Here is a 49,057-nt window from a genome sequence, read left to right as displayed (position 1 = left end):
GCTGAGCGCTGAGGCGGGGCGCTACGGGCACCGCGTGGTCGCCGAAGTCGCGGATGCCGACGCGCTCGCGCCGCGGATCGCCGCCGCGAAGCCGGAGGTCGTCATCGCCGCTGCGTCCGCGCCGCATCTGAGCGGTCGCCTGGTTACCGCGTGCGACGCCCACGGGGTGCGGTTGGTCGTCGTCGGAGATTCCGCGCGCGAGCGGCGCTTCGCCGCGGGTTTCGGGGTCGTCGACCCGATGCCGGGGCCGCCCGCGTGGACGCTGCTGACGCCCGGCACCGGCATCCCGATCGTTTCGGTGCCCGCGCCGCAGATCACCGCACCGCCGCCGTCGATCGACCATGAAGTGGCCGAGGAGACGACCCTGCGGTCCCCGCGTCGCGCCGTCGAACGGGGCAGCGTGGTGGCCGTCTGGGGCCCTGGCGGGGCGCCAGGTCGCACCAGCCTCGCCATTGCGCTCGCCGGCGAACTCGCGGCGGCCGGTGTCGCGGCCGCGCTCGCCGACGCCGACACGCACGGTGCCGCGGTCGCACCGTCGCTCGGGCTGCTCGACGAAGCTCCCGGCTTCGCGGCCGCCTGTCGGCTGGCGGGCACCGGGTCGCTCACGACGGCCGAACTCGATCGCGTCGCGTCGACCCCTCGCGCGGGGTACCGGGTGCTGACGGGCATCGGGCGACCGGCGCGTTGGCCCGAACTGACCGCCGAGCGGGTCGCGGGAGTTCTGGATGCCGTGCGCGGGTGGGCGGGGGTCACGATCGTCGACGTGGCGGCGAGTCTCGAACAAGACGAAGAGCTGGTGAGCGATGTGGCAGCTCCCCGGCGCAACGCGGCGACGGTCGAAGCCCTGCGCCGCGCGGATCGCGTCATCGCGGTCGGCGCGGCCGACCCGGTCGGGTTGGCCCGCCTCCTGCGCGGTCATGCCGAGTTGCTCGACCACGTCGCCCCGGATCGCGTCACCGTCGTGGTCAACAAGGTGCGCTCCGGTGCGATCGGTCTCGACCCCGCCGGCCAGGTGCGCTCGACCCTCGAACGCTTCGGCGGGGTGGCGCCCGCCTACCTTGTGCCGTGGGACCCTGCCGGGTTCGACGCCGCCCTGCTGAGCGGGCGGAGCCTGTGTGAGGCCGCACCGCGGTCGCCGGCCCGTGCCGTCATCCGCAAGCTCGCGGCCGACCTCGCGCGCCGCTAGCGGGCAGCGCGCGCGGGTAACGTTGACGGGGTGTCGACCCTCTCCGAGCTGATGCTCTCGCAGGATCGCTCGGCGACCGATGTCGAGTGGCTGCATCTGCTCGTCGCCGACGGCCAGCTGCTCGCCGACCTGGCGTTCGCCGACATCGTGCTCTGGGTGCCGAGCGCCGACGGCGGCTTCGTCGCTGTCGCCCACGCGCGGCCGTCATCCGCCGCCACCCTCTTCTACCGCGACTTCGTCGGGCAGCAGATCAAACCCGAGTGGAAACAGCAGGTCACCGAGGCCTTCGAGACCTCGCAGATCGTCGACACCGCAGCCCCCGACTGGTACGAGGAGACGCCGACCCGGGTGCGGGCGGTGCCCGTCGTGCGGCGTCTCGCGCCGAGCGGGCAGGCCGTCACCGAGAAGCCGATCGCGGTGCTCACCCGGCACAGCAATCTGAGCGAGGCCCGCACCCCGAGCCGGCAGGAACTCACCTTCAATCAGTGCGCGAACGACATCTTCGCGATGATCGCGAGCGGCGACTTCCCCGACCTGTCGGCGCCGACGATGCCGCGCCGCGGCGCGCCCCGCGCATCCGACGGCCTCATCCGCCTCGACGTCGACGGCGTCGTCACCTTCGCGAGTCCGAACGGGCTGTCGGCGTTCAACCGCATGGGCTTCCAGGGTGAGCTGGAGGGCGAGTCGCTCGCCGAGGTGACGACCGGACTGCTCGCCAACAAGCAGCACGTCGACGAGTCGCTCCCGCTCGTCGTCTCGGGTCGGGCCCCGTGGCGCACCGACATCGAGGCCCGCGGAGTGACCGTGACGCTGCGCACCATCCCGATCAAGTTCCGCGGGGAGCGGGTCGGGGCGGCGGTGTTCGTGCGCGACGTTACCGAGGTGCGGCACCAGGAGCAGGAGCTCATCACCAAAGACGCGACGATCCGCGAGATCCACCACCGGGTGAAGAACAACCTGCAGACGGTGGCGTCGCTGCTGCGCATCCAGGCCCGCCGCGCCCGCAGCGACGACTCGAAGGATGCCCTCAACCAGGCCATGCGCCGGGTGGCGGCGATCGCCGTGGTGCACGACACGCTGAGCGAAGGACTCGACCAGATCGTCGACTTCGACGAGGTGTTCGACCGCGTGCTGCTGCTCGTCGCGGAGGTGGCGTCCAGTCACAACACCACGGTGCGCCCGATCAAGACGGGCAAGTTCGGCACCCTGCCGAGCGCCTACGCGACGCCGCTCGCGCTCGCGCTCACCGAACTCGTCACGAACGCCGTCGAGCACGGGCTCGCGGGCCGCGCCGACGGTCAGGTGGAGATCTCGGCCAAACGCAGGAACGAGCACCTCAGAATCCGGGTGCGCGACAACGGCGTCGGCCTTCCCGAGGGCAAGGTCGGCTCAGGCCTCGGCACCCAGATCGTGCGCACCCTGATTCAGGGCGAACTCGGCGGCACGATCGACTGGCACACGCTCGAAGGCGAGGGCACCGAGGTCACGATCGACGTGCCTCTGCTCTGGCTGACCAGGGTGTGACCCGTCCCAACCTTCCGCCGTAGAACCCTCTATGACGCTGGAGAACCCCGCGCGCGGGGCTCCCGAGCGGCAGACAGCCCTCTATGAGCCGATCAGGGTGCGGCGATCAGGAAGCGCGGCGGGCGCGGGCGGCGCGGCGCTTCAGAGCCCGACGCTCGTCTTCGCTCAAGCCACCCCAGACGCCGGAGTCCTGGTTGGTCTCGAGGGCGTACTGCAGGCACTGCTCGGTGACGGAGCATCGTGCGCACACCGACTTGGCCTTATCGATCTGGTCGACGGCCGGCCCGGTGTTGCCGACCGGGAAGAAGAGCTCGGGGTCTGCGGTGAGACAGGCGGCTTTGTCACGCCAATCCATGGTGGTGCTCCTTTTGTTGCTGCTGACGCGTGACGCGAATCGGGTTGCTCTGGGAAGCGAATTCGCGCGTGGTCGAAGTGAGAACGGAAAGATTGGGTTTTGCGGCCTTCCGGACTCACCTACGACTCTGTAGGCGTCACATCAACCGGGGTAAGGGTTTCATACTTGATGCATCGAATCAATAGGTGACCCTTCAACTCCCGTTAACCGCCCAGTTACCGTCGCGGCGTTGCTGGTGGTCGTCGCCGCCCAGTTCGTGGGCGTGCTGGCGCTCGGCATCCTGCTGCTCATCGAGGTGGTGACGGCACCCTCGGCGTCGTTCGGCACGGCGGTCGCGCTCATCGTGCTCGCCGGTCTGCTGGTGGTCGCACTCGGCGCCGTGCTACTCGGAATCTGGCGCGGGCGGGCGTGGGTGCGCGCCGCCGGGGTGGTGTTCCAGGTGCTGCTGTTCGCGGTCGGGGTGGGTGCCCTCCAGGGCGCCTTCGCTCAACCCGAATGGGGCTGGCCGCTCATTATTGTCGGCGTGCTGGGCTTCGTGCTCTTCGTCGCGCGATCGACCGCCGAATGGCTCAGCGGTCGAGACGAAGCTTCTTGAGCAGCATCGCGACATGCCCTGTCGCCTTGATGTTGTAGAGGGGCATCTCGATGCGGCCGGCTTCGTCGAGAACGAAGGTCGCGCGGATGACGCCCGTGACCGTCCGGCCGTAGAGCTGCTTCTCGCCGTACGTGCCGTAGAGCGCGTGCGCCTCTCGCGTCGGATCGCTCAGGATGACCTGCGGCAACCCCTCATCGCGGGCGAAGCCGGCGTTGACGTCGGGCGCATCGCGCGAGATGCCGACCACCCGATAGCCGGCGCGTTCGAACACCGCCATGTTGTCGCGGAAGTCGCACGCCTGACTCGTGCAGGCCGGCGTTCCGGCCTCGCCGTAGAAGTACACGATCGTCTTCGACCCGCGCGTGCTGGAGAGGGTGAATGGATGCCCGAACTGGTCGGGCAGCGTGAAGTCGGGGGCGAGCGAACCCGCTTCGAGGCGGACGAGATCACTCACGGCCGTCATGCTATCGTTGTCCCTCGGTCCGCTTGCGGGCTACGCACCTCTAGCTCAATTGGCAGAGCAACTGACTCTTAATCAGTGGGTTCCGGGTTCAAGTCCCGGGGGGTGTACGGATTCGGCTTCGACCTCTCTCGCCAGAGGACGGAGCCGTTTCTGCGTTCCCCGTCGAGGGGAGGGGCGGCCGTCAACCGAGGGCGTGGTCGAGGTCGGCGATCAGGTCGTCCACGTGCTCGATGCCGACGGAGAGCCTCAGCAGGTCGGGCGGCGCCGGAGTGCCGGCGCCCTCCACCGAGGCGCGGTGCTCGATGAGACTCTCCACCCCACCCAGTGACGTGGCGCGCTTCCACAGCCTCGTTGTCGCGGCGACAGCGATCGCGGCTTCCTCACCGCCCGCGACGCGGATCGACAGCATCCCGCCGAATCCGCCGGTCATCTGGCGTTTCGCGATCTCGTGACCTTGGCTGCTCGAGAGGCCGGGATACAGCACCTCGGCGACGCGATCGTCACCGTCGAAGTGTTCCGCGATCTGGAGTGCCGATGCGCTTGCGGTTCGCACCCTGAGAAAGAGGGTCCGCATCCCGCGCAGCAGCAGCCACGACTCCATCGACCCCAGGGTGCCGCCGATCTGGGCGCGCACCGATCGAAGCCGCTGCCAGTGCTCGTTGTCGCCGCGGGTGGTGACCGAGCCCGCGGTGAGGTCGGTGTGTCCGTTGAGGTACTTCGTCGCTGAGTGCATCACCAGATCGGCGCCGAGGTCGAGCGGCTGGGACAGCACAGGCGTGGCCGAGGTCGAGTCGACGGCGAGCAGGGCACCGGTGCGATGCACGATCTCGGCGGTGGCAGCGATGTCGGTGACGGTCCAGAGCGGGTTCGCCGGAGATTCCACCCACACCAACTTCGTCGAGCCGGGGCGCATCGCGGCCTGCACTGCCGCTGGATCCGTCATGTCGATCAGCTCGACGTCGAGCCCCCACGATGTCGCGAATCCGAGCAGCCAGTTGCGCAGACTCCAGTACATGACCCGGGGCGCGAGCACGTGGTCGCCGGGGTGAAGCGCCTGGAAGACAGCGGTCGCGGCAGCCATCCCGGTGGCGAACAGCATGGTCTGGTGGCCGTGTTCCAGCTCGGTGATCAGGGCCTCGGCCTGGTCGAAGGCCGGGTTCTGGTCGCGCATGTAGACCCGGCCCGAGCTGTAGCCGTTGTCGGCGTCGCGCAGGTAAGTACTCGAGAAGTGGATGGGTGGGCTGATCGCGCGGGTGGCCTCGTCGACCCACCCCAGTCCCTGCGCGGTCAGGCTCTCAGGATGAATGTCGTCGGTGGCCATGGGTCAGAGCACCGTCGGGGGCTGCTCGGCGGTGCGCTTCTCGCCTGTCGCCGGGTCGTGGCTGTTCGCCATCAGCGCGAGGTCCTCGGCGTCCACGAAGATCTGCAGCCGCTTCCTGCGCGCCCGCTGAACCAGCGCACCGCCGACGATGAGCGACAGGATGCCGACGATGCCGACGGCGATGCCGCCGAGGTCAGCCCACTCGCCCATCACGTACCAGAAGCCTTCGGTCGTCCAACTGAACCAGGGGAGCATGAAGTACCAGAACGCGCCGGCCAGCGTCAGCACGATGCCGATCAGCACCAACAGGATGCCGCCCACCGTGCGTCCGACCGCGACGACCGCCGGTACTTCTTCTTCGACCGGGCCCGAGCCCGGCCCCGCAGAGGTCGTCACAGTCCCAACCGCCTTTCGAGGTCATCCATCTGGTCTTTCGACTCGGCGAGCCCCTGCCCGGTGAGTTCGCGCCACAGTTTGATCGCCGTGATCTTCTGACCAGCACGCAGCGCATCCACAATCTCGGCGGGCGGGGTGTCGAGCGAGGTGCCGCCCCTCGGCATCGCCGTGCCCGAGCGGTAGTACAGCTGCTCCACGAGCTCGGTCAGGTGCGCGACCTGTGCCTTCAGCTCGGCGATCTCTTCGTGCTCACTCGCCACAACGGCCTCCCACCGCCAACGTAGCGGGGGAGGCCGTCGCGATGAAGCGCGTGCTACTACTTCTTGCCGGTCCCGGGCACTTCACCTTCCATGGCGTCGTAGCCCTCCTTCTGCGGGTCGCCGTGCATGCCGCCGGAGAGCGCGTACTCCTCTTCGGGCGAGAGCACGAGCCGCTTGCGGCCGTACAGCGCGAACCCGAGGAAGATCACGACGTAGACGATGACGATCGCGATGATCGCCGGCGTGAATGCCGGGTTGATCAGCACGCCGATGAACACGATCGCCGCGATGATCGCCGCCGCCCAAGCGCCGGGGAGGCCCCACGGCGAGCGGTACGGCCGCGAGACGTTCGGGAACTTCCGGCGCAGGATGATGAACGACACCATCTGCAGGAAGTACGCCAACACGGCGCCCCACACGGCGATGTTCAGGATGATCGCGCCGGCGACGGCGCCCGCGCCCTCGGGGCTGACGCGGCTCAGCAGGTCGAGCAGGATGAGCGCGACGAAGCCGAGCACGGCACCCACGACGAGGGCGACCCACGGCGTCTGGCGCTTACCGGTCAGCGAGAGGAACTTCGGGTAGTAGCCGGCCCGCGAGAGGGAATACATGTTGCGCCCATAGGCGAACATGATGCCCATCAGCGACGCGAACAGCCCAACGAGAGCGACCAGCGCGAGTACCGCCGCGGCCTGATCGCCGACGATCGCCCGGAAGCCGTCGAGCAGTGGTTCGCCCGACACGCCCGTCGCTTCGGCACCGATCACGCCCGTGTTGAGGAACAGCACGATGAGACCGGTGACGATGAGCGTGCCACGGGCCCAGACCCCGGCGCGCGGGATGTCGCGTGACGGGTCGTGCGACTCCTCGGCCGCGAGAGGCAGCTCCTCGATGCCGAGGAAGAACCACATCGCGAACGGCAGCGCGAACAGGATCGGGAAGACACCTTCGGGCAGGAAGGTCGATGCCCCGGCCACGTCGGCGTTGGGGGCCATGTCCCACAGCAGGTCCCACTTGAAGGCACCTGAGACGAGGGCCATCACCCCGAAGACGACGAGGATGCCGATCGAGATGATCGACACGATGATCGCGAAGCGGAACGAGATCGCGGCACCGGCCGCGTTCAGCCCGATGAAGATCAGGTAGAGCACGACCCACCAGATCCACATGTTGGCGGAGAGGTCGAACCCGAGCAGTTCCGTCGTGATGCCGTTGGCGTAGAGGGCCGAGAAGAAGACGATCACCGCCGTGGTCGCGACGTACTCGATGGTCTCGGCGAGTCCGGTCGCGAGACCGCCCCACGGGCCCATGGCCGAACGTGAGAACGAGTACGCGCCGCCGGTGTGCGGCATCGCGGCCGCCATCTCACCGATCGAGAAGGTGAGCCCGTAATACATGATCACGAGCACGACGAAGGCAATGAGCATTCCGCCGAAGCCGGCGAAGTCGATGCCGAAGTTCCAGCCCGAGAAGTCGCCCGAGATGACGGCGGCGACCGCGAGGCCCCACAGTCCCCAGACCCCGGCGCTGCGCTTGAGTCGGCGCTTCTCGAAGTACTCCTTGCCGGCGCTGGTGTATTTCACGCCGGACACGCTTGTGGTCTCAGCCATCACGTTCCTTCCGATTTCTGCGGTGGGGTACGTGGACGACCGGGAACGCCAGCGTCCACGCTTGCCGACGACTATGGCCCTCATTGGTACTTGGTGTCTACCTTTGGGTGTTAACGACTCGTTACAACTGTTGAGTGCCGCTCGCGCCGCCTAGTGTGTAATGGTCGAATCCGAGACCGCGAGGAAGGCACGTCGATGACCAGCACGCCCACCGGCTCCGGAAACCTGACGCTCGAAGAGCTCAACCGCCTCATCGACAAACGCGACATCGACACGGTGATCGTCGCCTTCGCCGACATGCAGGGGCGGCTGGTTGGCAAGCGGGTCGCGGCCCGGCTGTTCCGTGAGGATGTCGCCGCCCACGGCGCCGAGGCGTGCAACTACCTGCTGGCGGTCGACGTCGAGAACAACACGGTCGGCGGCTACGACATTTCGTCGTGGGAGACCGGGTACGGCGACATGGTGCTCGTGCCCGACTTCGACACCCTGCGGCTCATCCCGTGGCTTCCGGGCAGCGCGCTCGTCATGGCCGACCTGCGTACGCCCGACGCGGAGCCCGTCATCGTGTCTCCGCGAGAGATTCTGAAGGCCCAGATCGCCCGGCTCGCCGAGAAGGGGCTCGTGCCGTTCGTCGGCACCGAGCTCGAGTTCATCGTCTTCGACGACTCCTTCCGCGCCGCGTGGGCCAAGGGCTATCGCGACCTGATGCCGGCATCCGACTACAACATCGACTACGCCCTGCTCGCCTCGACGCGCATGGAGCCGCTGCTGCGCGACATCCGCCTCGGCATGGAGGGCGCGGGCATGTACTGCGAGGGCGTCAAGGGCGAGTGCAACCTCGGCCAGCAGGAGATCGCGTTCCGCTACGCCGAAGCCCTCGCCACGTGCGACAACCACACGATCTACAAGAACGGCGCGAAAGAGATCGCCGACCAGTACGGCAAGTCGCTCACCTTCATGGCGAAGTACAACGAGCGCGAAGGCAACTCGTGCCACATCCACCTCTCGGTGCGCGGCACCGACGGGTCGCCGGTCATGGCCGACGGCAAGGGGATGTCGAAGCTCATGGAGCACTGGATCGCCGGCCTGCTGCACACGATGCGCGAGATGACGCTGTTCTTCGCCCCCAACATCAACTCGTACAAGCGCTACGTTCCGGGGTCGTTCGCGCCGACGGCCGTCGCGTGGGGCATGGACAACCGCACCTGCGCGCTGCGGGTCGTCGGGCACGGCCACGGCCTGCGCGTCGAGAACCGCGTGCCGGGCGGCGACGTCAACCCGTACCTCGCCGTCGCTGCGATCATCGCGGGCGGGCTGTACGGCATCGAGAACGAACTCGAACTCGAGCCGATGCTGGTCGGCAACGGCTACACGAGCGACAAGCCGCGGGTGCCGGCGACGCTGCGAGATGCCGCCGACCTGTTCGCGGCATCCTCGATTGCGAAGGAGGCGTTCGGCGCCGACGTCGTCGCGCACTACCTCAACAACGCCCGCATCGAGCAGAGCGCCTACGACGCGGCGATCACCGACTGGGAGCGCGTGCGGGGGTTCGAGAGGCTGTGAGTTCGACAAGCACTGTGAAGCCGGTCATCGGGCTCACGACCTACAAGCAGCGCGCGCAGACCGGCGTGTGGGACGTCACCGCGGCGTTCCTCCCCGCCGTCTATTTCGAAGCCGTGCAGCGGGCCGGCGGCATCCCGGTGTTGCTCCCGCCGCAGCCGGCGGATGCCGACGCCGTCAGCCGGGTGCTCGACGGGGTCGACGGCCTCATCGTGACCGGGGGAGCGGATGTCGACCCCGCCCGCTACGGGCAGGCCGCCGGTGAGCACACCGACACGCCACACCTCGAGCGCGACGCCTGGGAAGACGCACTGCTCACCGCCGCGATCGAGCGCGAACTGCCGTTCCTCGGCATCTGTCGCGGCATGCAGGTGCTCAACATCAACCGCGGCGGGTCGCTGCATCAGCACCTCCCGACGATCGTCGGCGACGACCGCTACCGCATCGGCAAGGGCGAGTTCGCGACGAACGTCGTGACGACCGAGCCGGGCAGCGAGGTCGACGCCCTCGTCGGCGCGAAGCTGCCGGTGAAGAGCTACCACCACCAGGCCCTGGATGCCGTCGGCGAGGGGCTGCGCGTCACCGCCCGCACCGACGACGGCATCGTGCAGGCCGTCGAGCTGGAGGGCGTGCCGTTCGGCGTCGCCGTGCAGTGGCATCCCGAAGAGGATGCCGCCGAAGACGTGCGGCTGTTCGCGGGACTCGTGGATGCCGCCCGTACGTACGCGGGGGCGTCGCGATGAGCTCCACCACGGTCATCAATCCGACCGACGAGTCGGTCATCGCCGAGGTTCCGCACACCCCGCTCGAAGCGGTGGATGAAGCGGTCGCCCGGGCGGTGCTCGCGCAGCGCTCGTGGGCCGCTCTCGCTCCCGCCGACCGCGCTCGCGCGCTGCGCAGGTTCGCGGATGCCGTCGACGGCGCCGTCGAAGAGCTCGCCCTGCTCGAGGTGCGCAACTCCGGGCATCCGATCGGGTCGGCACGCTGGGAGGCGGGCCACGTGCGCGACGTGCTCACCTACGCGTCGGGGATGCCGGAGCGGCTCATCGGCGCGCAGATCCCGGTCGCGGGCGGCATCGATGTGACCTTCCACGAGCCGCTCGGCGTCGTCGGCGTGATCGTGCCGTGGAACTTTCCGATGACGATCGCGTCGTGGGGGTTCGCCCCGGCGCTCGCCGCGGGCAACGCCGTGCTGCTGAAGCCCGCCGACTGGACCCCGCTCACCGCGATCCGGCTCGGCGAACTGGCGCTCGAGTCGGGGTTGCCCGAGCACCTCTTCCAGGTGTTGCCGGGCCGCGGCTCGGTCGTTGGCGAGCGGTTCGTCACGCATCCGCAAGTTGGCAAGATCGTGTTCACCGGGTCGACCGAGGTGGGCAAGCGGGTCGCCGCGGGGTGCGCCGAGCAGGTCAAGCCCGTCACCCTCGAGCTGGGCGGCAAGAGCGCCAACATCGTCTTCGCCGACGCCGACCTCGAGAAGGCCGCGGCGACCGCGCCCGGGTCGGTGTTCGACAACGCGGGTCAGGACTGCTGTGCCCGCTCCCGGCTGCTGGTCGAACGGTCGGTGCTCGAGAAGTTCCTCGAGCTGCTCGAACCGGCCGTTCAGGCGTGGAAGGTCGGCGACCCCGCCGACGAGGCGACCGAGATGGGGCCGCTCGTGTCCTCCGCGCACCGCGACTCGGTGCAGGGCTTTCTCGACGATGCCCCGGTCGCGTTCCGAGGTACGGCGCCCGCCGGGAAGGGCTTCTGGATGGCACCGACCGTGCTGCTGCCCTCCCGCGAAGATCGGGTCGCGACCGAGGAGATCTTCGGCCCCGTGGTCTCTGTGTTGCCGTTCGACGACGAAGCCGACGCGATCGCGCTGGCGAATTCATCCATCTATGGCCTCTCGGGCTCGATCTGGACCCGCGATCTCGGCCGCGGCATCCGCGTCGCCCGCGGAGTCGAGAGCGGCAACCTCTCGGTGAACTCGCACTCGTCGGTGCGTTACACGACCCCGTTCGGCGGCATGAAACAGTCGGGCCTCGGCCGCGAGCTCGGCCCCGACGCCGCCCTGCCGTTCACCGAAACCAAGAACGTCTTCTTCAGTCAGGAGTAGCCCATGGACCTCACCCAACGTCTCGCCGGCAAGGTCGCCGTGATCACCGGCGGCGCGAGCGGCATCGGCCTCGCCACCGCGCGCCGCTTCGCCGCCGAGGGAGCGCGCGTCGTGATCGGCGACCTCGACCCGGCATCGGGTGAGCCGGCCGCAGCCGAGCTCGACGGCCTCTTCGTGAAGGCCAACGTCGCCGACAAGGCCGAGGTGGATGCCCTCTTCGACGCCGCCGCGGAGAAGTACGGGTCAGTCGACATCGCCTTCAACAACGCCGGCATCTCGCCGCCCGACGACGACTCGATCGAGACCACCGAGCTGGATGCCTGGGACCGGGTGCAACTCGTCAACCTCACGAGCGTGTACCTCTGCTCGCGGGCGGCGCTGCGCCACATGGTGCCGCAGGGGCGCGGCTCGATCATCAACACGGCATCCTTCGTTGCGGTTCTGGGCTCTGCCACGTCGCAGATCAGCTACACCGCCTCGAAGGGTGGAGTGCTGGCGATGACCCGCGAACTCGGCGTGCAGTTCGCGCGGCAGGGCATCCGGGTCAACGCCCTCTGCCCCGGCCCGGTCAACACGCCGCTGCTGAAGGAGCTGTTCGCGAAAGACCCCGAGCGCGCGGCGCGTCGCCTCGTGCACGTGCCCGTCGGACGGTTCGCCGAACCCGAAGAGCTCGCCGCCGCCGTCGCGTTCCTCGCCAGCGACGACGCCTCCTTCATCACCGCCTCGACCTTCCTCGTCGATGGCGGCATCAGCGCCGCCTACGTGACGCCACTGTGATGGCCGACGAGCCGGTGTCGCTCGTCGACGAGGCGGTGTTCCGTCCCGTCCGCAGCGGCAACTCGCTCGAAGACACCGTCGCCCGGCTCATGCAGACCATCCGGCTCGGGGTCGTGCCGCCGGGCTCCGCACTGCCGAGCGAACGCGACCTCGCCGCGCGGTTCTCGGTGTCTCGCGACACCGTGCGGGAGGCGATCCGCGAGCTGTCGGAAGCCGGGTACCTGACCTCGAAACGCGGGCGTTACGGCGGCACGTTCGTCACCGACCCGCTGCCGCCCCCTTCGGTCGTGCCCGCGGTCGCGCCCACGGCATCCGAAATCGAGGATGTCGTCGGCCTCCGCGAGATCCTCGAAGTCGGATCGGTGCGTGCCGCGGCCACCCGCAGCCTCGGCGCCGAGGAACGCGCGCTGCTGTGGACCCGCCTCGGCGAGGTGCAGGCCGCGGCGCCCGACGACTACCGGCGCCTCGACTCGCGGTTGCACCTCGCGTTCGCCGAGATCGTCGGCGTGCCCTCGCTCGTCACCCTGCTCGCCGACAACCGGTCACGGGTCAACGAGCTGCTCGATACCTTCCCGCTGCTCGCTCGCACGATCGAGCACTCCAACCGGCAGCACGAGGCGATCGTGTTCGCGATCCTCGCCGGCAACGAGCAGGGTGCGGCCGAAGCGATGCGCGAGCACCTCGAAGCCTCCGCCGTGCTGCTGCGCGGCTTCCTCGCCTGAAGCCCGTCAGACGGCGGGCGGCGGGGTTTTCGGAGTGCGCGCGGGCTTCGTCGCGGTAGGTGTCGTTGCCGTCGACGTTGCCGCTGGCGGTGCAGCCGGCCGAACGGTGTCGTGCGAGTCCAGGTAGAACTGCGCTGCCCGGGTCGCGACGATGAGGTACCGCACGAGAAGCACCGCCACGACGACGACCGCCGCGACGAGGATCAACCCCCCGATGAACGATCCGAGGTGCCAGAACCACCCGAATCCGAATCCGAAACGATCGTCGAACATCACCACTCCTCTAGTTCACGGTCTTTCGCCTGTTCGGCAACCGTGCCGACGGCGATCGCCACGTTGATGCCCCAGGCCACCCAGAGCAGGATGAGGCGCCAGTCGCGCGGCCCCTGCGTCGTGGACTTCACGAGCCCCACCGCGCCGAACAGCGCGCTCAGCACACTGAAGTTGAGAATGAACTTGCGCACGCAGCCTCCCAGGTAGAGCTCCACGCTACCCCGCGCGCCGCCTCGAGACGGCGGGGGTTGACACGGCCGACCACCCGGGCACTCGCCCGGTCAGCACCACTTCTGTGAATGGTCGGCGTGTCACGTGGTCGCAACCGCGTGTCGTCGAGAAGCGGTGCTGAGCGGTCGCGGCGATGACTAGCGGGATGCCGCCTTGCGGGCCCGGCGCACGCTGCGGCCGTTGATGCGGGCGGCCCCGGCGGCGAGCGGCTCGCGGGTCGCGTGCTCCTGCCCGACGTATTGCCGCGCGAAGGCAGCCGTCTCGATCAGCATGTCGAGCCGCACCTGCGGGTTGCGGATCTTGTGCAGCCCGATCTCGGCGACGACGTGTCCGGTGAAGCCGTTCTCGACGAGGTAGGTGAGCGTCTCGGCCACCGGCTGCGTGCCGCGCCCGGGCACGAGGTGCTCGTCGTGCATGTTGCCGTCGTCGACGCTGCGGCGGCCGTCGCAGAGGTGGATGTGGCGCAGCTTGTCGCCCATCGCCATCGCGTACTCGAGCGAGTCGCGGCCGCTCAGCGACGCATGCGAGAAGTCGAGGGTCATCGCGTCGACGTCGAGGTCGAGCGGGTCGGGGCTCGGCGCGTAGGCCTTGAGGTTCTTGTGAGCAACCTTCCACGGGAACATGTTCTCAACGCAGATCTCGATGCCGGTGTTCTGAGCCGTCTGCCGCACGATGCGTTCGAAGTTCTTCGCGTAGCCCGCCTCCCAGCGGAACGGCGGATGCACGACCACACTCGAGGCGCCGACCTCGGCTGCCAGCTCCGCCGACTTCTCCAGCTTCACCTGCGCGTCGCGCCCGCCGATGAGCTGCATCCAGAACAACGACGGGGCGTGGACGGAGAGGATCGGCAGCGAGTACCGCTCCATCAGCTGCCGCAGTGCAGCGGCATCCCGCGACACCGGATCGGTGGTCACCATGATCTCGAGACCGTCGTATCCGGCGATGCGTGCGAGTCGGAAGGACTGCTCCACCCCCAAGAGGATGTTGCAGGACGTACTCATGCCGATCTGGATCATCGCGCTTTAACCTAACGCGACTCGTGTGTCCAGCGTGTGACGGATTCGGGAAGTGCCCCCAGCTGTGGCTGATACCGTCGGTGAATGGCCGACGAGCGTTACGCCTTCGTCGTCGTCTCCAACCGCCTGCCGGTCGACCGCGTCGTCGCTGATGACGGCTCCGCATCGTGGACGCAGTCGCCGGGCGGTCTGGTCACGGCGCTGGAGCCCGTCATGCGCCAGATCGAGGGCGCGTGGGTCGGCTGGATCGGGCAGCCCGGCGACGACCTCAAGCCGTTCACCCACAACGGTCTGCGAATCGTGCCGGTGGCTCTCTCCGAAGGCGAGATCGAGAGCTACTACGAGGGTTTCAGCAACGACACGATCTGGCCGCTGTACCACGACGTCATCGTGCCCGCGACGTACCACCGGGACTGGTGGGACGCCTACGTCGAGGTCAATCAGCGTTTCGCCGACAACGCGGCGTCGGTCGCCGACACCGGGGCCACCGTGTGGGTGCAGGACTATCAGCTACAGCTCGTGCCACGGATGCTGCGCCTCGCCCGACCCGACCTGGTCATCGGATTCTTCAACCACATCCCGTTCCCCGCTTACGGGCTGTACTCGCAGCTTCCGTGGCGCACCCAGATCATCGAGGGACTGCTCGGCGCCGACGTCCTCGGCTTCCAACGGGTGTCGGATGCCGGCAACTTCTCCCGCGCCGCGCGCCGACTGCTCGGCTACACGACCCGCAGCCCGTACGTCGATGTGCCCGCCACCGAGGGTCTGCCCGCGCGTCGCGTGGTCGCCCGGGCGTTCCCGATCTCGATCGACGTGACCGCGTTCGAGGAGCTGGCGCACAGCCCTGCGGTGCAGGCTCGGGCGAAGGAGATCCGCGAAGAGCTCGGCAACCCGAAAACCGTGATGCTCGGCGTCGACCGGCTCGACTACACCAAGGGCATCGGGCACCGGCTCAAGGCGTTCTCGGAACTGCTCGCCGAGGGGCGGCTGAACGTCGTCGACGTCACCCTGGTGCAAGTCGCGAGCCCCAGCCGCGAGCGGGTCGAGACCTACAAGCACCTGCGCGACGAGATCGAGCTGACCGTCGGGCGCATCAACGGCGACTTCGGCACCATCGGGCATCAGGCGGTCAACTATCTGCACCACGGATTCCCGCGCGAAGAGATGGCGGCGCTGTATCTGGCATCCGACGTCATGCTGGTGACCGCGTTGCGTGACGGCATGAACCTCGTCGCCAAGGAGTACGTCGCTGCGCGCCACGATGAAGACGGCGTGCTGGTGTTGAGCGAGTTCGCCGGCGCGGCGGATGAACTGAAGACGTCACTGCGCATCAACCCGCACGACATCGACGGGTTGAAGGATGCCATCATGCAAGCCGTCGACATGCAGCGTGCCGAGCGGCGTAAGCGGATGCGGTCGCTGCGGAAGCGGGTGCGGGAGAACGACGTCGGCCACTGGTCGCGCAGCTTCTTGCGCGCGCTGAGCGATGCCAACGGCGGCATCGACCGGTATGGATTCGACCCCGACCCGCTCGGCGACCTGGAGTGGACCGTCGAGCGTCCCCCGTCAACCTCACCGTGAGCGAGCCTCGTCACCGCGCCGCTGCGGCACCGCTTCCGTCGCCTCTCGTCGGGGCGCTTCGCGAACTGGCCCGCACGCGACGTCTGCTGGTGGCGCTCGACTTCGACGGCACCCTGGCGCCCGAAGTCGATTCGCCCGAGAAGGCACGGGCCATCCCCGAGGCGCGGGAAGCGGTGCTCGCGCTGCTGAAGCTGCCGAACACCCGGGTCGCGCTGGTGTCGGGTCGCGCGTTGCGCAGCCTCATCGAGGTTTCCGACCTGCCCGACAACGTGCTGCTCGTCGGATCGCACGGCATAGAGCTGCGGCTCGACGACCCCGACGACCGGGTGAGCCTCGACACCGCCGAGATCGAACAGGTGGAGGTGCTGCAGGAGGTGCTCGGCGAGGTCGCCGACTCGATCGACCAGGTGTGGCTCGAATCCAAGCCGGCGGGGTTCGCGCTGCACACGAGGCTCGCGACCGACGACAACTCGCGTCTCGCCCACCTCGTCGCGCTCTCCGAAGCGCAGGCCGAGATCGAGAACCTCACGGTGCGGCACGGCAAGAACGTGCTGGAGTTCGCGGTGCGCTCGACGACGAAAGGCGAGGCAGTCGAGCACCTGCGCCGCTACACCGCCGCCGACGCGGTCTTCTATGCGGGTGATGACGTGACCGATGAGGATGCCTTCGCGGCGCTGCTCTCACACGACGTCGGGGTGAAGAGCGGGCCGGGCGCGACCGAGGCCGCTTTCCGGGTCGCCGGACCCGACGAGGTCGCGCTCGTGTTGAAGACCCTCGCGACGTTCCGTTCGGGCGACGTTCATGAACAGTAGGCAGGATGGGGGGATGAGCATCCCCGCGATTACTCTCAACACCGGCGCCACGATCCCGCAGGTCGGGCTGGGCACCTGGCCGCTCGACGACGCCCAAGCGGCGGATGCCGTGGCCGCCGGTATCGAGGTCGGCTACCGACACATCGACACAGCGACCAAGTACGGCAACGAGTCCGGCGTGGGGGAGGGCATCCGCCGCTCCGGCATCGCGCGCGAGGAGCTGTTCGTGACGACGAAGCTCGACGGGCAGTTCCAAGGTGAGGACCGGGCCATCGAGGGGATGCGGGCCGCGCTCGAAAGGCTCGGCACGTCGTACGTGGATCTGCTGCTCATCCACTGGCCGTTGCCGCAGCGCGACGAGTACGTCTCCACGTGGCGCACCTTCGAGAAGCTGCACACCGACGGGCTCGCCCGCGCGATCGGCGTGTCGAACTTCAAGTCGGCGCACCTGACACGGCTTCTTGCCGAGACCGACGTCGTGCCGGCGGTCAACCAGATCCAGATCGACCCAGCGATCACTCGGCTCGAGCAGCGCGCCTACGACGACGCTCACGGCATCGTCACCCAGTCGTGGAGTCCGCTCGGCGGGGGGAGCGGCGTGCGATCGCTGCTCGGGTCGCCCGTGATCGTGGAGGTCGCCGAGCGCCTCGGCCGCACCCCGGCGCAGATCGTGCTGCGCTGGCACGTACAGCAGGGGCTCGTCGTCATCCCGAAGAGCAGCGACCCGGCGCGGCTGGCGCAGAACCTCGACCTCTTCTCGTTCGAGCTCTCGCCCGACGACATGGCGTCGATCGCGACCCTCGACGAGGGCCCCGACGCCGGAGTCGACTCCGACAGCACCGGTCACTGACAATGGCCGGCGCCGTGCTCCTCGACCTTGACGACACCCTCATCGACGGTGCGGGGCTGGCGGCGGGCACCCTCGCGGCGTGCAGAACACTCGCGGCCGAGCTGGGCACCGAGCCCACCGATCTCGCGGCTGACGTCAGTGCTGTGTTCGCCCGCCTCTGGGCGGTGCACGAACAGGACTGGATTCTCGGCCGCATCGACGATCTCGAACTGACCTCCGCGGTCTGGGCAGAACTCCTGGCGACGCGCGACCGGCCCGCCGCCGACGCGACTCGTCTGGCAGGAGTGCATCTCGCCGCGCTTCACTCCTCCTATTCGGCGTTCTCCGACGTCGCCTCGTTCCTCGACGCTGCCCAGGATGCCGGGCTCGCGCTCGCGGTCGTTACGAACGGGTCGACGATCGCGCAACGCGCGAAGATCGATCTGATCGGCCGCGAGAGGTTCGCCTCGATCGTCGTGTCCGCGGAGCACGGGATAGCGAAGCCCGACGCAGCGCTGTTCCGCATCGCGCTCGACGAACTCGGAGTCGCTTCGGCTGCGGCGATTCACATCGGCGACCATCCCGTGAACGACGTGGAGGGAGCGCAGCGAGCAGGCATCCGGGCTCTTCTTCTCGATCGTGCCGGTGCCACTCCGCTCGGGCCGGTCGTCGCCCACGATCTCGGCGGTGTGCGGGCGCTGCTCGGGATCTGACCTCAACGATTCGTGCCGTTTGGCGTGATCTGCGCTGGATCGGCGCCAAACGGCACGAATCGACGGGGTGTCGGGGGAGAGGCCCCCGACAGCGACCCCTTCGGGCGGGCGGTACCCTCGTCACATGCCGGAAACACCGCCTCGCACGGGCGCGCCCGCCATCGACCACAAGCCGCGCTCCCGCACCGTCACCGACGGGATCGAAGCCACCACGAGCCGCGGGATGCTGCGGGCCGTCGGCATGGGCGACGCCGACTGGGACAAGGCCCAGATCGGCATCGCGTCCTCGTGGAACGAGATCACGCCGTGCAACCTGAGCCTCGACCGCCTCGCCCGCGCGGCGAAGGAGGGCGTGCACGCCGGCGGCGGGTATCCACTGCAGTTCGGCACCGTGAGCGTCAGCGACGGCATCTCGATGGGCCACGAGGGGATGCACTTCTCGCTTGTGTCGCGTGAGGTCATCGCCGACTCTGTCGAGGTCGTGATGCAGGCCGAGCGACTCGACGGTTCGGTGCTGCTCGCCGGCTGCGACAAGTCGATCCCCGGCATGCTGATGGCGGCGGCGCGACTCGACCTGGCATCCGTCTTCCTCTACGCCGGGTCGATCGCCCCCGGCTGGGTGCGCCTCAGCGACGGCACCGAGAAAGACATCACGATCATCGACTCCTTCGAGGCGGTCGGCGGCGTGCTGGCCGGCACGATGAGTGCTGAGGATGCCCACCGCATCGAGTGCGCGTTCGCCCCGGGCATGGGGGCGTGCGGCGGCATGTACACCGCCAACACGATGGCTTCCGTTGCCGAGGCGCTCGGGCTGTCGCTTCCCGGCAGCGCGTCCCCGGCAGCCTCCGACGGTCGCCGCGACATGTACGCGCACCGCTCGGGCGAGGCCGTCGTCAACCTGCTCAACAAGGGCATCACGGCTCGCCAGATCCTCACCAAGGAGGCGTTCGAGAACGCCATCGCGGTGGGCATGGCGCTCGGCGGGTCGACCAACATCGTGTTGCATCTGCTCGCGATCGCGCACGAGGCCGAGGTCGAGTTGACCCTCGACGACTTCAACCGGGTCGGCGCGAAGGTTCCGCACATCGGTGACCTCAAGCCGTTCGGCAAGTACGTCATGAACGACGTCGACCGCCGCGGCGGCGTGCCGGTGCTCATGAAGGCGCTGCTGGATGCCGGCCTGCTGCACGGCGACGTGATGACGGTGACCGGCAAGACCATGCGCGAGAACCTCGAGGCACTGAACCCGCCCCCGCTCGACGGCGAGGTGCTGAAGCCGCTCGACCAGCCGATCCACGCCACCGGCGGACTCACGATCCTCAAGGGTTCGATGGCGCCCGAGGGTGCCGTGGTGAAGACGGCAGGCTTCGACGCGGCCGTCTTCGAAGGTCCGGCGCGCGTGTTCGAGCGCGAGCGCGGCGCGATGGATGCCCTCGCCGCCGGCGAGATCCAGCACGGCGACGTCGTCGTCATCCGCTACGAGGGCCCGAAGGGCGGGCCGGGGATGCGCGAGATGCTCGCGATCACCGCCGCCATCAAGGGCGCGGGCCTCGGAAAAGATGTCCTACTATTGACCGACGGCAGATTCTCAGGCGGCACAACCGGCCTGTGCATCGGCCACATCGCTCCGGAGGCAGTGGACGCTGGTCCCATCGCCTTCGTGCGTGATGGTGATCTGATACGGGTCGATATCGCAGCCCGGTCGATCGACCTAGAAGTCGATGCGGCCGAGTTGGAGAGCCGCCGTTCCGGCTGGGCTCCCTTGCCTCCGCGCTATACCCGTGGCGTTCTCGCGAAGTACTCCAAGCTCGTGCACTCGGCCGCCGAGGGCGCGGTCACCGGGTAGCTTCGACGCTTCCAGACATCCATCACAAGGACCCCTCATGACTGCAGACGCAGCCCCCTCAGCACCACCGCGCGACCCGAACCGGATGACCGGATCGGGCGCCATCCTCGCCTCGCTCGAGAAGCTCGGCGTCACCGACGTCTTCGGCCTTCCCGGCGGCGCGATCATGCCGTTCTACGACGAGCTGATGGCATCCACCACCATCCGCCACATCCTGGTGCGCCACGAGCAGGGCGCCGGCCACGCGGCCGAAGGCTACGCGGCGGCATCCGGCAAAGTCGGCGTCGCGATCGCCACCTCCGGCCCCGGCGCGACGAACCTGGTCACCGCGATCGCCGACGCGTACATGGACTCGGTGCCGCTACTGGCGATCACCGGCCAGGTGTTCTCGACCTCGATGGGCACGGATGCCTTCCAGGAGGTCGACATCGTCGGCATCACGATGCCGATCACCAAGCACTCGATCCTCGTGAAGCGCGCCGAAGACGTGCCGGCGGCGCTGGCGTCGGCGTACCACATCGCCTCCACCGGCCGCCCCGGCCCCGTGCTCGTCGACATCACCAAGGACGCCCAGCAGGGTCCGATGACGTTCTCGTGGCCGCCGAAGCTCGACCTGCCCGGCTACCGCCCGGTGATCAAGGCGCACGGCAAGCAGATCACCGCCGCCGCGGAGCTGATGTTCGAGTCGCAGCGGCCGGTGCTCTACGTCGGGGGCGGCGTCATCCGCGCCGGTGCCAACAAAGAGCTGCTGAAGCTCGCCGACCGCACCGGTCTCCCCGTCGTCACGACGCTGATGGCCCGCGGTGCTTTCCCCGACTCGCACCCGCACCACCTCGGCATGCCGGGCATGCACGGCACGGTGCCCGCGGTGCTCGCCCTGCAGGAGAGCGACCTCATCGTCGCCCTCGGCGCGCGCTTCGACGACCGGGTCACCGGCAAGGTCGCCGAGTTCGCGCCCGACGCCAAGGTCGTGCACGTCGACATCGACCCGGCCGAGATCGGCAAGATCAAGCACGCCGACGTACCGATCGTGGGCGACCTGAAAGATGTGCTGCCCGAGCTGCTCGAGGCGTATGAGTCGGTCGCCAAGAAGGCGAAGCCCGACACTGTCGAATGGTGGACGCGGCTCGAGCAGCTCAAGGCGAACTACCCGCTCGGCTACACCGACGATCCCGACGACGGTCTGCTCGCGCCGCAGACGGTGATCGAACGCATCGGGCAGCTCTCCGGCCCCGAGGCGATCTACGCCGCCGGCGTCGGCCAGCACCAGATGTGGGCCGCGCAGTTCATCAAGTACGAGCGCCCGAACGCCTGGCTCAACTCGGGTGGCGCCGGCACGATGGGCTACTCGGTGCCCGCCGCCATGGGCGCCAAGGTCGCGCAGCCCGATCGCCTGGTCTGGGCGATCGACGGCGACGGCTGCTTCCAGATGACCAACCAGGAACTGGCGACCTGCACGATCAACGACATCCCGATCAAGGTCGCGGTGATCAACAACTCCTCGCTCGGCATGGTGCGCCAATGGCAGTCGCTGTTCTACGACGGTCGCCACTCGTTCACCGACCTCGACACCGGGCACACCGGCGTGGGGGAGCAGACCCGCATGATCCCCGACTTCGTGAAGCTCGCCGAGGCGTACGGCGCCCTGGGCATTCGGGTGACGAAGCCCGAGGAGATCGACCCCGCGATCAAGTTGGCGATCGAGACCAACGACCGACCCGTCGTCATCGACTTCATCGTCAGCCGCGACGCGATGGTGTGGCCGATGGTGCCGCAGGGCGTCGGCAACTCGCAAGTGCAGTACGCCCGCGATCTGGCCCCGACCTGGGAAGAGGAGTAAGCCATGTCCACTCACGTGCTCTCGCTCCTCGTCGAGGACAAGCCCGGCCTGCTCACGCGCGTCGCGGGGTTGTTCGCCCGCCGCGGCTTCAACATCGAATCGCTCGCCGTGGGTCACAGCGAGATCGAGGGGCTGTCACGCATCACCGTGGTGGTGGATGTCGACGAGCTGCCGCTCGAGCAGGTCACCAAGCAGCTCAACAAACTGGTCAACGTCATCAAGATCGTCGAGCTCGACCCCGACGCCTCGGTGCAGCGGCAGCATCTGCTCATCAAGGTCAAGGTCGACGGCTCGAGCCGCTCGCAGATCCTCGAGGCGGTGACGCTGTTCCGCGCGCGCGTCGTCGACGTCGCCCCCGACTCCCTCGTGGTCGAGGTGACGGGTGACAGCGGCAAGGTGAACGCCCTGCTACGCATGCTGGAGCCCTACGGCATCAAGGAGATCGCGCAGAGCGGGCTCCTCGCGATCGGCCGCGGCAGCAAGAGCATCACCGAACGCGTGTTTAAGAACTGACCCATCGCGCGGGCGTGGTTTCGACACGCCGCTGCGCGGCTACTCAACCACCGAGATAGGAACGAAAGAAACCAATGGCTGAGATCTTCTACGACAAGGACGCCGACCTCTCCCTGATCCAGGGCAAGAAGGTCGCGATCGTCGGCTACGGCTCGCAGGGCCACGCTCATGCGCAGAACCTGCGCGACTCGGGCGTCGAGGTGATCATCGCCCTCAAGGACGGCTCGAAGTCGACCGCGAAGGCGACCGAAGACGGCTTCGAGGTGAAGAACGTCGCCGACGCGACGCAGTGGGCCGACCTGATCATGATCCTCGCGCCCGACCAGCACCAGCGCGGCATCTGGAATGACAGCATCAAGGACAACCTGGCGCAGGGCAAGACGCTCGCCTTCGCGCACGGCTTCAACATCCGCTTCGGCTACATCGACGCCCCCGAGGGGGTCGACGTCATCCTGGTCGCCCCGAAGGCCCCCGGCCACACCGTGCGCCGCGAGTTCGTCGCCGGCCGCGGCATCCCCGACATCATCGCCGTCGAGCGCGACGCCTCGGGCCAGGCCTGGGACGTCGCCCTGTCGTACGCGAAGGCGATCGGCGGCACCCGCGCCGGCGTCATCAAGACGACGTTCACCGAAGAGACCGAGACCGACCTGTTCGGCGAGCAGTCGGTGCTCTGCGGCGGCACCTCGCAGCTCGTCATGTACGGCTTCGAGACCCTCGTCGAGGCGGGCTACCAGCCCGAGATCGCCTACTTCGAGGTGCTGCACGAGCTGAAGCTCATCGTCGACCTGATGTGGGAGGGCGGCATCGCCAAGCAGCGCTGGTCGGTCTCCGACACGGCCGAGTACGGCGACTACGTCTCGGGCCCGCGCGTGCTGCCCCCTTCGGTCAAGGAGAACATGCAGGCGGTGCTCGCCGACATCCAGTCGGGTGCGTTCGCGAAGCGCTTCATCGCCGACCAGGATGCCGGCGCTCCCGAGTTCCTCGAACTGCGCGCCAAGGGTGCCGCGCACCCCATCGAGACGACGGGCCGCGAACTGCGCGCCCTCTTCGCCTGGAAGCAGCAGGACGCCGACTACACGGAAGGCTCAGCGGCACGCTGACTCCCACCCTTTCGCCATAGAGGGTTCTATGACGTGACGGACCCCTGCGTGCGGGGGTCCGTCACGTCGTTAAGGGTTCCGCGGCGGTGGCGGGGCGTCAGTCGACGGGGATGCTGTAGCCGCGCTTGATGACCGTCGCGATGAGGTCGGGCACCGGCAGCGCGCGACGCAGGCGACTGATCGCCATGTCGACGGCGTGATCGTCGGGGTCGTCGGGGAGCGCGGTCGCGAGTTCGGTGCGCGAGACGACGCGTCCCGGTTCGGCCAGGAGCAGGCGGAACAGCGCGAGGCTGGTCGGGGAGAGGGATGCGCCCCGCCCGTCGACGACCGCGAGCCGCCCGCGCAGCTCGATGGCACCGCGCGGGGTAACCACCCGCCGGATCGCCCGGGTTTCGAGGTGTTCACAGACGAGGCGGATGAGCGCCCCCATCCGGAAGCGTTCCGGCACGATCGGCCGCACCCCCACCGCTTCGAGCGGTGCCGCGGTCACCGGTCCGACGGCGGCGGCGACCACGTCGGTGCTCAGCGCGTCGAGCACGTCGTTCAACCGGCCGGCGTCATCGGCGGTGGCGAGCAGCGCGTCGACCGCGGGCGCGCTGGTGAAGGTGACGGCATCCACTGACCCGGTGCAGATCGCATCCACGAGCCGCAGCACGCGCGTCGAATCCTCAGGCAGACTCCAGCGGTACGGGGCCGCGGTCAGCACCTGTGCCCCGGCCGCCGTCAGCCGGTCGATCTGACCCTGGTCGGGGAAGCCGTGCAGTTGCACGGCGATCGTGAGGCCCTCGACGCCGTCGCGCAGTACCTGGTCGACGAGCGACGCCGTCGTCTCGTCGACGCTCATGCCGGAGTCTTCGAGGCCGGCGGCCCGCACCGCTCCCCGTGCCTTGGGGCCGCGCACGAGGATCCGCGCCCGCTCGAGTACACCCGTCAGTTCGGCCCCGAGCCCGGCGGCGTCGGCGACCTCGAGCCAGCGGCGCATTCCGTAGGACGTCGTGGCGAGCAGCAGGTCGGGTCGGGCCGCGATGATCGCCGCGGTGTCGCGGGTCAACTCGGCGTCGTCGTCGACCGCGGCGATGCGGATCGCCGGGGCGTGCAGCACCTCGGCGCCTCGGCGCTCGAACGCCGCGATGAGGTCTTCGCTACGGCGATCCGAGGTCACGCCGATGCGGAAACCCTCGAGCTGGCCGGGGTGGAAGCCCGCAGCGAGACCCGCATCCGTCTCGGTATCGGCCACGATCACTCCGTTCATCGGCGGAACGGTGCTACTCGCCGGCGAGGGCGATCACGTCCCGGGAGATCCGGTCGGCGTCGTCGCCGTGGTGCATCAAGCGTACGACTTCGCCCACGACGATGACGGCGGGTGACGCGACCCGCAGCCGGGCGCTCAGCTCGGTCGCCTCGCTGACCGTGGTGACGGTGGTGCGCTGCGATAGCTGGGTGCCGCGTTCGATGATCGCGAGTGGCATGTCAGCGGCCATCCCGAAGCGGGCCAGCCCGGCGGTCAGGTGCGGCAGGTTGCTGACTCCCATGAGCACGACGATCGTGCCGCCGAGACCGGCGAGGTGGGCGAGCTGGGCGTCGTCGAGCGGCGCGTGTCCCGAGACGACGGTGAACATGCGGCTGAGTTCGCGGTAGGTGACCGGGATGCCGGCGGCTGCGGGCACTGCGATGGCACTGGTCACCCCGGGGATCACGGTGACGGGCACCCCGGCTGCGCGGCAGGCGGCGACCTCTTCGCCGCCGCGGCCGAACACGTACGGGTCGCCGCCCTTGAGGCGGGCGACGGTGCGGCCCTCCAGGGCACTCGCGACCATGAGGCGTTCGATCTCGCGTTGCGGGATGGCGTGGTGCCCGGGTGTCTTGCCGACATCCACGATCTCCGCGCCGGGGGCGAATTCGCGCAACCGTTGCTGCGGAGCGAGCCGGTCGACGTAGATGACGTCGGCCGCCGCGAGCGCGTCGCGGCCCGCGAGAGTCAGCAGCCCGTCGTCGCCGGGGCCGCCGCCGATGAGGGTCACGGTTCCGATCGGTGCGACCGGGGCGGGGGTCTCGGTGACGATCCAGGTGCGACGACCGGCGGCGGCGCGGATCATCCGCTGCTCGTCGGCGTCGGCGTCGACGAGCACGACGAGGTCGATCCCGTCGACGAGGTCGCGCCAGCCGGCGAGGTGTTTCGGGCGGGCGACGAGCTGGCACCCTGCGACGTCGGCGTCTGCCGGATCGGTGGCGGCGAGCGACACTGCCGCGCCCGCGTGCACGAACCGCGCGACGGCAAGGCGAGCGGATGCCGCCCCGCCGACGACGAGGGCGGTGCGGCCCGTGAGGTCGAGGTCGAGATCCATCAGTCGGCCCCCCGCATGGGGATGGTGGACCCGGCGATGAGCACCGCTTCGCGCTCGTCGGGGCGGGCGGGCCGCGGTTGCCCGCGCTCGCGCACCTGCACGACCGACGGGTCGGCGGTTTCGGGTGCGTTGACGAACGACCGGAACCGGCGCAGCCGCTCCGGGTCGGCGAGGGTCGCCGCCCACTCGTCTTCGTAGTTGTCGACGTGTTCGGCCATCGCGCGTTCCAGGTCGGCGCCGATGCCCAGGCTGTCCTCGACGACGACGGCTTTCACGTGCTCGAGCCCGCCGTCGAGCTCCTCCTGCCAGCGCGCCGTGCGCTGCAGGCGGTCGGCGGTGCGGATGTAGTACATCAGGTACCGGTCGATGTAGCGGATGAGGGTGTCGTGGTCGAGGTCTTGCGCGAGCAGTTCGGCGTGCACCGGCTGGAAGCCGCCGTTGCCGCCGACGTAGAGGTTCCAGCCGGTGTCGGTCGCGATCACGCCGATGTCTTTGCCGCGCGCCTCGGCGCACTCCCGCGCGCAGCCGGAGACGCCGAACTTGAGCTTGTGCGGCGACCGCAGCCCCCGGTATCGCAGCTCGAGCTCGATCGCCATGCCCACGGCATCCTGAACCCCGAACCGGCACCACGTCGACCCGACGCACGACTTCACGGTGCGCAGCGACTTGCCGTACGCCTGGCCCGACTCGAAGCCGGCGTCGACGAGGATGCGCCAGATGTCGGGCAGCTGCTCGAGCCGCGCGCCGAACATGTCGATGCGCTGGCCGCCGGTGATCTTCGTGTACAGGTCGAACTGCGCGGCGACTTCGGCGATCACCCGGAGCTTCTCGGGGGAGATCTCGCCGCCCGGGATGCGCGGCACGACCGAGTAGGTGCCGTCCTTCTGCATGTTGGCGAGCGCCCGGTCGTTGGTGTCCTGCAGCGCACCGCGGCCGCCGTCGAGGATGTACTCGGAGTGCTGGCTGGCGAGGATCGACGCGACCGCGGGCTTGCAGATATCGCAGCCGTATCCGGTACCGAAGCGCTCCATGATCTGCTCGAACGAGGTGAGTTCGAGGATGCGCACCGACTCGAAGAGTTCGCTGCGGCTGAGCCCGAAGTGCTCGCACAGGGCACGCGACACCTCGATGCCGGCGCGGGTCAGCTCGGTTTCGAGGATCTTCTTGACGAGCGGCACGCACGAGCCGCACTGGGTTCCGGCGCGGGTGCAGGCCTTGAGTGCGCCGAGGTCGGTGCACGCCTCCGCGTGAGCCCCGTGACCGCCGCTGGCTGCCGTGCGCACGGCACCGACCGACACGTTGTTGCACGAGCACAGCGGGGCGTCGTCGGGCAGGTCGCCGCCCGCGGGCGGCTCGGACCCGGCCGCGGCGAGGTAGGCGCCGGGCTCGGCGGGAAGCTCGCGGCCGAGCAGCGGACGAAGCGAGGTGTAGGGGGCGGCGTCGCCGACGAACATGCCGCCGAGCAACGTCGTCGCATCGTCGGAGACGACGATCTTCTGGTACAGGCCACGGGCCGGGTCGGCATAGACGACCTCGAGGGCGCCGGGCGAGGTGGCCCGGGCGTCGCCGAAAGCCGCGACCTCGACACCGGAGAGCTTGAGCTTGGTGGCGTCGTCGATGCCGGGAAACTCGGCGGCTCCGCCCGAGAGGCGGTCGGCGACGACCTCGGCCATCGCGTTGGCGGGGGCCACGAGTCCGACGCACACGCCGTCGATGCTGGCGACCTCGCCGATCGCCCAGATGCCAGGCACCGACGACGCGCAGGCGGCATCGATGACGACCCCGCCGCGCGGGCCGATCTCGAGCCCGGCGGCGCGAGCGAGTTCGTCGCGCGGGGTGATGCCGATCGCGAAGACGACGAGGTCGGCGTGCAGGGCCCGGCCGTCGCCGAGGGTGACTCCGATGACGCGACCCGACGGCGTGAGCGTGACCTCGCTCGGCCGGGTGCCGAGCGCGAGCTCGATGTGTTGCGCGCGGATCAGCCGCCCGAGCGCCTGGCCCGCGCCTTCGTCGAGCTGGGCCGACATGAGCCAGCCGCCCGAATGCACGACCGTGACCCGCCCCCCGAGTCGGGCGATGCCGCCGGCAGCTTCGAGGCCGAGCAGCCCGCCACCCACGACGACGACGTTCGGTGCGCGCCCCAGGGTCTCGCGCAGGTCGCCCAGTTCGGCGACGATCGCGTCGACGTCGTCGATCGTGCGGTAGACCCGGCCGGCGTTCGCCCCCGGGATGTCGGGAACCGTCGCCCACGACCCGGTTGCGAGCACGAGGTCGTCGTAGCCGACGGTCTCGCCGTCGGCGAGCCGCACGGTGTGCGCGTCCGCGTCGATCGCGACGACGGCGCTGCCGCCTCGGTAGCGGATGCCGTCGCGGGTCCACACGGAGCCGTCGGCGAGCGTGAGGTCGGCGGCCGAGTCGTCGAGTCGGCGGGAGAGGGCGACCCGGTCATACGGCAGGTGCGACTCGTCGCCGATCACCGTCAGGTCGAGATCGATCGAGCCATCGACGGCGTCCCGGGCGGCGATCGCGTCGGCGAGCCGATGAGCCGCGGGCCCACCGCCGACGACGACGACGCGTCGCAGGGTGCTGGTGCGCGGGCTCATACAACTCCTCGTCCGGGGTATGGGGCCAACGGTAGGTGGCTCGCGTTTCCCCGCCATTGCACGCGTGTAACAGTGTGTGACTGCGACCTCACCGCCGATGCGGTGCACTGTGAGGCAGCTGTCACACGTTCGACACGGTGCGCGCGACTGTCCGAAATGAGCCGTCCCTAGGCTCCTCGCGTGAAGACCCTGGAGGATGCCGCCCCCGAAGTGGCCATCGTCGCGTCCGACTCCGCCTGGATGGATGTCTGCGCGCTCGCCGAACTCGAACCGTTCTGGGGCGAGGCGGCGCTCGTCGCCGGGCACCAGGTCGCCGTGGTGCGTCTGCCCGACGACCGGCTGTTCGCGGTCGGCAACCTCGATCCCGTCGCCGACGCCCAGGTGATGTCGCGCGGCATCGTGGGATCTCGCGGAGACCGCCCGACGATCGCGTCGCCCCTCCACAAGGAGGTGTACGACCTCGCGACCGGTGAACGGCTCGGTGCCGCAGGCCCGGGCCTCGGTACCTACCCGGTGCGCATCGTCGACGGCCGCGTCGAAGTGCTCGTTCCGGCAGGTGGCGGGTGACCGCTCCGGTGCTGGTGGCCGCATCCCACGGCACGAGCGACCCCGCCGGTCAGCGGGCCGTCGCCGCCCTCGTCGTCGCCGTCGCCGTGCGCGCTCCCGAGATCTCCGTCGTCGAGGCGTTCGTCGATGTGCAGCAGCCCGACGTGCCGGCGGTGCTCACCTCGGTCGCCGCAGACTCCGTCGTCATCGTGCCGCTGCTGCTCTCCGCCGGATATCACGTGCGTGTCGACCTCGCCCGGGTGGCGAGTGCCGCGCCGAATCCCCAGGTCACCGTCGCGGCGGCTCTCGGACCCGATCCGCGCCTGGTATCCCTTCTCGAGCGGCGGCTGCGCGCCCACCCTCTCGAGCCCGACGACGAAATCGTGCTCGCCGCGGCCGGTTCGAGCGACGCCCGGGCGGTCGACGATTGTCGCGCCATGGCCGACGCCCTCGGCAGCCGCCTCGGTCGCGACGTGACCGCCGCCTTCATCTCGGCGGCGCAACCGCCGCTTCCGGAGGCAATCGCGCAGGCGCGGGCGGGCGGCGCGACCCGTGTCATCGTCGCAACCTATCTGCTCGCACCCGGCTACTTCGCCGACCTCGCGGCGGCGGCCGGCGGCGACATCACGACCCCGCCGTTGCTCCTCGACGGCGAAACCGTGCCCGACGAACTCGTGGATGTCGTGTTCGAGCGCTACCGGGAGGCTCATGTGTCGGGCGTGTTACCGACCCCTCTCGACGCGGCTGCGCGGGTGTGACGAGGTGTTGACGAGGTGGTAACTGCGTTCGACCGTCGCCGAAACACCGCGTGGCTAGCGTCGACCGCATCCTGCCCCTCAGCTTTCTGAAAGGACCGTCATGACCTCCGCACCTGAAGCCGTGTCGGCGACCACCGTCGCCCCGGCTCTCGTTCACCGCCCCGGCCGCTGGATCGACAACTGGGACCCCGAGAACCACGTTCAGTGGGAGGGCGAGGGCCGCCCGATCGCCCAACGCAACCTGCGCTGGTCGATCTTCGCCGAATTCCTCGGCTTCATCGTCTGGCAGCTCTGGAGCATCGTCGTCGTGCAGCTGCCCGCCGCCGGGTTCACCTTCGACATCGGACAGACCTTCTGGCTCATCTCGATGCCGGCGCTCGTCGGCGCGACCCTGCGCCTTCCCTACACGTTCCTCGTGCCGAAGCTCGGGGGCCGCAACTGGACGATCATCTCGGCGGCACTTCTGCTGATCCCGGCGATCTCGCTCGGGTTCGCGGTGAGCAACCCCGAGACGCCGTTCGGCGTGATGCTGTTCATCGCGGCGCTCGCCGGTTTCGGGGGCGGCAACTTCGCCTCGTCGATGTCGAACATCAACTTCTTCTTCCCGCAGCGCGAGAAGGGCTACGCGCTCGGGCTCAACGCGGCGGGCGGCAACATCGGTGTCTCGGTGGCTCAGATCGTCGTTCCGATCGTCATCACGATCGGCGCCATCGGGGCGACGAAGAACATCGCGCTGGCCGGCTGGTTCTGGATCCCGTTCATCCTCATCGCGATCTTCGGCGCCTACAAGTTCATGAACAACCTGTCGAACGCGAAGGCCGACTTCGCGGCGTCGGCGGCGGCACTGCGCGACCCGCACACCTGGATCATGTCGATCCTGTACATCGGCACCTTCGGGTCGTTCATCGGGTTCGCGGGCGTGTTCCCGAAGGTCATCTCGACGCAGTTCCCCGAGTTCTCGAACTTCCAGATCGGGGCGGCCGGGATCACGCTCGCCTTCCTCGGCGCGCTCGTCGGATCGGTGTCGCGGCCCTTCGGCGGCAAGCTCGCCGACCGGTTCGGCGGCGCCAAGATCACCGTCTTCGCCTTCACGGCCATGGCGGTCGGTGCCCTCGCCGTCGTGTTGACGTTGCCGCTGGCCAACTTCTGGCTGTTCCTCGGAGTGTTCCTGTTCATCTTCGCCGCGACCGGAATCGGCAACGGATCGACCTACCGCATGATCCCGAGCATCTTCTCGGCCCGCAGCGGAGTGGCGGATGCGCACAACAACTCCGGCGACGTCGGCACGGTGCGCAAGACCTCCGCGGCGATCGGCATTATCTCGGCGATCGGCGCCTACGGCGGGTTCATCATTCCGCAGGTGCTCGGCGCATCGCTGGGCTCGACCGGTAGCTACGCGACGGCCATCTACGGCTTCGTCGGCGCCTACGTGGTATTCATCGCGATGACGCTGTTCTTCTACATGCGCCGCGGCAGCAAGCTGGGGCAGCGCGTCTGATGCGCGTCGCATCCACCGGGGTCGACACCGCGTCGCATTGTCCGTACTGCGCCCTGCAGTGCGCGATGACGCTGACGGTGTCGTCGACCCCGGTGGATGTGACCATCAGCGGGCGGGACTTTCCGACCAACCGCGGCGGGCTCTGCAAGAAGGGCTGGACGGCCGCGGAACTCATCTCCTCCGGTGACCGGGTCACCCAGCCCTTGCTGAAGACGCCCACGGGCACCTTCCGCGAAGCGACCTGGGAGGAAGCGCTCGACCTCATCGCGGCGCGCGTGCACGACATCCGCGAGGAGTCGGGCGCCGACGCGATCGGCGTGTTCGGCGGCGGCGGGCTCACCAACGAGAAGGCCTACCAGCTCGGCAAGTTCGCGCGGCTCGCGCTCGGCACCTCGCGGATCGACTACAACGGCCGGTTCTGCATGTCGTCGGCGGCGGCAGCGGGCATGCGGGCCTTCGGCGTCGACCGCGGGCTGCCGTTCCCGGTCGACGCGCTCGACGACGCCGACGTCGTGCTGATGCTCGGCTCGAACGTTGCCGAGACCATGCCGCCGTTCATCGGCCACCTCGAAGGCGTGCGCGGCCGCGGCGGCTTCATCGTCGTCGATCCCCGACGCACCGCCACCGCGAGGCTTACCGACGACGGCGGCGGGATGCACGTGCAGCCCGCGCCCGGAACCGACCTCGTGCTGCTGCTCGGGCTGTGCCACGTGGTGCTCGCCGACGGGCTCGCCGACCTCGACTATCTCGCCGCGCGCACTCTCGGCCTCGACCGCATCCGTAGAGATGTCGCCGCCTGGTGGCCGGAACGCGTGCAGAGCGTCACCGGGGTGCCGGTCGCGACGATCCGCGCGGTGGCCCGCAAACTCGCCGCCGCCGACGGTGCGTACGTGCTCACCGGCCGCGGCGTCGAACAGCACGCCGACGGCACCGACACGGCGACCGCGGCCATCAACCTTTCGTTGCTGCTCGGGCTCGTCGGCACCGAGCACTCCGGCTACGGCACCCTCACCGGCCAGGGCAACGGCCAAGGCGGGCGCGAACACGGGCAGAAGGCCGACCAGCTGCCCGGTTACCGCAAGATCACCGACCCGGCGGCTCGACGGCATGTCGCCGGCGTGTGGGGTGTCGACCCCGCCGTGATTCCCGGCCCCGGCCTCCCGGCTGTGCAACTGCTCGCCGCGCTCGGCACGCCCAACGGCATCCGTGCCTTCTTCGTGCACGGCTCCAATGTCGTCGTGTCGGCTCCGGATGCCGGGTCGGTGCGCGCCGGGCTGAAGGCCCTCGACCTGCTCGTCGTGTGCGATTTCTTCCTCTCCGAGACGGCGCAGTTCGCCGATGTCGTGCTGCCGGTGCCGCAGTGGGCCGAAGAGGAGGGCACGATGACATCCCTCGAGGGCCGCGTGCTGCGTCGCCGCCGCGCCGTCGAGCCGCCGGCCGGGGTTCGTGACGAACTCTGGATTCTGAGCGAACTGGCCCGGCGACTCGACGCTCCCGGCCGCTACGACCTCGACGCCGAAGCGGTGTTCGACGAACTGTGCCGAGCATCCGCGGGCGGCCCCGCCGACTACTCCGGCATCGACTACGCCCTGCTCGACTCGGGCGCCGCCGTGCACTGGCCCTACCCGGTCGGCAGCACCGGCACCCCCCGGCTGTTCCTCGACCGGTTCGCCCACGACGACGGCCGAGCCCGGCTGGTGAGCGTGAAACCGGTGACGCCTCCGGGGCCGGCGGCCGTTGACGGCGCGCTCACCCTCATCACCGGGCGGCTGCTCGAGCACTACCAGTCGGGCACGCAGACCCGCCGGGTGCCGGAACTCGCCGAGCAGCGGCCCCAGTCGGAAGCCCAACTCCACCCGGTCGCCGCCGAACGTCTCGGCCTCGCCGACGGCGACCTCGCCGAACTGACCAGCCCGAGCGGCCGGGTGCGCGCGGTCGTGCGGCTCAGCCCCGACATCCGTCACGACACCGTCTTTCTGCCGTTCCACTATCCCGACTCCGAAAGCGCCAACCTGGTGACCCGATCCGACACCGACCCCATCTCGGGCATGCCCGAGTTCAAACGCACCGTGGTGCGGATGCGCCGCGTCGAGGCCCCGAGCGTCGAGGGGCCGATCATGGAGGTGCTGGATGCCTGAGCGCGTCGTTCTCGTCGGCTTCGGCCCGGTCGGGGCCCGCTTCGCCGAAGAGTTGCTGCCCCTCGTGCGCAGCGGCGCGGTCGCCCTCACCGTCGTCGGGGCCGAGGATGCCGACGCCTACAACCGCGTGCTCGTCTCGGAGTACGCCGTGGGGTCGGTCGACCGGGAGTCGCTCACCGTGTCGGCCGCCGACGACTTGCGCGCCGACGGGGTCGAGGTGCTCACCGGCACCACGGTGCGTGCCCTGTTGCGCTCGCGCCGCACCGTGCGGCTCTCTGACGACACCGAGCGGCCCTACGACCGGCTCGTGCTCGCGACCGGGGCCCGGGCGTTCGTGCCGACCCTCGACGGGGTGCGCCGCATCCGCCGGGAGGGGCTCATCCCGCCTGAGGATGCGCACCTCTTGGACTCCCAGGGCGTGCCGTTCCCCGACGGGGTCACGGTGCTGCGCGACCTCGCCGACGCGGAGCGCGTGCGCGAGACGGTCGAGGCCGGCGGGAAGATCGTCGTACTCGGCGCCGGGGTGCTCGGCATGGAGTTCGCGCTCGCCGCCGTCGCCCGCGGGGCGGAGGCCTGCGTGGTGCATCACGGCGCCGTGCCGATGGAACGCCAGCTCGATCGCGGCGCTGGCACCGTGCTCGCCTCCGCCGCGCGCCGAGCCGGGGTCGCGACGATCGCGCACACCCGCGCCGAGTCGCTGCTGCTCTCCCATGATGACGAGGGGCGCGCGCGGTTCGATGCGCTCGTCTGTGCCGACGGCAAGATCATCCGCGGCGACCTGCTCGTGCTCTCCTGCGGGGTCGCCGCGCGCACCGAGCTCGCCGGCATCGCCGGGCTGCCGGTGGCCCGAGGCGTGCTCGTCGATGCCGAGCTGCGATCCTGGGGCGACCCCGACGTCTACGCGATCGGCGATTGCGCGCACGTCGCCGACCCGGCGGGACGGGGTACGCCGCGCGGGGCGCCGAGCGGGCTGATCGGTGCCGGGTGGCGGCAGGCCGAGTGGCTCGCCCAGCGGTTCGCCGCCGAACTCAGCGGCAGCGAAGTCGCGCCCGCCGTCGAGGAGAAGCCGCCGCTCGTGATGCTCAAGTCGGAGGGTGTCGACCTGGTGGCGGCGGGCGACGTGACGCCCGACCCGTGGGACGACGACCCGTCAGCCCACGAACCCGGCTGCGGCGGGGGACGAACCGTCGCCCAGTGGGCCGACCCGGCGCACGGTCGCTACGTGAAACTCGTCGCCGACGGCGGCGTGCTCACCGGATTCGTCAGCGTGGGGATGCCGCGCACGGCTGCCGAGCTGACTCTGCTGTTCGAGCGAGGCAGCGAGATCCCGTCCGACGCCTCTGTGCTGCTGCGCTTCGACGGTCCCGACGGCTTGGCCGAGATCGAAGGGGGCTTCAGCCCGAGCGCGACGGTGTGTTGGTGCAACGGCGTCACGGGGGAGAGGATCCTCGAGGCCGCGAAGACCTGCGAGCCGACCGTCGCCGGGATCGGCGCGGCCACGCGTGCCGGTACCGGATGCGGGGGCTGCCGAGGCCGCATCGCCGAACTGCTCGAGGTCGCCGTCACGACCTGATCCGCGCCACCGCGGGAGTCGGGCGTCAGCGCCCGATCGACGGGTCGATGAACCGGTTGGTGACGATGCTGTCCGGCTCGACTCCTTGGGGCACCGGGGTTCCGGCCTCTCGCCACGCCCGGCCCGCCGTCTCGAAGAGGTCGCGCAGGCGGCCCAGGTCGATATCGCCGATCGTGCCGTCGCGACCGTTGCCCGCGAAATGATCGCCTTCGAGGATCTGGAACGCCCTGGCCACCGCGTCGGCGTCATACCTGTCGTCGCCGAACTTCGCCGACAGGGTGACGAGCAGCGCGTTCGTCTCATCCGGATCGTCGAGGTAGTCGACGAGTGCCTGTTGCAGGATCGGCACGAGCATCGTGAGGCAGTCCGCGTAGCGCACCAGCGTCTGCGGCGTGGCCGAGAGCACTCCGCTGTCACTTTGGTAGCCCGAATCGTCGAGCAGGTGCGAGCCGAACGCCTCGGGTGTCTCGGTGAGCACCTCGAACCGGTACGGGTCGGTGAAGACGTCGCCGAGGTGAACCGGGATGCCGCCGGCGTCGATCAGACCCTGAACGCTCGGCGGCGGTTCGGTGACGAGCTGCTCGGCGGTCACCACACCGGCGCCGACTCCGTACGACGCGAACGGGTCGCCCGGCGTCGTGACGAAGGGCACGAGCCCCGAGCCGTCGGGCACCAGCCGGTCGCCGAGTTGCTGCACCGTCGGAACCTCGGGGTAGACCGAGGCATCCCAATAGGCGAGACGCGGACTGCGCCGCAGGGGCGCGAAGACGCCGACTGTCGGGAACCGCCCCGCGTCGAGCAAGGCCACATCGGTGTCGACGGCGCCCAGCAGGAACCGGTCGTCGTCGTGCAGCTGGATGTTGGCGGCTACACCGTCGTCGGGATCGGCGACGAAGATCCTCAGGTTCGAACCCGACGGCTCGCCATCCACGAGCAGAGGAGCGGTCACCGAGTCGTACCCGGTGCGCAGCTGGTCGCGGTCGAGCAGCCCGTAGAGGAACCCCCACTCGACGCGAGGAAGGTCATCGGTCTGGATGCGGATCTCGGCGGGGCATCCGGCACGCATCAGACCGGTGCCGCCGGCCTCGCCGGTCGCACACGCCGTCAGCGCCAGAGCGAGGCTCGCCAGAGCGACTGCGGCGACCCGGCGTCGCATCGCTTTGCGTTGTGCACGCTGGCGCATCCGACCTCCCTGTGTCGACCGCGGTCCGATCGACGGCAAGCCAAGTCAACCTCACTTGGCCGACGACACCGATTATCCGCGCCGTAGGCTGGGGGGATGCCGCCCGTCGCCCTCGGAATCCCGACGTTGCGCCGCGATCCAGCCGCGTCGCCGTCGCTGGCGGGGCGCCCCGACACCGCCGATCTGCTCGACCGGTTCGGTCGCGTGGCCCGCGATCTGCGGATCTCGATCACCTCCGCGTGCTCGCTGCGCTGCACCTACTGCATGCCGGCGGAAGGGCTGCCCGTCATTCCGATGCGCGACCTCCTGTCGGCGGATGAGATCGGGCGACTCGTCGGCATCGCGGTGCACGACCTCGGTGTTCGCGAGGTGCGCTTCACCGGCGGCGAGCCCCTTACCCGGCCCGACCTCGTCGACATCATCCGGGCATCCTCGGATATCGCCCCCGGCATCCCGCTCGCGATGACCACGAACGGCATCGGCCTCGACCGCAAGGCGGCGGCGCTCGCTGCCGCCGGGCTGACCCGCATCAACGTGTCGCTCGACACGGTCGACCGCGAGCACTTCGCCGCCGTCACCCGCCGCGACCGGCTTCCCGCAGTGCTGCGCGGGCTCGACGCCGCGCGGGCCGCCGGACTCGGTCCGATCAAGATCAACGCGGTCGCGCTGCGCGAGACCCTGCCGGATGCCGGCGACCTGCTCGCCTGGGCGCTCGACAACGACGTGCGACTGCGCTTCATCGAGCAGATGCCGCTGGATGCCGATGAGACCTGGCGTCGCGACAACCTGGTGTCTGCCGAGGAATTGCTCGAGGAACTCGGTCGCCGGTTCACCCTGACGCCCGCGGGCCGGGATGATCCGTCGGCGCCCGCCGAGGACTGGCTCGTGGACGACGGACCCGCGACGGTCGGCATCATCGCCTCCGTCACGCGCTCGTTCTGCGAGGCCTGCGACCGCACGCGGCTGACGGCAGAAGGCACGGTGCGCTCGTGCCTGTTCGGCGATGACGAGACCGACCTGCGTGCCCTGCTGCGCGGAACGGCGACGGATGCCGAGATCGCGATGCGTTGGCGTGGCGCGATGTGGAACAAGCAGGCCGGGCACGGCATCGACGCCGACGACTTCATCCGCCCCGAGCGTTCGATGGGCGCGATCGGTGGCTGAAGTGCTGGTGCGCTATTTCGCCGCCGCCGCGGAAGCCGCCGGCCGCGACGAGGAACTGCTCACGGCATCCACCGTCGGCGAGCTCCACGACACCCTCCTCGCGAGTTACCCGGCCCTGGCACCCGTGCTCGCCAAGGGTTCATTCCTGGTCGACGGCGTCGTTACCCGCGACCCCGCCCGCGCGCTCCGTGGCCAGGTCGACGTGCTGCCACCGTTCTCCGGGGGGTAGATCCCAGCAGGTGGGGCGTCGAGTGGGGTTGGAACTTACAACTCACCGGCCGAGAAGACCGTCGTCTTCCTCTTCCTCTTCCTCTTCCTCTTCGTCTTCCTCTTCGTCTTCGTCTTCGTCTTCGTCTTCGTCTTCCTCTTCGTCTTCCTCTTCCTGCTTCTAGGTCTTTCTGCTTCTAGGTCTTTATGAGTTTCATGTTCTATGATTCATTGCAGGGAATCATGGAGGTGGAAATATGACTGCTGCAGACGTAGTTCGGAGCGCGCGCCGCAGGCGACGGCTCGGGCAGCGGGAGCTAGGGCAGCGTGCACGTGTCACGCAGTCGCAGTTGTCACAGATCGAGGGTGAGAAGTCAGCGCCGCTCTACGAAACGGTGGAACGTATCTTGCGAGGCGCCGGTCATCGACTCATCGCCGTTCCGACGGTCAGAGACGATGCGGCCACTATCACCTTGCGGATCCGTGAAGCCCTCGATGAGGGCGATCACGAAAGGGCGCTTCGTCTCTTCATCCAACTGAACGACAACCTTGCGGCCGAGGCGCCGGAGATCCGGTTCGCCTTGTCCATCGCCGAGCCTGAGCCGACTGGCTTGAAGCATTGGGACGCCGCGATCGCAGGACTTATCGAGTTCCGCCTGGCGGAGGTCGGGCTGCCGTCACCCCGGTGGGTCGATGACTCCGCGAAGTTTCTCAGTCATCGGTGGACCTTCGGTGAGCGAGGGTTTGCTGACTCGCCAGATGAGGCTCGAGTCCCCGAACCCTTTCTCAAGCGACGTGTGCTGATCGACCGCGACACGTTGGCGAGCGCGTGAGCACGTTCTCGCGAGACGACCTGGAACGCTACCTGGGCCTCCTGGTGGACGAACTCCGTGGGCTCGGAGCGAACACAAGCGTCAGGATCGTCGGAGGTGCAGCCCTAGCTCTCCGATACTTCGAGCGGGCAACCACGACGGACATCGACGCAATGACGATTGGCGACGACGAGTTACTGGGCGAAGCGGTGAGGCGTGTTGCGGAAGGGAATGGCCTACCCGGCGACTGGCTCAACGAAGAGGCGCGGAAGTATGTCCCCGTTTGGGGTCGAATGATCGATTGGGAGACCGTTTACGACCGCGATGGCGTCGTCGTGCAGATAGCGCCCGTCGACACATTGCTTGCGATGAAGCTGCGTGCGAATCGCCCGGGTCGCGACGATAAGGACATTGCTCGGCTCGTGGCTATCGCCGGGATCAGCGGTGTTCGCGAGGCTGAGGAACTCTTCGAGTCGTTCTACCCGGGCGACTCCCTGAGCGATCGCGCGTTGAGGATGGTCGAACGTGCACTTGAAATGCCACCGCCTGCCATGAGCCAACCGCCGACTATCCGACTCGAAGGTGGGTCCTAGAGGCCGACCCACTCCGAGGGGCCGTCGGCGAGGTGTTGGCGCTTCCAGATGGGCACGCGCTGCTTGATCTCGTCGACGAGCTTCGCGCACGCGGCGAAGGCTTCCGCGCGGTGCGGGGCGGCGACCACGGCGACGAGGGCGACATCCCCGATCTCGAGGTGCCCGATGCGGTGCGCCGCGGCGACCCGCAGGCCAGCGGCGGAGGCGACCTCGGCGCAGACGTCGGCGAGGAACCGCTCGGCGTCAGGATGCGCCTGGTAGTCGAGGCTCGACACCCCGGCGCCGTGGTCGTGGTCGCGGATGACGCCCTCGAACACGACCAGCGCACCGTCGGCATCCGTCAGCACCTGCTGTTCGAGCCAGGCGCGGTCTACGGGTCCGTCGACGACGAGGGCGACCGGCTCACTCATGGCCGCCCCCCGCGATCTGGTCGTGCAGGTGGGGCAGCAGAGTCTCGAGCACTGCGAGGCCGTCTTTCACGCCGCCTGGTGATCCGGGCAGGTTGACGACGATCGTGTTTCCCGCGATACCGGCGAGGGCGCGGCTGAGTGCTGCGGTCGGGGTGACGGCGCGCCCCGCCGCGCGGATCGCCTCGGCCACTCCGGGCAGTTCGCGGTCGAGCACCGTACGAGTCGCCTCGGGGGTGCGGTCCTGGGGGTGGATGCCGGTGCCGCCCGTCGTGATGATGAGGGCGGGTGACCCCGCGACGGCGCCGCCGAGAGCGCCCTCGATGTCGACGTCCGCGACCACCACGGCATCCTCGGCGGAGTAGCCGTGCGCGCGCAGCCAGTCGACGATCACCGGACCCGTGCGGTCCTCCCGGGTGCCCGCCGCCGCGCCGGTCGACGAGACGATGACGACCGCCGTGCCGGGCGCTTGGGGGGCGGGGGAGTCGGGGGTCCAGTGACCGCTCTTGCCGCCGGTCTTCTCGACGAGGCGGATGTCGCCGAGCACCGCCGCGGGGTCGACGGCCTTGATCATGTCGTGCAGCGCGAGACCGGCGACGGCGACGGCCGTGAGCGCCTCCATCTCGACGCCGGTCTTGGCGCTGACGGCGACCGTCGCGCGAATGCCGATGGATGCCTCGGCGGGCTCGAACTCGATCGTCACCGACTCGAGCGGCAGCAGATGCGCCAGCGGGATGAGTTCCGACGTGCGCTTCGCGGCCTGGATGCCGGCGATGCGCGCGGTCGCGAGGGCGTCGGCCTTCTTCAACCCGTCGGCGATGACGAGTGCGACGACCTCCGCTGTCGTGTCGAGCCGCCCGGCCGCGACGGCGACCCGGCGCGTGACGGCCTTGCCGCCCACGTCGATCATGTGCGCGCGACCCTCCGCGTCGAGGTGGCTCAGTTCGGAGGCACCGTGTTCGCTCATAGCTCCCAGGTTTCCACAGTCGCGCCCGCTGCTAGCTCGGTGGCGTCTTCGGGGATGTCGAGCAGCACATCCGCAGCGGCCAGCGCGGCGACGAGGTGCGACGACGGGCCGCCCAGGGTTTCGACCCGACCGTCGGGCAGTGCGCGGCCGCGCAGGAACTGCCGTTTGCCGGCGACCGACGTGACGGGAGCGTCGAGCACCCGGGTGACGCGGATGCGATCGGGTAGCCCCGCGATCTCGCGCAGCAGCGGTTCGACGAAGAGCAGGAACGAGAGCTGGCTCGACACCGGGTTGCCCGGGAAGCACACGACGGGGATGCCGTCGAACGACCCGATCGCTTGCGGGCCACCGGGCTGCATCGCCAGCACGTCGACGAGTGCCCCGCGTGGCTCGAGCGTCTCGCGCACGACCTCGTACTCGCCTTGCGAGATCCCGCCGCTGGTCAGCACGAGTTCGGCATCCGCCGCGATCGCCGCGACCAGCAGTGCCTCGAACGCCTCGTGGTCGTCGACAACCCGGCCTTCGAGCACGATCTCGGCGCCGACATCCCGGGCCGCAGCCACGAGCGCGGTGCCGTTGGAGTCGGCGATCTGCCCGGGCCCGAGCGCCTCACCCGGCGCGACGAGTTCGCTGCCGGTCGAGATGACCGCGATGCGCACGCGCGAGGAGACGGCGACCCCGGTGATGCCCGCGGCGGCGAGGGCCGCGAGGTGGCGTGAGGCGAGCCGCACTCCACCTGGCAGCAACTGCGCTCCCGCCTTCAGGTCGGAGCCCACGTCGCGCACGTACGCCCCTGCCGCCCAATCGGATGCGATCGTCACCATCGCGTCGACGGAGACGACCGTGTCTTCGACCGGCACCACGGCATCCGCCCCCGCCGGAATCGGCGCCCCCGTCATGATGCGCACCGCCGTTCCGGGCACGAGCGGGTCGGGCGTGCCGGCGGCCGCCGCGACCTCGCCCGCGATCGGAAGCGGCAGGCCGGCCGCGAGGTCGGAGGCGAGCACCGCGAACCCGTCCATCTGCGAGTTGCGGAACGGCGGCAGGTCGATCGGCGAGAGCACCGCGCCGGCCAGCACCCGGCCGAGTGCTGCGGCGACGGGAACCGTCTCGGCATCCCGGGTGCGCAGCGGCGCGAGCAGCGCGCGCACGCGACCCTCGTGCTCGGCGACCGGGGTGCGGGCCACGTCAGTACCGCGCGAGCGAGGCGTCGGCCTTCGCGGCGTAGGCGTCGACGCCGCCGCTGAGGTGGCGGGCCTCGGTGAACCCGACCTGCTCGAGGTATTCGAGCACCCGCGCGCTACGGACGCCGTGGTGGCAGTAGACGACGGTTTCGACGTCGGAGTCGAGTTCGCCGACGCGCTCCGGGATGTGGCTCATCGGGATGAACACCGACCCCGGGATCTGCACGAGTTCGGCCTCCCAGGGCTCCCGGATGTCGAGGAGCACCGGCGGCGTCGGGCCGGCGAGGGCGTCGCGCAGCTCTTCGGGCGTGATGGTGCGGGTGGGTGCCTCCACGGGGGGAGCGGTCCTCTCTTCGAGCGACCCCGGGCGCGGGGCCTCGGGATCGCGGCGGTACTCGATCTCGCGGGTGCGGCCGGTGAGGGCGTCGTACGCGGCGACCCGGCCGAGCAGCGGTTCCCCGACGCCGGTGAGCAGCTTCAGCACCTCGGATGCCATCATCGCCCCGATCACTCCGCAGACGCTGGGCAGCACCCCGACGACGTCGCAGGTGTCGCCGGTCTCGCCGCCACGGGGGTCTTCGGGGAAGAGGTCGCGGTAGTCGACGCCCTTCTCGTCCCAGGCGACGCCGACCTGGCCCGCGTAGGCGAGCGCTGAACCCCAGACCAGCGGGATGCCGCGGATCGTCGCGGCGTCGTTCGCGAGATAGCGGGTGGCCGGGTTGTCGGTCGCGTCGACGAGCACGTCGACGTCGAGCAGCAGGTCGAAGGTCTTCCCGGCCTCGAACCGCGTCTCGACGGCGCGGATCTCGGCGTCGGGGGAGAGAGACCGCAGGGCTTCGGCGGCCGACGCGGCCTTGTTGCGGGTCAGGTCGCCGCCGGTGTGCAGCGTCTGCCGGTGCAGGTTCGACTCCGCGACGGTGTCGTCGTCGACGACGGTGAGGATGCCGACCCCGGCCGCCGCGAGCAGCGGCAACACCGCGCTGCCCAGGCCGCCCGCCCCGATCACGAGTACGTGCGCCCCCGCGAGAGCCACTTGCCCGTCACCGAACCCCGCGAGGATCCGCTGGCGCGCGAATCGCGGCGACGCGGGATCGAGGGGCATGGGTCGATTCTTCCAGGCGAGGGCGCCGTGTGCCGGTGCCCGCCCCTGCGCGGATCAGGATGACGTCGGATGGTGGCGCGAATCCGCTCCCCCGAGGTCGGATTTCCTGATCCGCGCACGTTCGGGGAGAGCGGCCGGGCATCAAGCAACCGCAAACGCGGGTAATCTGGGCCACCAGAGACGTAACTGCGGAGGCGAGCGTGAACCAGTTCTCGGTGAAAGAGGCGGCGGCGCTGCTCGGGGTGAGCGACGACACCGTGCGGCGCTGGGGCGACGCCGGGAAGCTGCGCATTCGCAAGGGCGAAACCGGCCGCCAGGCGATCGCCGGGCGCGACCTGCTGCCACTCCTGCGCGAGCCGGAGGCGGCATCCGCTCTCGCCGCGGCGTTCCCGCTCGCGAAGGCCTCCGCCCGCAACCGCTTCACCGGCATCGTCACCGAGGTCGTGAAAGACGGCGTGATGGCGCAAGTCGTGATCCAAGCCGGCCCGTTCCGCCTGGTGTCGCTGATGTCGCGGGAGGCCGCCGACGACCTCGGGCTCGAGCCCGGGATGCTGGCCGTCGCGAGCGCGAAGGCCACCGTCGTGAGCGTCGAGACGCCGCCGGAGGGATGACCGTGCGAAGGCTGCTCGCCGTGGCGGCGGCGGTCGCCCTGCTCGCGGGCTGCGCCGCGCCCCCGTCGACGACCGTGACAGTGCTGGCGGCGGCATCCCTCACGGATGCCCTCGACGAAGCGGCCGTCGCGTTCGAGGCCTCGCACCCCGGCATCGAGGTCAGCGTCGGCTACGGCGGCAGTTCGGCGCTGGCCGAGCAGATCGTGTCGGGTGCCCCCGCCGATGTGTTCTTCGCTGCCGACGAGTCGACGATGCAGACGGTCGTCGACGCCGGGCTGGCGTCCGCCCCCGAGGTCGTCCTCGCCAACACCCTTGAGCTCGTCGTGCCGGCCGGCAACCCCGGGGATGTCGCGAGTCTCACCGACCTCGCCGACCCGTCGTTGGTCGTCGCCCTCTGCGACCCCTCGGTGCCGTGCGGATCGGCCGCCGTCTCGCTGCTGAAACTCGCGGGGGTGGCCGCCTCCATCGACACCTTCGAAGACGACGTGCGGGCGGTGCTCACCAAAGTCGCGCTCGGCGAAGTGGATGCGGCCCTCGTCTATCGCACCGATGTTCTCGCCGCGGGGGAGACGATCGAGGGGATCGAGATCCCGCTCGCCGATCAGGTGGTGAACCGGTACCCGGTCGCGGTGTTGTCCGCCGCCGCGAATCCGGATGCCGCGCAGCAGTTCATCGACTACTTGCGGTCGGCCGATGGCCGGGAGGTGTTCGAGCGTGCCGGTTTCGTCGCGCCGTAACCGCACAGGGCCGGTCGTCGCGATTCTCGCGGCGGCGGGGCTCGGGTTGCTCGTGCTGCCGCTTCTCGGGTTGCTGTTGCGCGCACCGTGGGCCGCGCTGCCCGACCTACTGGTCAGCGAAGCGGTGTTGCAGGCGCTGGGGCTCTCGCTCGGCACCGCCGCCGCATCGACCGTCGTGTGCCTGGTATTTGGCATCCCGATCGCGGTGCTGCTGTCGCATTCGGTGCACTGGAACCTCGTGCCCCGGCGCCTGTTGCGCGCGGCGATCACCATCCCGCTCGTGCTGCCGCCGGTCGTCGGCGGCATCGCGCTGCTGTTGCTGCTCGGGCGCCGCGGCATCGTGGGGCAGTGGCTCGCCGAGGTCGGCGTCACGATCCCGTTCACGACGGGAGCCGTCGTCATCGCGCAGACCTTCGTGGCGATGCCGTTCCTGGTGTTCGCCGTCGAGGGGGCGCTGCGCTCCGCCGACCGGCGCAGCGAACTCGCCGCCGCGACCCTCGGCGCGACCCCGGCGCAGACCTTCCGGCTCGTCACCCTGCCGCTCGTCGCCCCCGGCGTCGCCGCGGGCGCCGTGCTGTGCTTCACGCGCGCGCTCGGCGAGTTCGGGGCGACGATCACGTTCGCCGGGTCGTTCCCCGGGGTGACGCGCACGCTGCCGATCGCGTCGTATCTGGCGATGAACTCCGACCCCGACGCAGGCGTAGCCCTCGCCCTCGTGTTGCTCGCGGTGTCGCTCGTCGTGCTGCTCGCGCTGCGCGACCGCTGGTTGCCGGGGGTGGTGCGATGAGCCTCTCCGTCGATCTCACGGTGCCGCGCGAGGCGTTCGACGTTCGCGCCGCCTTCGAGGTGCCCGCGGGCCGGGTGCTCGGCATCGTCGGGCCGAACGGGGCGGGCAAGTCGAGCGTCCTCGCGGCGATCGCCGGGCTCGTCGATGCGACCGGCGCGATCCGCCTGGGCGACACCGACCTGCACGCGCGGCTCGCCGATCGCCGAGGTATCGGCCTGGTGTTCCAGGACTTCCTGCTCTTCCCGCACCTGACCGTGAGAGACAACGTCGCCTTCGCGGCCAGGGTCTCCGGGGGTGGCCGTGCCGCCGCGCGGGCCAAAGCCGACCCGTGGCTGACCCGCTTCGACCTGACGGAGCTGGCGCAGCGGCATCCGAATGCCCTCTCGGGTGGGCAGGCGCAACGCGTCGCCCTCGCGCGGGCCCTGGCCGCCGAGCCCGCGGTGCTGCTGCTCGACGAGCCGATGGCGTCGCTCGACGTGGAGATCCGGGATGCCGTGCGGGCCGACCTCACTCGTCACCTTCGTGAGTTCGGCGGCCCCGCGGTCGTGGTGACCCACGACCGCGAAGACGTCGCGGCCCTCTGCGACGAGGTGCTCGTGCTCGAGCGGGGGGCCGTCGTGCAACACGGCGCGCTGGCCGAACTGGCAGCGGCACCCGCCACGCCCTGGGTGGCGCGGTTCACCGGTCGGTAGCGTGAGGGTCATGAACACCTCGGTCTGGCGCGAGCACGGCACACCACTCGTCGCTGGCGCGCCCGACGGCCCGCTCCACCGTGAAACGGTCGCCGTCAAAGACCTGTACGCGGTCGAAGGCTTCGCGGTCGGCGCCGGCAACCCGACCTTCCTCGCCGAGGCGGCGGCCGAGACCCGCACCGCGCCGGCGGTGCAGCAACTACTGGATGCCGGCGCCGACGTCGCCGGGATCGTGCAGACCGACGAATTCGCGTACTCGATCCAGGGCGCAAACCCGCACTACGGAACCCCGCCGAACCCCGCCGTGGCCGGCGGGCTGCCCGGCGGCTCCTCCAGCGGACCTGCCTCCGCCGTCGCCCTCGGCGAGGCGAGCATCGGGCTCGGCACCGACACCGCCGGCTCGGTGCGGGTTCCGGCGTCGTATCAGGGGTTGTGGGGGCTGCGCACCACCCACGGAGCGGTGTCGCTGGATTGCGTCTGGCCGCTCGCGCCGACCTTCGACTCCGTCGGCTGGCTCACCCGCGACCCGGTGACCCTGCGCACGGTTGCCGAGGTCGTGTTGGGCAAGACGCCACATCCGGGGCGATTCGTCGTCGACGCTCGATTCGTCGTCGACCCTGCGCTTGTCGCGTTGGCCGAACCGGGCGTGCGCGAGGCGTTCGCCGCTGCCATCGCGAGATTCGAGGTGGAGACGATTGATCTCGGCGACGCCGACGCGATGTTCGAGGCATTCCGAGTGACCCAGGCGGCAGAGGCGTGGCGCTCTGACGGGGAGTGGGTCGCTGGCCATCCGGATGCCGTCGGCCCCGGCACGAGCGACCGTTTCGGCTTCGCCGCGTCGGTCACCCCTGCACAGGAGGTCGCAGCACGGGCGGATCTCGCCACCCATCGCGCGAGACTCGACGACATCCTGGGCGACCGCATCCTGCTCGTCCCGTCGGCATCGTCGGGAGCGCCTGCGCTCACGGCGAAGCCTGCCGTTCTAGATGCCGTCCGTGGCGCGACGCTGCGCCTCACCGCGATTGCCGGCATTACGGGGCGACCGGCCTTGAGTGTTCCGGCCCTGCGGCTACCGGCACCGGTCGGGCTGTGCTTGGTGGGTCCGCGCGGCGGCGATCTCGGCCTCATCGACCTTGCGGGCTTCTTCGTGGCGTAAGCCGCCACTCTCGTTGAAAATGTACGTCTCGTACATTTTCGCGCTAGTCTGATCGGCATGAGCGAAGTGACGATCACCGATGCCCGCCGGAAGTTAGCCGCCCTCGTGGATGACTCCCATCGCGAACCCGTCTATCTGACGCGCCGCGACCGGGCCGTCGCCGCGATCGTCGAAGTCGACCAACTGCAGCAGTTGCTCAGCGACGCCGAGGAGCTGGCTGATATCCGCGCGGTCGATGCGGCCTGGGAGGAGACAGATCGCCTGGGCGAGACTCCGATTCCTTGGGAGGACGTCAAGCGCGATCTCGGCTTGGCATGACCCGCTATCGGGTCGAGGTGCTGCCCCCGGCGGTGCGAGCGATCCGCAAGCTGCCCCCCGAGGCGAAGCGTCGCATCCAGGCGGTCATCGATCTGCTCGCTGACGATCCGCATCCGCCGGCGGCGAAGCGTCTGGTCGCACGCCCGGAGTGGAGGGTGCGCACCGGTGACTACCGGGTTCTCTATCGCATCGACGACGGCGTGCTCGTCGTGGTCGTCGTTGATGCTGGTCATCGGCGCGAAATCTACCGAACCTGACCAGCCCGGGAAGCCATCCGTCACACCAGGGATGGCATCCTGAGGGGGTGACCGTGAACCAGATCGACCCGCCCGCGCGCCTGCTGATGGGGCCGGGGCCGATCACCGCCGATCCGCGGGTGCTGCGGGCGATGTCGGCGCAGCTCGTCGGTCAGTACGACCCGGCGATGACCGGCTACATGGCCGAGGTGCAGGAGCTGTACCGCGGGGTGTTCCAGACCCGCAACGACGCCACGCTGCTCGTCGACGGCACCGCGCGCGCGGGCATCGAGGCGGCCTTCGTGAGCCTGCTCGCGCCGGGCGAGAAGGTGCTGGTTCCGATCTTCGGCCGGTTCGGGCAACTGTTGCGCGATGTCGCGGAACGTTGCGGCGCCGAGGTTCACGTCATCGAACGCGAGTGGGGCAGCGTCTTCACGGTCGGCGAGATCGAGGCGGCGCTGCGCGAGGTCAAGCCGAAGCTGCTCGCGATCGTGCACGGCGACACGTCGACGACGGTCGCGCAGCCCCTGGAGGAACTCGCCGCGCTCGCCGCGAAGCACGGCGCGCTGCTGTACACCGACGTGACGGCCAGCCTCGGCGGCAACACGTTCCTCGCCGACGCCTGGGGCGTGGATGCCGCCACCGCCGGCCTGCAGAAGTGTCTCGCCGGGCCGGCCGGGTCGTCGCCGATCACCCTGTCCGAGCGCGCGGTCGAGGTGATCCGGTCGCGCGGGGCGACAATCCGCAGCAACTACTTCGACCTCGCTCAGATCCTCGACTACTGGGGTCCGACCCGGCACAACCACCACACCGAAGCCACGACAATGCTCTACGGGGCGCGGGAGTGCGCCCGCATCCTGCTCGAGGAGGGCGTCGAGAACGCCGTCGACCGCCACCGCGTGCACGGCGCCGCCATGGCATCCGGGCTTGTCGCGATGGGGCTGACCCTGTTCGGCGACCAGAGCGTGCGCATGAACAACATCGTCGCCGTGCGCATTCCCGACGGCGTCGAGCCCGACGGCATCCGGGCGACGCTGCTCGCCGACTACGGGATCGAGATCGGCACCTCGTTCGGGCCGATGCACGGCAAGGTGTGGCGGGTCGGGGTGATGGGCTACAACGCCCGCAAGGATGCCGTGCTCACCACCCTCGCGGCGCTCGAGCAGGTGCTGCGGCGGGCCGGAGTTTCCGTGCCGCAGGGCGCGGCAGTGGACGCCGCACTCGACGCGTTGCAGACTGAGGGATGATCACCGTTCGTCCCGCCGTCCCCGAGGATGCCGACGCCATCGTCGATATTCGCAACACTGGCTGGCGCGAGGCCTACGCACACCTGCTGACCCCCGAGTTCCTTGCCAATCTGACGGACGACGCCGAGCGCCTCCGCGACGCCCTCGGGCGTGCCCGCAAGACGGTCACCGTCGTCGCCGAACTCGACGGCGAGGTCGTCGGCTATGCCCTCGCCGGCCCGCCGCCCGACGATGAGAACGCGCCCCGTGACTGGGGCCTGTTCCACATCTACCAGTACTCCCGCGCCCACGGCTCGGGCACCGGCCAGGCGCTCCTCGACGCGGCAGTGGGAGACCGCCCGGCGTACCTCTGGACCGCCGAAGACAACCCCCGAGCGCTCGCCTTCTATCGCCGCAACGGCTTCGTCGCCGATGGCACCCGCAAGATCGAGCACGACTGGGAGAACATGGCCGCCATCCGCATGGTGCGGTGAGCCTCACCGCGCCGGGAGACCGTCGCGCCTCCGCTGAAAGTCAGGGAGGGGTCGGATCGTCTCGGGGAGTGAATCGGGGTAGGGGTCCCCGCTCTCTTCACT

51 protein-coding genes and 1 tRNA gene are annotated in these 49,057 nt (G+C 69.6%); 35 read left to right on the top strand and 17 right to left on the bottom strand.

The features are described from left to right. A partial coding sequence (locus WBL06_RS11675; RefSeq protein WP_424456258.1) for a MinD/ParA family ATP-binding protein occupies positions 1-1,186 on the top strand: 1,186 nt, incomplete at its 5' end. A gap of 30 nt (positions 1,187-1,216) precedes the next feature. Then, positions 1,217-2,710: a sensor histidine kinase gene (locus tag WBL06_RS11670; protein WP_424456256.1), complete on the top strand. Its 1,494-nt coding sequence runs from the start codon at positions 1,217-1,219 to the stop codon at positions 2,708-2,710. Between the two features lie 106 nt (positions 2,711-2,816). Here WBL06_RS11670 and WBL06_RS11665 read toward each other — a convergent pair whose 3' ends face one another. Next, positions 2,817-3,065, bottom strand: coding sequence for a WhiB family transcriptional regulator (locus WBL06_RS11665; protein WP_424456254.1), 249 nt, complete (start codon positions 3,063-3,065; stop codon positions 2,817-2,819). A gap of 229 nt (positions 3,066-3,294) precedes the next feature. Between WBL06_RS11665 and WBL06_RS11660 the strand changes: the two genes are divergently transcribed. Continuing rightward, on the top strand, positions 3,295-3,660 hold the full coding sequence (locus WBL06_RS11660) for a hypothetical protein (protein WP_424456252.1): 366 nt from the start codon (positions 3,295-3,297) through the stop codon (positions 3,658-3,660). Here WBL06_RS11660 and WBL06_RS11655 read toward each other — a convergent pair. Continuing rightward, entirely contained in the window at positions 3,635-4,114 is a 480-nt protein-coding gene (locus WBL06_RS11655) for a peroxiredoxin (RefSeq protein WP_424456250.1), read from the bottom strand. The genes WBL06_RS11660 and WBL06_RS11655 overlap by 26 nt on opposite strands. Before the next feature lie 43 nt (positions 4,115-4,157). Here WBL06_RS11655 and WBL06_RS11650 point away from each other — a divergent pair. Beyond that, positions 4,158-4,230, top strand: a tRNA-Lys gene (locus WBL06_RS11650). Between the two features lie 74 nt (positions 4,231-4,304). Here the strand turns inward: WBL06_RS11650 and WBL06_RS11645 are convergent. Genes WBL06_RS11645 through WBL06_RS11630 form a run of 4 tightly spaced genes read right to left on the bottom strand, consistent with a single transcriptional unit; the run spans position 4,305 to position 7,710 of the window. Further along, positions 4,305-5,444 (bottom strand): trans-sulfuration enzyme family protein, encoded by a 1,140-nt coding sequence (locus WBL06_RS11645; protein WP_424456249.1) that lies wholly within the window; start codon positions 5,442-5,444, stop codon positions 4,305-4,307. 3 nt (positions 5,445-5,447) lie between these two features. Continuing rightward, positions 5,448-5,840, bottom strand: coding sequence for a hypothetical protein (locus WBL06_RS11640; protein WP_424456247.1), 393 nt, complete (start codon positions 5,838-5,840; stop codon positions 5,448-5,450). Continuing rightward, a complete protein-coding gene (locus WBL06_RS11635; RefSeq protein WP_424456246.1) occupies positions 5,837-6,100 on the bottom strand; it encodes a hypothetical protein in 264 nt (87 codons plus the stop codon). The genes WBL06_RS11640 and WBL06_RS11635 overlap by 4 nt, the downstream gene beginning before the upstream one ends. 56 nt (positions 6,101-6,156) lie before the next feature. Continuing rightward, the gene (locus WBL06_RS11630) at positions 6,157-7,710 is read right to left on the bottom strand and encodes an amino acid permease (protein ID WP_424456244.1); all 1,554 of its coding nucleotides are present in this window, start codon (positions 7,708-7,710) and stop codon (positions 6,157-6,159) included. Between the two features lie 195 nt (positions 7,711-7,905). Here WBL06_RS11630 and WBL06_RS11625 point away from each other — a divergent pair, with 195 nt between their 5' ends. The 5 genes from WBL06_RS11625 to WBL06_RS11605 are packed head-to-tail and all read left to right on the top strand — an operon-like array spanning position 7,906 to position 12,864. Beyond that, positions 7,906-9,273, top strand: a complete 1,368-nt coding sequence (locus WBL06_RS11625) for a glutamine synthetase family protein (RefSeq protein WP_424456243.1) — start codon at positions 7,906-7,908, stop codon at positions 9,271-9,273. 14 nt (positions 9,274-9,287) lie between these two features. Continuing rightward, positions 9,288-10,013 carry a gamma-glutamyl-gamma-aminobutyrate hydrolase family protein gene (locus WBL06_RS11620; RefSeq protein WP_424456241.1) on the top strand — a complete coding sequence of 242 codons (726 nt, stop codon included), beginning with the start codon at positions 9,288-9,290 and terminating at the stop codon, positions 10,011-10,013. Continuing rightward, the gene (locus WBL06_RS11615) at positions 10,010-11,365 is read left to right on the top strand and encodes an aldehyde dehydrogenase family protein (protein ID WP_424456240.1); all 1,356 of its coding nucleotides are present in this window, start codon (positions 10,010-10,012) and stop codon (positions 11,363-11,365) included. The genes WBL06_RS11620 and WBL06_RS11615 overlap by 4 nt, the downstream gene beginning before the upstream one ends. 3 nt (positions 11,366-11,368) lie before the next feature. Continuing rightward, positions 11,369-12,142 (top strand): 3-oxoacyl-ACP reductase, encoded by a 774-nt coding sequence (locus WBL06_RS11610; protein ID WP_424456238.1) that lies wholly within the window; start codon positions 11,369-11,371, stop codon positions 12,140-12,142. Beyond that, complete coding sequence (locus tag WBL06_RS11605) at positions 12,142-12,864, top strand: FadR/GntR family transcriptional regulator (RefSeq protein ID WP_424456236.1); 723 nt, start codon at positions 12,142-12,144, stop codon at positions 12,862-12,864. The genes WBL06_RS11610 and WBL06_RS11605 overlap by 1 nt, the downstream gene beginning before the upstream one ends. Before the next feature lie 6 nt (positions 12,865-12,870). On the opposite strand, the gene WBL06_RS11600 is transcribed toward WBL06_RS11605, so the two are convergent. The 3 genes from WBL06_RS11600 to WBL06_RS11590 all read right to left on the bottom strand — a co-directional run bounded on the left by WBL06_RS11600 (position 12,871) and on the right by WBL06_RS11590 (position 14,384). Then, on the bottom strand, positions 12,871-13,137 hold the full coding sequence (locus WBL06_RS11600; protein ID WP_424456234.1) for a hypothetical protein: 267 nt from the start codon (positions 13,135-13,137) through the stop codon (positions 12,871-12,873). Next, positions 13,137-13,328 (bottom strand): hypothetical protein, encoded by a 192-nt coding sequence (locus WBL06_RS11595; RefSeq protein ID WP_424456232.1) that lies wholly within the window; start codon positions 13,326-13,328, stop codon positions 13,137-13,139. The genes WBL06_RS11600 and WBL06_RS11595 overlap by 1 nt, the downstream gene beginning before the upstream one ends. A 177-nt stretch (positions 13,329-13,505) precedes the next feature. Beyond that, positions 13,506-14,384, bottom strand: a complete 879-nt coding sequence (locus WBL06_RS11590; protein WP_424456230.1) for a sugar phosphate isomerase/epimerase family protein — start codon at positions 14,382-14,384, stop codon at positions 13,506-13,508. 84 nt (positions 14,385-14,468) lie between these two features. Here WBL06_RS11590 and WBL06_RS11585 point away from each other — a divergent pair, with 84 nt between their 5' ends. The 8 genes from WBL06_RS11585 to ilvC all read left to right on the top strand — a co-directional run bounded on the left by WBL06_RS11585 (position 14,469) and on the right by ilvC (position 23,618). Further along, positions 14,469-15,965: an alpha,alpha-trehalose-phosphate synthase (UDP-forming) gene (locus WBL06_RS11585; RefSeq protein WP_424456228.1), complete on the top strand. Its 1,497-nt coding sequence runs from the start codon at positions 14,469-14,471 to the stop codon at positions 15,963-15,965. Further along, positions 15,962-16,777: a trehalose-phosphatase gene (gene otsB / locus WBL06_RS11580; RefSeq protein WP_424456226.1), complete on the top strand. Its 816-nt coding sequence runs from the start codon at positions 15,962-15,964 to the stop codon at positions 16,775-16,777. Before WBL06_RS11585 ends, otsB begins: the two co-directional genes overlap by 4 nt. Before the next feature lie 13 nt (positions 16,778-16,790). After that, positions 16,791-17,627: an aldo/keto reductase gene (locus tag WBL06_RS11575; RefSeq protein WP_424456225.1), complete on the top strand. Its 837-nt coding sequence runs from the start codon at positions 16,791-16,793 to the stop codon at positions 17,625-17,627. Between the two features lie 14 nt (positions 17,628-17,641). After that, positions 17,642-18,319 (top strand): HAD family hydrolase, encoded by a 678-nt coding sequence (locus WBL06_RS11570; RefSeq protein WP_424456223.1) that lies wholly within the window; start codon positions 17,642-17,644, stop codon positions 18,317-18,319. A gap of 124 nt (positions 18,320-18,443) precedes the next feature. Beyond that, positions 18,444-20,165 carry a dihydroxy-acid dehydratase gene (ilvD, locus tag WBL06_RS11565; RefSeq protein WP_424456221.1) on the top strand — a complete coding sequence of 574 codons (1,722 nt, stop codon included), beginning with the start codon at positions 18,444-18,446 and terminating at the stop codon, positions 20,163-20,165. A gap of 37 nt (positions 20,166-20,202) precedes the next feature. Further along, positions 20,203-22,005, top strand: coding sequence for an acetolactate synthase large subunit (locus WBL06_RS11560; RefSeq protein ID WP_424456219.1), 1,803 nt, complete (start codon positions 20,203-20,205; stop codon positions 22,003-22,005). 3 nt (positions 22,006-22,008) lie between these two features. Then, a complete protein-coding gene (gene ilvN, locus WBL06_RS11555; protein WP_424456217.1) occupies positions 22,009-22,518 on the top strand; it encodes an acetolactate synthase small subunit in 510 nt (169 codons plus the stop codon). Positions 22,519-22,592: 74 nt separating this feature from the next. Next, a complete protein-coding gene (ilvC, locus tag WBL06_RS11550; protein ID WP_424456215.1) occupies positions 22,593-23,618 on the top strand; it encodes a ketol-acid reductoisomerase in 1,026 nt (341 codons plus the stop codon). 97 nt (positions 23,619-23,715) lie between these two features. On the opposite strand, the gene WBL06_RS11545 is transcribed toward ilvC, so the two are convergent. From WBL06_RS11545 to nirB, 3 genes are read right to left on the bottom strand one after another with little or no spacing between them, the layout of a single operon-like run. After that, positions 23,716-24,870: a uroporphyrinogen-III synthase gene (locus tag WBL06_RS11545; protein ID WP_424456214.1), complete on the bottom strand. Its 1,155-nt coding sequence runs from the start codon at positions 24,868-24,870 to the stop codon at positions 23,716-23,718. A 13-nt stretch (positions 24,871-24,883) separates the two neighbouring features. Then, entirely contained in the window at positions 24,884-25,963 is a 1,080-nt protein-coding gene (gene cobA, locus WBL06_RS11540) for a uroporphyrinogen-III C-methyltransferase (RefSeq protein ID WP_424456212.1), read from the bottom strand. Further along, complete coding sequence (gene nirB, locus WBL06_RS11535; RefSeq protein ID WP_424456210.1) at positions 25,963-28,566, bottom strand: nitrite reductase large subunit NirB; 2,604 nt, start codon at positions 28,564-28,566, stop codon at positions 25,963-25,965. Before nirB ends, cobA begins: the two co-directional genes overlap by 1 nt. Positions 28,567-28,746: 180 nt before the next feature. Here nirB and nirD point away from each other — a divergent pair, with 180 nt between their 5' ends. The 5 genes from nirD to WBL06_RS11510 all read left to right on the top strand — a co-directional run bounded on the left by nirD (position 28,747) and on the right by WBL06_RS11510 (position 35,079). Continuing rightward, positions 28,747-29,133, top strand: coding sequence for a nitrite reductase small subunit NirD (nirD, locus tag WBL06_RS11530; protein WP_424456208.1), 387 nt, complete (start codon positions 28,747-28,749; stop codon positions 29,131-29,133). After that, positions 29,130-29,870 (top strand): sirohydrochlorin chelatase, encoded by a 741-nt coding sequence (locus WBL06_RS11525; RefSeq protein WP_424456206.1) that lies wholly within the window; start codon positions 29,130-29,132, stop codon positions 29,868-29,870. Before nirD ends, WBL06_RS11525 begins: the two co-directional genes overlap by 4 nt. 100 nt (positions 29,871-29,970) lie before the next feature. Continuing rightward, positions 29,971-31,368 carry an MFS transporter gene (locus tag WBL06_RS11520; protein ID WP_424456204.1) on the top strand — a complete coding sequence of 466 codons (1,398 nt, stop codon included), beginning with the start codon at positions 29,971-29,973 and terminating at the stop codon, positions 31,366-31,368. Next, positions 31,368-33,506 (top strand): molybdopterin oxidoreductase family protein, encoded by a 2,139-nt coding sequence (locus WBL06_RS11515; protein WP_424456202.1) that lies wholly within the window; start codon positions 31,368-31,370, stop codon positions 33,504-33,506. Before WBL06_RS11520 ends, WBL06_RS11515 begins: the two co-directional genes overlap by 1 nt. Beyond that, complete coding sequence (locus WBL06_RS11510; protein ID WP_424456200.1) at positions 33,499-35,079, top strand: NAD(P)/FAD-dependent oxidoreductase; 1,581 nt, start codon at positions 33,499-33,501, stop codon at positions 35,077-35,079. The genes WBL06_RS11515 and WBL06_RS11510 overlap by 8 nt, the downstream gene beginning before the upstream one ends. A gap of 25 nt (positions 35,080-35,104) precedes the next feature. Here WBL06_RS11510 and WBL06_RS11505 read toward each other — a convergent pair whose 3' ends face one another. Next, complete coding sequence (locus tag WBL06_RS11505; RefSeq protein ID WP_424456198.1) at positions 35,105-36,262, bottom strand: hypothetical protein; 1,158 nt, start codon at positions 36,260-36,262, stop codon at positions 35,105-35,107. A gap of 96 nt (positions 36,263-36,358) precedes the next feature. On the opposite strand from WBL06_RS11505, the gene moaA reads away from it, so the two are divergent. From moaA to WBL06_RS11485, 4 genes are all read left to right on the top strand, one after another. Beyond that, positions 36,359-37,426, top strand: a complete 1,068-nt coding sequence (moaA, locus tag WBL06_RS11500) for a GTP 3',8-cyclase MoaA (protein ID WP_424456196.1) — start codon at positions 36,359-36,361, stop codon at positions 37,424-37,426. Continuing rightward, the gene (locus WBL06_RS11495) at positions 37,419-37,655 is read left to right on the top strand and encodes a MoaD/ThiS family protein (RefSeq protein ID WP_424456194.1); all 237 of its coding nucleotides are present in this window, start codon (positions 37,419-37,421) and stop codon (positions 37,653-37,655) included. Before moaA ends, WBL06_RS11495 begins: the two co-directional genes overlap by 8 nt. A gap of 328 nt (positions 37,656-37,983) precedes the next feature. Further along, complete coding sequence (locus WBL06_RS11490) at positions 37,984-38,466, top strand: Cro/Cl family transcriptional regulator (protein ID WP_424456192.1); 483 nt, start codon at positions 37,984-37,986, stop codon at positions 38,464-38,466. Beyond that, the gene (locus tag WBL06_RS11485; RefSeq protein WP_424456191.1) at positions 38,463-39,038 is read left to right on the top strand and encodes a hypothetical protein; all 576 of its coding nucleotides are present in this window, start codon (positions 38,463-38,465) and stop codon (positions 39,036-39,038) included. The genes WBL06_RS11490 and WBL06_RS11485 overlap by 4 nt, the downstream gene beginning before the upstream one ends. Here WBL06_RS11485 and WBL06_RS11480 read toward each other — a convergent pair. From WBL06_RS11480 to WBL06_RS11465, 4 genes are read right to left on the bottom strand one after another with little or no spacing between them, the layout of a single operon-like run. Then, complete coding sequence (locus WBL06_RS11480) at positions 39,035-39,448, bottom strand: molybdenum cofactor biosynthesis protein MoaE (RefSeq protein WP_424456189.1); 414 nt, start codon at positions 39,446-39,448, stop codon at positions 39,035-39,037. The two genes, WBL06_RS11485 and WBL06_RS11480, sit on opposite strands and share 4 nt — an antisense overlap. Then, the gene (moaCB, locus tag WBL06_RS11475) at positions 39,441-40,412 is read right to left on the bottom strand and encodes a bifunctional molybdenum cofactor biosynthesis protein MoaC/MoaB (RefSeq protein ID WP_424456187.1); all 972 of its coding nucleotides are present in this window, start codon (positions 40,410-40,412) and stop codon (positions 39,441-39,443) included. The genes WBL06_RS11480 and moaCB overlap by 8 nt, the downstream gene beginning before the upstream one ends. Further along, complete coding sequence (glp, locus tag WBL06_RS11470; RefSeq protein ID WP_424456185.1) at positions 40,409-41,599, bottom strand: gephyrin-like molybdotransferase Glp; 1,191 nt, start codon at positions 41,597-41,599, stop codon at positions 40,409-40,411. The genes moaCB and glp overlap by 4 nt, the downstream gene beginning before the upstream one ends. Before the next feature lies 1 nt (position 41,600). Then, positions 41,601-42,698, bottom strand: a complete 1,098-nt coding sequence (locus WBL06_RS11465) for a ThiF family adenylyltransferase (protein WP_424456183.1) — start codon at positions 42,696-42,698, stop codon at positions 41,601-41,603. A gap of 200 nt (positions 42,699-42,898) precedes the next feature. Here WBL06_RS11465 and WBL06_RS11460 point away from each other — a divergent pair, with 200 nt between their 5' ends. The 9 genes from WBL06_RS11460 to WBL06_RS11420 are packed head-to-tail and all read left to right on the top strand — an operon-like array spanning position 42,899 to position 48,955. Then, positions 42,899-43,309 carry a TOBE domain-containing protein gene (locus WBL06_RS11460; RefSeq protein WP_424456182.1) on the top strand — a complete coding sequence of 137 codons (411 nt, stop codon included), beginning with the start codon at positions 42,899-42,901 and terminating at the stop codon, positions 43,307-43,309. Next, complete coding sequence (gene modA / locus WBL06_RS11455; protein ID WP_424456180.1) at positions 43,306-44,046, top strand: molybdate ABC transporter substrate-binding protein; 741 nt, start codon at positions 43,306-43,308, stop codon at positions 44,044-44,046. The genes WBL06_RS11460 and modA overlap by 4 nt, the downstream gene beginning before the upstream one ends. Then, the gene (locus WBL06_RS11450; RefSeq protein ID WP_424456178.1) at positions 44,024-44,833 is read left to right on the top strand and encodes an ABC transporter permease; all 810 of its coding nucleotides are present in this window, start codon (positions 44,024-44,026) and stop codon (positions 44,831-44,833) included. Before modA ends, WBL06_RS11450 begins: the two co-directional genes overlap by 23 nt. Further along, the gene (locus WBL06_RS11445; RefSeq protein WP_424456177.1) at positions 44,830-45,525 is read left to right on the top strand and encodes an ATP-binding cassette domain-containing protein; all 696 of its coding nucleotides are present in this window, start codon (positions 44,830-44,832) and stop codon (positions 45,523-45,525) included. The genes WBL06_RS11450 and WBL06_RS11445 overlap by 4 nt, the downstream gene beginning before the upstream one ends. Positions 45,526-45,535: 10 nt before the next feature. Then, a complete protein-coding gene (locus tag WBL06_RS11440; RefSeq protein WP_424456175.1) occupies positions 45,536-46,681 on the top strand; it encodes an amidase family protein in 1,146 nt (381 codons plus the stop codon). A gap of 57 nt (positions 46,682-46,738) precedes the next feature. After that, positions 46,739-46,999, top strand: coding sequence for a type II toxin-antitoxin system Phd/YefM family antitoxin (locus WBL06_RS11435; protein WP_424456173.1), 261 nt, complete (start codon positions 46,739-46,741; stop codon positions 46,997-46,999). Continuing rightward, the gene (locus tag WBL06_RS11430) at positions 46,996-47,256 is read left to right on the top strand and encodes a type II toxin-antitoxin system RelE family toxin (RefSeq protein WP_424456171.1); all 261 of its coding nucleotides are present in this window, start codon (positions 46,996-46,998) and stop codon (positions 47,254-47,256) included. The genes WBL06_RS11435 and WBL06_RS11430 overlap by 4 nt, the downstream gene beginning before the upstream one ends. 47 nt (positions 47,257-47,303) lie before the next feature. Next, the gene (locus WBL06_RS11425; protein WP_424456170.1) at positions 47,304-48,482 is read left to right on the top strand and encodes a pyridoxal-phosphate-dependent aminotransferase family protein; all 1,179 of its coding nucleotides are present in this window, start codon (positions 47,304-47,306) and stop codon (positions 48,480-48,482) included. Continuing rightward, entirely contained in the window at positions 48,479-48,955 is a 477-nt protein-coding gene (locus tag WBL06_RS11420; protein ID WP_424456168.1) for an N-acetyltransferase family protein, read from the top strand. The genes WBL06_RS11425 and WBL06_RS11420 overlap by 4 nt, the downstream gene beginning before the upstream one ends. Positions 48,956-49,057 lie beyond the last annotated feature (102 nt).

This window comes from Pseudolysinimonas sp. (assembly GCF_049651805.1).
Classification (GTDB): Bacteria; Actinomycetota; Actinomycetes; order Actinomycetales; family Microbacteriaceae; genus Pseudolysinimonas_A.
The sequence above is the reverse complement of the archived record's forward strand: the minus strand, read 5'-3'. Positions and strand labels throughout refer to the sequence as shown.

Bases quoted from the DNA above. Each gene is read 5' to 3' on its own strand.
- WBL06_RS11665 (WP_424456254.1), bottom strand. From the start codon at position 3,065: ATGGATTGGCGTGACAAAGCCGCCTGTCTCACCGCAGACCCCGAGCTC.
- WBL06_RS11645 (WP_424456249.1), bottom strand. From the start codon at position 5,444: ATGGCCACCGACGACATTCATCCTGAGAGCCTGACCGCGCAGGGACTG.
- WBL06_RS11630 (WP_424456244.1), bottom strand. From the start codon at position 7,710: ATGGCTGAGACCACAAGCGTGTCCGGCGTGAAATACACCAGCGCCGGC.
- WBL06_RS11625 (WP_424456243.1), top strand. From the start codon at position 7,906: ATGACCAGCACGCCCACCGGCTCCGGAAACCTGACGCTCGAAGAGCTC.
- WBL06_RS11615 (WP_424456240.1), top strand. From the start codon at position 10,010: ATGAGCTCCACCACGGTCATCAATCCGACCGACGAGTCGGTCATCGCC.
- WBL06_RS11610 (WP_424456238.1), top strand. From the start codon at position 11,369: ATGGACCTCACCCAACGTCTCGCCGGCAAGGTCGCCGTGATCACCGGC.
- WBL06_RS11605 (WP_424456236.1), top strand. From the start codon at position 12,142: ATGGCCGACGAGCCGGTGTCGCTCGTCGACGAGGCGGTGTTCCGTCCC.
- WBL06_RS11600 (WP_424456234.1), bottom strand. From the start codon at position 13,137: ATGTTCGACGATCGTTTCGGATTCGGATTCGGGTGGTTCTGGCACCTC.
- WBL06_RS11590 (WP_424456230.1), bottom strand. From the start codon at position 14,384: ATGATCCAGATCGGCATGAGTACGTCCTGCAACATCCTCTTGGGGGTG.
- WBL06_RS11585 (WP_424456228.1), top strand. From the start codon at position 14,469: ATGGCCGACGAGCGTTACGCCTTCGTCGTCGTCTCCAACCGCCTGCCG.
- WBL06_RS11575 (WP_424456225.1), top strand. From the start codon at position 16,791: ATGAGCATCCCCGCGATTACTCTCAACACCGGCGCCACGATCCCGCAG.
- ilvD (WP_424456221.1), top strand. From the start codon at position 18,444: ATGCCGGAAACACCGCCTCGCACGGGCGCGCCCGCCATCGACCACAAG.
- WBL06_RS11560 (WP_424456219.1), top strand. From the start codon at position 20,203: ATGACTGCAGACGCAGCCCCCTCAGCACCACCGCGCGACCCGAACCGG.
- ilvN (WP_424456217.1), top strand. From the start codon at position 22,009: ATGTCCACTCACGTGCTCTCGCTCCTCGTCGAGGACAAGCCCGGCCTG.
- ilvC (WP_424456215.1), top strand. From the start codon at position 22,593: ATGGCTGAGATCTTCTACGACAAGGACGCCGACCTCTCCCTGATCCAG.
- WBL06_RS11545 (WP_424456214.1), bottom strand. From the start codon at position 24,870: ATGAACGGAGTGATCGTGGCCGATACCGAGACGGATGCGGGTCTCGCT.
- cobA (WP_424456212.1), bottom strand. From the start codon at position 25,963: ATGGATCTCGACCTCGACCTCACGGGCCGCACCGCCCTCGTCGTCGGC.
- nirB (WP_424456210.1), bottom strand. From the start codon at position 28,566: ATGAGCCCGCGCACCAGCACCCTGCGACGCGTCGTCGTCGTCGGCGGT.
- WBL06_RS11520 (WP_424456204.1), top strand. From the start codon at position 29,971: ATGACCTCCGCACCTGAAGCCGTGTCGGCGACCACCGTCGCCCCGGCT.
- WBL06_RS11515 (WP_424456202.1), top strand. From the start codon at position 31,368: ATGCGCGTCGCATCCACCGGGGTCGACACCGCGTCGCATTGTCCGTAC.
- WBL06_RS11510 (WP_424456200.1), top strand. From the start codon at position 33,499: ATGCCTGAGCGCGTCGTTCTCGTCGGCTTCGGCCCGGTCGGGGCCCGC.
- WBL06_RS11505 (WP_424456198.1), bottom strand. From the start codon at position 36,262: ATGCGCCAGCGTGCACAACGCAAAGCGATGCGACGCCGGGTCGCCGCA.
- moaA (WP_424456196.1), top strand. From the start codon at position 36,359: ATGCCGCCCGTCGCCCTCGGAATCCCGACGTTGCGCCGCGATCCAGCC.
- WBL06_RS11480 (WP_424456189.1), bottom strand. From the start codon at position 39,448: ATGAGTGAGCCGGTCGCCCTCGTCGTCGACGGACCCGTAGACCGCGCC.
- moaCB (WP_424456187.1), bottom strand. From the start codon at position 40,412: ATGAGCGAACACGGTGCCTCCGAACTGAGCCACCTCGACGCGGAGGGT.
- WBL06_RS11465 (WP_424456183.1), bottom strand. From the start codon at position 42,698: ATGCCCCTCGATCCCGCGTCGCCGCGATTCGCGCGCCAGCGGATCCTC.
- modA (WP_424456180.1), top strand. From the start codon at position 43,306: ATGACCGTGCGAAGGCTGCTCGCCGTGGCGGCGGCGGTCGCCCTGCTC.
- WBL06_RS11445 (WP_424456177.1), top strand. From the start codon at position 44,830: ATGAGCCTCTCCGTCGATCTCACGGTGCCGCGCGAGGCGTTCGACGTT.
- WBL06_RS11440 (WP_424456175.1), top strand. From the start codon at position 45,536: ATGAACACCTCGGTCTGGCGCGAGCACGGCACACCACTCGTCGCTGGC.
- WBL06_RS11435 (WP_424456173.1), top strand. From the start codon at position 46,739: ATGAGCGAAGTGACGATCACCGATGCCCGCCGGAAGTTAGCCGCCCTC.
- WBL06_RS11430 (WP_424456171.1), top strand. From the start codon at position 46,996: ATGACCCGCTATCGGGTCGAGGTGCTGCCCCCGGCGGTGCGAGCGATC.
- WBL06_RS11420 (WP_424456168.1), top strand. From the start codon at position 48,479: ATGATCACCGTTCGTCCCGCCGTCCCCGAGGATGCCGACGCCATCGTC.